The sequence below is a fragment of the Trichocoleus sp. DQ-A3 genome, assembly GCF_039961975.1.
Lineage (GTDB): Bacteria > Cyanobacteriota > Cyanobacteriia > Cyanobacteriales > FACHB-T130 > FACHB-T130.
Window position 1 is genome coordinate 1 of sequence record NZ_JAMPKC010000027.1, and the last position, 57,671, is coordinate 57,671.

General features: G+C 44.3%; 38 protein-coding genes and 2 pseudogenes (1 of these 40 running past the window's edge). 13 read left to right on the top strand and 27 right to left on the bottom strand.

The genetic code is table 11. The features are described 5' to 3' along the window. From NDI44_RS24305 to NDI44_RS24315, 3 genes are all read right to left on the bottom strand, one after another. A partial coding sequence (locus NDI44_RS24305) for an ATPase, T2SS/T4P/T4SS family (protein WP_190414180.1) occupies positions 1-674 on the bottom strand: 674 nt, incomplete at its 3' end. A 102-nt stretch (positions 675-776) separates the two neighbouring features. Further along, positions 777-1,796, bottom strand: coding sequence for a ricin-type beta-trefoil lectin domain protein (locus tag NDI44_RS24310; protein WP_190414182.1), 1,020 nt, complete (start codon positions 1,794-1,796; stop codon positions 777-779). A gap of 67 nt (positions 1,797-1,863) precedes the next feature. After that, positions 1,864-2,220, bottom strand: a complete 357-nt coding sequence (locus NDI44_RS24315; protein WP_190414184.1) for a hypothetical protein — start codon at positions 2,218-2,220, stop codon at positions 1,864-1,866. 345 nt (positions 2,221-2,565) lie between these two features. On the opposite strand from NDI44_RS24315, the gene NDI44_RS24320 reads away from it, so the two are divergent. Together NDI44_RS24320 and NDI44_RS24325 are read left to right on the top strand one after the other, a co-directional pair. Then, positions 2,566-4,227, top strand: coding sequence for an NB-ARC domain-containing protein (locus tag NDI44_RS24320; protein WP_190414186.1), 1,662 nt, complete (start codon positions 2,566-2,568; stop codon positions 4,225-4,227). 321 nt (positions 4,228-4,548) lie between these two features. Then, the gene (locus NDI44_RS24325) at positions 4,549-6,303 is read left to right on the top strand and encodes a protein kinase (protein ID WP_190414188.1); all 1,755 of its coding nucleotides are present in this window, start codon (positions 4,549-4,551) and stop codon (positions 6,301-6,303) included. A 198-nt stretch (positions 6,304-6,501) separates the two neighbouring features. Here NDI44_RS24325 and NDI44_RS24330 read toward each other — a convergent pair. Both NDI44_RS24330 and NDI44_RS24335 read right to left on the bottom strand, forming a co-directional pair. Beyond that, positions 6,502-7,786: pseudogene (locus NDI44_RS24330) on the bottom strand (IS701 family transposase). A 196-nt stretch (positions 7,787-7,982) separates the two neighbouring features. Further along, positions 7,983-8,552 carry a prepilin-type N-terminal cleavage/methylation domain-containing protein gene (locus NDI44_RS24335; protein ID WP_190414190.1) on the bottom strand — a complete coding sequence of 190 codons (570 nt, stop codon included), beginning with the start codon at positions 8,550-8,552 and terminating at the stop codon, positions 7,983-7,985. 335 nt (positions 8,553-8,887) lie between these two features. Between NDI44_RS24335 and NDI44_RS24340 the strand changes: the two genes are divergently transcribed. Together NDI44_RS24340 and NDI44_RS24345 are read left to right on the top strand one after the other, a co-directional pair. Then, positions 8,888-9,271 carry a transposase gene (locus NDI44_RS24340; RefSeq protein ID WP_339380733.1) on the top strand — a complete coding sequence of 128 codons (384 nt, stop codon included), beginning with the start codon at positions 8,888-8,890 and terminating at the stop codon, positions 9,269-9,271. Positions 9,272-9,388: 117 nt separating this feature from the next. Then, positions 9,389-9,949: a recombinase family protein gene (locus NDI44_RS24345; protein WP_190414253.1), complete on the top strand. Its 561-nt coding sequence runs from the start codon at positions 9,389-9,391 to the stop codon at positions 9,947-9,949. A 30-nt stretch (positions 9,950-9,979) separates the two neighbouring features. Here the strand turns inward: NDI44_RS24345 and NDI44_RS24350 are convergent, their stop codons facing one another. The 8 genes from NDI44_RS24350 to NDI44_RS24385 all read right to left on the bottom strand — a co-directional run bounded on the left by NDI44_RS24350 (position 9,980) and on the right by NDI44_RS24385 (position 20,113). Continuing rightward, the gene (locus NDI44_RS24350; protein WP_339380732.1) at positions 9,980-11,170 is read right to left on the bottom strand and encodes a leucine-rich repeat domain-containing protein; all 1,191 of its coding nucleotides are present in this window, start codon (positions 11,168-11,170) and stop codon (positions 9,980-9,982) included. A 374-nt stretch (positions 11,171-11,544) separates the two neighbouring features. Beyond that, entirely contained in the window at positions 11,545-12,102 is a 558-nt protein-coding gene (locus NDI44_RS24355) for an AAA family ATPase (RefSeq protein WP_190414194.1), read from the bottom strand. A 261-nt stretch (positions 12,103-12,363) separates the two neighbouring features. Next, positions 12,364-13,206, bottom strand: a complete 843-nt coding sequence (locus NDI44_RS24360; RefSeq protein ID WP_190414196.1) for a hypothetical protein — start codon at positions 13,204-13,206, stop codon at positions 12,364-12,366. A gap of 239 nt (positions 13,207-13,445) precedes the next feature. Continuing rightward, positions 13,446-14,546: a peptidoglycan recognition family protein gene (locus tag NDI44_RS24365; RefSeq protein WP_190414198.1), complete on the bottom strand. Its 1,101-nt coding sequence runs from the start codon at positions 14,544-14,546 to the stop codon at positions 13,446-13,448. A gap of 117 nt (positions 14,547-14,663) precedes the next feature. Further along, a complete protein-coding gene (locus NDI44_RS24370) occupies positions 14,664-15,281 on the bottom strand; it encodes a M15 family metallopeptidase (RefSeq protein ID WP_190414200.1) in 618 nt (205 codons plus the stop codon). Positions 15,282-15,314: 33 nt separating this feature from the next. Next, complete coding sequence (locus NDI44_RS24375; protein ID WP_190414202.1) at positions 15,315-15,608, bottom strand: peptidoglycan-binding domain-containing protein; 294 nt, start codon at positions 15,606-15,608, stop codon at positions 15,315-15,317. A 1,265-nt stretch (positions 15,609-16,873) separates the two neighbouring features. Continuing rightward, positions 16,874-18,853 carry a tetratricopeptide repeat protein gene (locus NDI44_RS24380; RefSeq protein ID WP_190414206.1) on the bottom strand — a complete coding sequence of 660 codons (1,980 nt, stop codon included), beginning with the start codon at positions 18,851-18,853 and terminating at the stop codon, positions 16,874-16,876. A 6-nt stretch (positions 18,854-18,859) separates the two neighbouring features. Beyond that, on the bottom strand, positions 18,860-20,113 hold the full coding sequence (locus NDI44_RS24385) for a hypothetical protein (protein WP_190414208.1): 1,254 nt from the start codon (positions 20,111-20,113) through the stop codon (positions 18,860-18,862). Positions 20,114-20,854: 741 nt separating this feature from the next. Here NDI44_RS24385 and NDI44_RS24390 point away from each other — a divergent pair. From NDI44_RS24390 to NDI44_RS24410, 5 genes are all read left to right on the top strand, one after another. Next, the gene (locus tag NDI44_RS24390) at positions 20,855-22,486 is read left to right on the top strand and encodes an NB-ARC domain-containing protein (protein ID WP_348235325.1); all 1,632 of its coding nucleotides are present in this window, start codon (positions 20,855-20,857) and stop codon (positions 22,484-22,486) included. Between the two features lie 2 nt (positions 22,487-22,488). Next, positions 22,489-24,108, top strand: coding sequence for a serine/threonine-protein kinase (locus NDI44_RS24395; protein WP_190414211.1), 1,620 nt, complete (start codon positions 22,489-22,491; stop codon positions 24,106-24,108). After that, positions 24,105-25,070, top strand: coding sequence for a tetratricopeptide repeat protein (locus tag NDI44_RS24400; protein WP_190414213.1), 966 nt, complete (start codon positions 24,105-24,107; stop codon positions 25,068-25,070). The genes NDI44_RS24395 and NDI44_RS24400 overlap by 4 nt, the downstream gene beginning before the upstream one ends. Positions 25,071-25,308: 238 nt before the next feature. Beyond that, the gene (locus NDI44_RS24405; protein WP_190414215.1) at positions 25,309-26,160 is read left to right on the top strand and encodes a tetratricopeptide repeat protein; all 852 of its coding nucleotides are present in this window, start codon (positions 25,309-25,311) and stop codon (positions 26,158-26,160) included. Positions 26,161-26,287: 127 nt separating this feature from the next. Further along, entirely contained in the window at positions 26,288-29,137 is a 2,850-nt protein-coding gene (locus NDI44_RS24410) for a tetratricopeptide repeat protein (protein ID WP_190414217.1), read from the top strand. A gap of 84 nt (positions 29,138-29,221) precedes the next feature. On the opposite strand, the gene NDI44_RS24415 is transcribed toward NDI44_RS24410, so the two are convergent. Then, a complete protein-coding gene (locus NDI44_RS24415; protein WP_190414219.1) occupies positions 29,222-31,081 on the bottom strand; it encodes a hypothetical protein in 1,860 nt (619 codons plus the stop codon). 337 nt (positions 31,082-31,418) lie between these two features. Here NDI44_RS24415 and NDI44_RS24420 point away from each other — a divergent pair, with 337 nt between their 5' ends. Beyond that, positions 31,419-33,320 carry a hypothetical protein gene (locus NDI44_RS24420; RefSeq protein WP_190414221.1) on the top strand — a complete coding sequence of 634 codons (1,902 nt, stop codon included), beginning with the start codon at positions 31,419-31,421 and terminating at the stop codon, positions 33,318-33,320. 92 nt (positions 33,321-33,412) lie between these two features. Here the strand turns inward: NDI44_RS24420 and NDI44_RS24425 are convergent, their stop codons facing one another. The 10 genes from NDI44_RS24425 to NDI44_RS24470 form a co-directional block, all read right to left on the bottom strand. Continuing rightward, positions 33,413-33,928: a hypothetical protein gene (locus NDI44_RS24425; RefSeq protein ID WP_190414223.1), complete on the bottom strand. Its 516-nt coding sequence runs from the start codon at positions 33,926-33,928 to the stop codon at positions 33,413-33,415. Continuing rightward, the gene (locus NDI44_RS24430) at positions 33,915-34,649 is read right to left on the bottom strand and encodes a ParA family protein (protein ID WP_190414225.1); all 735 of its coding nucleotides are present in this window, start codon (positions 34,647-34,649) and stop codon (positions 33,915-33,917) included. Before NDI44_RS24430 ends, NDI44_RS24425 begins: the two co-directional genes overlap by 14 nt. Before the next feature lie 428 nt (positions 34,650-35,077). Continuing rightward, complete coding sequence (locus NDI44_RS24435; RefSeq protein ID WP_190414227.1) at positions 35,078-36,256, bottom strand: cysteine desulfurase family protein; 1,179 nt, start codon at positions 36,254-36,256, stop codon at positions 35,078-35,080. Positions 36,257-36,337: 81 nt separating this feature from the next. Beyond that, positions 36,338-37,789 carry a BREX system Lon protease-like protein BrxL gene (brxL, locus tag NDI44_RS24440; RefSeq protein WP_190414229.1) on the bottom strand — a complete coding sequence of 484 codons (1,452 nt, stop codon included), beginning with the start codon at positions 37,787-37,789 and terminating at the stop codon, positions 36,338-36,340. Next, entirely contained in the window at positions 37,776-40,091 is a 2,316-nt protein-coding gene (locus tag NDI44_RS24445) for a hypothetical protein (protein WP_190414231.1), read from the bottom strand. The genes brxL and NDI44_RS24445 overlap by 14 nt, the downstream gene beginning before the upstream one ends. Beyond that, positions 40,084-45,489, bottom strand: a complete 5,406-nt coding sequence (locus NDI44_RS24450) for a hypothetical protein (RefSeq protein WP_190414234.1) — start codon at positions 45,487-45,489, stop codon at positions 40,084-40,086. The genes NDI44_RS24445 and NDI44_RS24450 overlap by 8 nt, the downstream gene beginning before the upstream one ends. A gap of 42 nt (positions 45,490-45,531) precedes the next feature. Beyond that, positions 45,532-45,960, bottom strand: coding sequence for a hypothetical protein (locus tag NDI44_RS24455; RefSeq protein ID WP_190414236.1), 429 nt, complete (start codon positions 45,958-45,960; stop codon positions 45,532-45,534). Continuing rightward, positions 45,950-46,774 carry a DUF4007 family protein gene (locus tag NDI44_RS24460; protein WP_190414238.1) on the bottom strand — a complete coding sequence of 275 codons (825 nt, stop codon included), beginning with the start codon at positions 46,772-46,774 and terminating at the stop codon, positions 45,950-45,952. The genes NDI44_RS24455 and NDI44_RS24460 overlap by 11 nt, the downstream gene beginning before the upstream one ends. A gap of 132 nt (positions 46,775-46,906) precedes the next feature. After that, positions 46,907-47,707 (bottom strand): phosphoadenosine phosphosulfate reductase family protein, encoded by an 801-nt coding sequence (locus NDI44_RS24465; RefSeq protein ID WP_190414241.1) that lies wholly within the window; start codon positions 47,705-47,707, stop codon positions 46,907-46,909. 6 nt (positions 47,708-47,713) lie between these two features. Then, on the bottom strand, positions 47,714-49,285 hold the full coding sequence (locus tag NDI44_RS24470; RefSeq protein WP_347276912.1) for an HNH endonuclease domain-containing protein: 1,572 nt from the start codon (positions 49,283-49,285) through the stop codon (positions 47,714-47,716). Between NDI44_RS24470 and NDI44_RS24475 the strand changes: the two are divergent. Continuing rightward, positions 49,187-50,927 (top strand): annotated as a pseudogene (locus NDI44_RS24475) (DNA phosphorothioation-associated putative methyltransferase). The gene NDI44_RS24470 and the pseudogene NDI44_RS24475 sit on opposite strands and share 99 nt — an antisense overlap. Before the next feature lie 557 nt (positions 50,928-51,484). On the opposite strand, the gene NDI44_RS24480 reads toward NDI44_RS24475, so the two are convergent. Together NDI44_RS24480 and NDI44_RS24485 are read right to left on the bottom strand one after the other, a co-directional pair. Continuing rightward, entirely contained in the window at positions 51,485-53,689 is a 2,205-nt protein-coding gene (locus NDI44_RS24480) for a hypothetical protein (RefSeq protein ID WP_190414243.1), read from the bottom strand. A 300-nt stretch (positions 53,690-53,989) separates the two neighbouring features. Further along, a complete protein-coding gene (locus tag NDI44_RS24485) occupies positions 53,990-54,199 on the bottom strand; it encodes a ribbon-helix-helix domain-containing protein (protein ID WP_190414244.1) in 210 nt (69 codons plus the stop codon). 168 nt (positions 54,200-54,367) lie between these two features. Here NDI44_RS24485 and NDI44_RS24490 point away from each other — a divergent pair, with 168 nt between their 5' ends. Continuing rightward, positions 54,368-54,511: a hypothetical protein gene (locus NDI44_RS24490; protein WP_190414245.1), complete on the top strand. Its 144-nt coding sequence runs from the start codon at positions 54,368-54,370 to the stop codon at positions 54,509-54,511. 27 nt (positions 54,512-54,538) lie between these two features. Then, on the top strand, positions 54,539-55,513 hold the full coding sequence (locus tag NDI44_RS24495) for a tyrosine-type recombinase/integrase (protein WP_190414247.1): 975 nt from the start codon (positions 54,539-54,541) through the stop codon (positions 55,511-55,513). Between the two features lie 89 nt (positions 55,514-55,602). Here the strand turns inward: NDI44_RS24495 and NDI44_RS24500 are convergent, their stop codons facing one another. Next, positions 55,603-57,671 carry the end of a CHAT domain-containing tetratricopeptide repeat protein gene (locus tag NDI44_RS24500; protein ID WP_348235326.1) on the bottom strand. 2,593 nt of this gene lie beyond the right edge of the window, so only the last 2,069 of its 4,662 coding nucleotides appear in the window; its start codon lies beyond the right edge, outside the window; the stop codon is at positions 55,603-55,605.

The window sequence follows — 57,671 nt, forward strand, 5'->3', positions numbered from 1 at the left end:
CGTCCATCTTGGGGGCGGCGGCTTTCAGCTATATCTATCTCGGACATGACTTTTAGAGTAACTACTACTTTTCGACTTACATCTAGCGGTAGAGTGGTGATGTTCCGCAGAACACCATCAATGCGATAGCGGACTCGCAAGCCTTCTGGCATTGGTTCTAAATGGATGTCACTAGCTCGGTTGCGTAAGGCACCAGAAATAATAGTTTTTACTCGCCCGATTTGGTCAGCTGCTTTAGAAAGACAGAGTTCTGTAGTTTCAGTAATATTTTCTGGTTCGGCTTCTCCAGTGAGGGGATTGATTAGAGACGTGGCGCTGATGCTGTTAGCGTTGAAAGTTTGGGTGACATACCAAGCGCGATAGCTTTTCTCTGTAATCGGAATAATCTTGATATCGGTGAGGGTACGAGCGTTCAGCTTCTGAACATCCTCTTCTTTTAGAGCCATTGGACTACCCAAGTAGTAGCAGTTGCTCCACAGTAAGAGCGGAATGATAGGAGGCAACCTATCGAAGTTGCGAACCTGACGGAAGAAACGCTCGCTCACTTCTGAATCAAGCAATTCTAAATGTAGATTCCCTTTCTCATCTACCAATAGTCTAATAGCATCTTCACAGATGATATTTCGCTTTTTAAGCCGTTGCCAGGGGGATAAAATTGTCTCAAGGCTTTGCATAAAACTATTTGGTAAAAGATAAAATTAGGGCGAAAAATAGACGCTATCCAGTTGGAAAATTAAACTCCTACGCTCACTGTAGGAAGCGTAGGAGTTTAGGTTCTAGGGCTTCATTAAGCGGATATAACGCTGAGGATTAGTTACTGAATACTTGATAGTTCGATGCAATGTACCATCCCCAGCAGAAATCCCATCATTATCTAAATCACCATCAAAATCTTCTCCCCAATGTGATTCTGAAAGATAAACGTACCCTCCTTCAACTTTCTCAACTACAGCAACATGGTTTCGACCATTGAGATACCATTGAGCAACATCACCAAATTGAGGTGTTTCTCCAGAACCTAAATTTCTGGCTCCATTACGTAAAACGGAACCCCACTGGTTGGCATTAGGAAACCCAGACATGATGTCACCCGGGTTAAAACCTAACTCTTTTAGACGACCATAAGCGTACCAGACACAGTTACCTTCTATACCAAAATGGTTAGTACCTAAAAGTGAAGAACCATAGCCATAATAGGCATAGCCATTTCCCTGTGTTCCATAAAATTGAGGACGATCTTTGAAATACTGAACTCCTTGCTGTATAAGGATTGGATTACTTCCTGGAGGAGATGTCGCTGCGCTGCTTCGCCACCGTTGATTGGGATTATTACTATCGCAAGTCCATAAATGAACTTTGCCGCCATTGTCTCGTGTTGGGGTATCTACACAGAGAGGTGTACCAGTTCTTTTAATCAACTTCCGACCATCACCAACATCAATTAAATCCCAGTTTTGATCGGGATCGTCAGCATTGCAGTTCCAAACATTTATTTCTGAGCCATTCGCCGGGTTGTAGGCATTTAAACACATCCCCGTAGAACCATGTTTCAAAAGAGAACCGCCTTTATTCCCTTGGAATATATCAAATTGCTGATCGGGATCATTATCATTAGGATTTCGTTCCCAGATTGCCATCCTAGGCTGACCGTTAATACGTCTGAAATTCGTATTTGTGTTTAGAGCTACGTTATCTATAGAAAAGATTTCTATAGCTTGTGCTGCTGATGCACTGATAACTAAAGATGAAACAGCCGCGGCTCCTACTGCAAATTTTAGCCAAAATCTATTCAACATGATTCAGTGACTCCTTTACATTTATTCTTTGTGTGAAAATGCGAAAATTAGTGAAGTTTTATTCCCTTTATAAATGGGAATTACTTTGAGGATTGAGCGATTTACTTGAAGATGGAATTTTCCAGCCAAATTGCAAAGCTATTTGAGCAGGTAAGCAAACAATGTTTCCTGTACTTTCTCGACAAATGCTTTTATTTAACCAGTAGGGAGTTTCCCATTTGTCCCAATTTAAAACCGAGAGAACAGGTAACTGGCTATTGGGTGTTGGGATTGAGTGTGGAATACTTGATGGGATTGGTTCGTCGTAACCGCCTGCTTGCGCTTTTGATATCAAAACAGAGAAAAGGAACAGTTTGCAGAAGACTAATGAACATGAAGTCATGAAAAAAAAATATTTTTTTTCATGCTTTCGGTTTTGGTACATGGCAGGTTTCCTTTATAATTGAGTGATTTATCAACCATCAAAACCACAGCAACCTGAGTCCAGCTATGCTGCTGGACTGTACAGTTGTCAGCTCTTGATGCTAAGAAAAAAGATTAGTTCTGCTGTCTGAAAAGTTGAAAGTCGCTAAGCTCTAAGCAATGACCTACAAGGTTGACTTAACTCATGCTTTTTATTGTCTTTCTGAGAGAAAAGTTTGTCAGTCCGGTTAGAGTCGGGAGCTTAACGCCTAAATTGGCCGGAAAAAGACGGGTTTAGCTGGGTTAGTCGGGAAAAGATGAGAAGCCTAGATAAACGAAAAAAGAAAACCTCACCTCTATCTAAGGTATGAATATTGAAACCGAATTAGACCGTGTCGACGCATTTGTCTTTGCAAAGACTGGAAAACACTTAATAAACAGCAAGTTGCAAAGAGGTATACTGCGAGGGGCGTGGCAAGGCCAGCCCTACGAGAAAATTGCCGAATCTTGCCCGTGTAATCTGAGTCATGCCAAAGAAGTTGGCTCAAAGATGTGGAAGCTAATCTCAAATGCGTTAGCGCAACCAGTTAATAAAGACAGTTTTAAGGAAAGGCTGGAGCAGGCATGGAGAGCAGAGGAGCGTGGAGAAATCTCAAGCTCTGAAATTTCAGTTGCTGATATGCTTCAGCAGTCACCCCTAGACCCTATTTTTGTAGGGCGCAAACGTCAAGTTGCTAACCCAAGCAAAATTTGGGGAGAAGCGCCTGATATATCTGTTTTTTTTGGGCGCAAAGATGAACTGACTACTTTAGTGCAATGGATAGTCAAAGATCGCTGCCGACTGGTAGCAATCTCAGGCATGGGGGGAATTGGTAAAAGTTCATTGGCACGAAAGCTAGCTGATAAGATTCAGGATGAGTTTGAGTACCTTATCTGGCGATCCCTCAAATACGCTCCATCGGTTAATGAGATTTTGCCTGACTCGATCCAATTTCTCTCCCACCAGCAAAAAACTGAGGCTGATTTACCAGAAAAAGTAAGTGGTAGAGTCTTGGGACTGATTGAGTGTTTACAAAAACATCGGTGTCTGCTAATACTGGATAGCGCGGAGTTCATTTTGCAAGAGGGCGAACGGGCGGGGCGGTATCGCAAGGAATATGAGGAGTATGGTGAACTACTTACACGAGTGGGAGAAACGAATCATCAGAGTTGCTTGGTATTGATCGGTTGGGAGCAACCAGTAGAAATTGAACGATTAGTGCGGGAGAAGCTACCTATTCGTTCTTTACTGCTCAAAGGTTTGCAGGAAGAAGCCGCAAAGGAAATCTTAAAAGCGAAAGATTTAGCCGAACCAGATCAATGGGGAGGGTTGATTAAACGCTACGGAAATAATCCATTAGCATTAGAGCTAGTTTCTACGACTATAAAAGAATTTTTCTTAGGTAGAGTTTCGGAATTCTTAAGGCAGAATTCTATATTTTTTAATAATGATTTAAGTGAATTATTGGAGCAGCAGTTTTATCGCTTAACAGAATTAGAAAAAGAAATAATATATACGCTAGCAAGTGAGTGTAAGCCAATCTCACTAATACAATTGCAACAGAATATTTTCTCACCCGTATCACTCTCTAACCTAGTAGCAGCGATTGAATCCTTGAAAAGGCGTTCCTTAATTGAAAAAGCTGAGGTACATGAAGTCTTTTTTACGCTACAAACAGTGGTAATGAATTATATTCAAAAGCAATTAATAGCAGAGTTTTTTCAAGATATACGTCAATTGATGCAAAATAAAAGCATTGAAACAACGAATTTTGTTATAAAATATGATTTTACTAAAGAACCAAAAAACAACATTATTAATACGGTAAAACTTCAGCTTTTAAGAAACTATAAAGGTTTAGCTATTTGTCAGAAAATAAATGAAGTTCTGTCCAATTTGAGAGAAAAATCTAGCAGAGAACTTGGATATGCGGAGAAAAATTTGGAAAATCTACTTGTAGAAATTGAATCGAATTTAAACAAGCCGTAATTTTACTTAAATTTCTTAATCTTGGCATTAATTATCACACAGTTGCTAAGCTTAAAGCCGTAGCTGTAACGTGATTCCCATCTTTGGGTGCTGTGATTGATTATGACATACTGCATCAACCCTGGATGCCCGGGGGAGCGCCAAAACCCTGATGAACGATTGGATTGCCAAAACTGTGGTACTCCATTACAAATCCAGGATCGGTATCGGCTAGTTCGACCGCTACGCGAACTGAGCCAAATATATCCTACGGACATATTTGAAGTAGAAGATTGCCACTGTGAATTAGATGATCCGCTAAGGCGAAAAGTCCTGAAGGTTTTGAAATCCACTAATCCTGAATGGGGCCGTCTACTGACAGAAGAAGCACGGGTCTTGATTGCTCTGAGTCTTCAGAAGTATGGGGGGATTCCCCAAGTAGAGCCAGATGGATATTTCTCCATTGAGATCGCCAAGCCCCGCCGGACATTACAATGCTTGGTAATGGAGTTCAGCGAGGGACAGGACTTAGATCAGTGGCTGATCTGTCGCGGAAATCAACCGATCCCTGAGGAGAGGGCACGGGACTGGCTGCGACAAATTGTAGCGACTTTGGAGCAGGTGCATAACCTAAATCTTGTGCATAGGGATATTAAACCCTCCAACATCATGCTCAGGCATGGGCAATTGGTGTTGATTGACTTTGGCATAGTCAGAGTTGAGGGGCGAGGGCTGACAAGGGTGGGCACACCGGAATACATGGCACCAGAGCAAGCTCAAGGTCGCCCAGCTGTTCCGCCATCCGATTTCTATGCTTTAGGACGTACCTTTGTCCATTTACTGACAGGCAGGCCACCTATTGATTTTCAAGATCCTCAAACGGGTCAGTTGATTTGGCAAGACAGTGCGCCGAAAATCTCGCCACAGTTGAAACAGTTGATTGATGACATGATGGCTCCCTTGCCAGAAAGGCGACCTCAAAGCGCACAAAACATCTTGCAGCGCTTAGCAAAACTTCCACCAATTGGGCAAGTGTTTGGTGATCAAAGTGAGCGCGCTCACCACCGTATTCTTCAATGGATTTACAAACTACTTCTCCTATCGCTTTTAGCGTTAATATCAACCTTAGCACCAAACCGTGGAACTGCTTGGAGATGGATACAATCTGTTTTGCATCCAATTCCACCTAACCACTGGAAAATTGAATATTTTAATAATCCTATGGCAGAAGGTACGCCTGTTTCTCCACCAATAAATTTAGGACGCTGTGATCAATCTATCAATGAACAGTGGGGGTTTAAGTCGCCTTCGAAGACACATAAAGATAATTTCTCAGCTCGAATAACAACATCTAAATGTTATTTAGCACCGGGTCTCCATTTGATTAAAGTTAAAGCTGATGATGGAATAAGAGTGAAAATTGGTGAACAAATTGTAATTAATCAGTTTACAAACGAACAAGGGTGTAAAGAGCCAGAGAATCATTATCACGCCAACTACTTTCGCTCGGAAGGTAAAGAATACCAGATTACAGTTGAATATTGTGAGAGAACTGGTGATTCTAAGTTCCACGTTGAAATTAAGGAACACAAAGTATTAGAAGAAAGTCTAAATCTCTTTAATGAATGGAAAGCAACTTTTTATTTTTGGAATCAAAATGAGTTTTTAGAGGATAAACCACCAAAGGATTTTTATAAACAAGATGTTAATAAAATTGGTGTTTTAAATCTTGGCTCTAACCAACGTAGCGACAGCAAAAAAGGCATCCAACAAGATTGGAAAGCCGGTTCTACCAAGGGGCATGAACACCTTGCTACTGATTTCTTTGCAATACGTGGCTACACCAAAGCCTATTTTAAGGCAGGTAAGAAATACCGCGCAGTGCTAAACCGAGCTGATGATGGACTCCAGCTTCAGGCTCATTACCCACAAACAAACCAGTGGGTTGACATCACACAGAATGAGTGGCAGTCAGATAAACCCAATGTGTTCCCTTTTGAAGTACCCCATACTGGTACGTATGATTTATACTTCCTCTACTATGAACGCGAGGGTCATGCCTCAATCAATTTTTTATGGGAGGAAATCACGCCTTAATGCTCTGCTGAGGTTCTAAAAGATTGCTATCTCTAGCATTACAGCGATATGGAACATGAAAACATTGAACCCAAGGCTTGTACTAAACTACCCAGCGGGAAACAAAATGTACAAATTTTCTAAAGGGATAAATTAGGAAAATTAACTAAAATATATAGCCGAATTAATTGCTATAAGCTGATGGGAATTAAACAAATCTCAAGCCGAAATAAAGCCTAAACTCGTTCTATAAGCGATAAACATACTCTTATTGGAGTTCAAGCACTCAATGAACTGTAAGACATCGTTGTACAAACTGCCTCTAAGGCTTTAATAAAATATTCAAAGGTTTATTTGCCCACCTGCATCTTAACCCACCGTTTAAGCTGTGCTACAAGATGGAACTATAAGCAACTTTATACAATAAGGAAGTGCTTCATCTGGCTGCGGAGAGTCTCTAACTTTATATTCATGAAGCCCCAATTATCCCTTCGCTTTCCGATACAAAACTTTTACGCGAGTCCGTCAAAAACAGGTTTTTACTATTCCCTTGGCTGTGGCTGTTGAGATATCAACATTAGTAATAAAATAATCAATATCACGCTTTTTGCTTTAGGGTTGAGGCATTCATGACGATAGCCATTCTTCTTTTCCCTTCCAGTCGTGATAGTGCGACATCGATTGTTGCCACCCACACAGTTCTGATTTTCCTATTCTTGAGTTGGATCGGGGTAAAAGCTTCACTAGGCAATAATTTAGCTAAATGGTCTAACCAAATTTCATCTTAGCTTCTTCCCTCATGCTCAATTATTACGGGGCGATTTTTAGCCAGTTCTCCTAAATACTTTAGTTTCCTTTTTTCCAGTTCCAGCAAAAAAGTTGTGTTATTTCCTCGCGCCAGCATCAATCAGCACAATCCCAGGTCGATATCCTCGCTCTTTACTTCAGTCAATTAAATCTAAAGATAATTCTGGCTTTCTTTTGAATTGTGTAATTTTTTTCTTTAGGTAGAGAACTGGCATATTGATATAACTCTATATCTAATAGCAAGCTTTTTGAGCCATCAATAAAGATGAGTGGTTACTACCACTATCCCGTTATGCCTTTTCCCGATTTCTCCAATGTACTGCCGTTCTACTCCCGCTGTGAAATTGCTACTCTTCCTATGCCCTAAGTCATCAACAATTAGGGTAAATTCCAGACTGATTTTAGGAGAGAAAAGACTGATTCATCACTACAAGTGACGCTCATTCATCGATTGGGTATCCCCAAGGTTTCTGTCAAAAAGCAAATGCGCCGCCTCGGAGGGAACCTCCGAATGGTATACCAAAGGTGCAATCTGTGGTACGTCAGTCCTACAGCGTTATCCGCCATTTGAGATAGTTTTTTTCGTTTGTTTTTCCCGTAATAGTCCTCCTATATAGTTTCTAAACTCCCTTTTTTGAGCTTGTTGGCTGAACATATCATCACAGCGTTTACACCATCTATCGAAGCAAGGGGACATGGTGGATGAGCTGTCTTTTTCATCCCTTAAACTTCAAAGTGAAATGTTTGCTGTGCAACTATTATACTCTTATTACTTTTTGCCCTTCGTTTAAGTACCGCTAGTTTTTTTCCTTCCTCAGAAATATCTAATGAAAAAAACGCAGTTATTTGTGTTAGTTTAAAAGTTTTAAAACTATATTTAGTATTGTTTATGCTCATCTAAAATTCATAACAAATTCGATTCTATTGCCATCATATCTAGACTTATTAATTAGAAAAAACTCAAATCCACAAACGCTATCGGAAAACTTTATATAGTTTATTTTATTGTCTAGATAGTCCATATCTGTAAAGCTACTAACAATAAGTTTTTTATCCTCTATTGCAAGTGCGCCAGTAGAACAGAGATATGCTTTATAATAAACCGTTGCGCTAGAATTAGGATTGGTCAAATTAACGTAGAAACCATCTACTCTTTTGAAACTTTCAGGCTGTCTGTAAACGTTGCCGGGGCGACGACCTAGACGAGGAAAAAAGCAGTCCATTGATGTTACCCAGCAAGATCCTGGTTTCTTAGGTTCAGGCCAGCATAAACCTGACGAATCCATACAAAATGCTTTCTTTACGATAGTGAAGTAAGTAGGTATGGCTATAGCAGAGAGGATTCCCGCTAGGCAAAGAGCAACCAAAAGTTCAATCAAGGTAAAACCTTGCTCACTATCTTTCTTCGCAGAACGCTGTGTGTGTTTTAATCTGCTCTTAATTCGATTTAGTGGTTGAAGCATGATGATGATAACATCTGCAAAATGTAAGTAAGGTACTTCGGTAGGCTTATGAGCTTTATGGTTTTAGAAAGGCTTGTAGCCTCATCAAGCAAAAGTAGGCGAGATAAGGATTTATATCCCTTGGTTGTCATTTTGACGCTTACCTAATAAAACTCATTCGCCTCTACTTGGTTATCAGTCTTAATTAGGAACTTTTTCACAATATACCTGCTTTTTTACAAAAGTTTATGCCAATACCTTCCAGGAGTTACGCAGTTGAGAAAAAAGGGTGGGTACGGTAAAAGAGAAATCTGAATCCAGCCAAGGTCAGCGAGTCTGATTACATCAACTTTCTGATAGCCACTCAGAAGGCATACAGTTGTACCGAAGCAGAGCGAGTGCAGCCAGCTTCCGACCGTGTGCCCCGTGTGCCTGCTCATGATGCCATTACCCGCTTACTGCATCGCCTAAAACCCTCAACTAGCCATCTGTGGCAGGAAGCGCAACCGCAAGTGAGCTTAGACACGGGAATTCTTGTAGTTGATGACTCAACGCTCGACAAGTTCTATGCCGAGAAGATGGAACTGGTCACACGGAACTGGTCAGGTAAGCATGGATGGGTGGTCCAAGGTATCAATCTGATAACGCTGCTATGGACAGAAGGAGACCGTCACATCCCACTTGACTATCGATTTTATGAGAAAGCCATCGATGGTGCAACGAAAAACGACCGTTTATAAGACAAGTTTCTGGAGTTAAGACAACGCGCCTCAAATTGGGTTTTACCGTGTCTCATAACTCGTCTTTTTATCTATGTCTCGTGAGACAATTAATAAATGAGTTATGAAACATTTTTAATGATTATTGAGTATTGCAGAGTTTCATCCAACGACCAAACATTGAATTTACAAAAGGATGCCTTAAAAAAAGCTGGATGCGAAAAGATTTTTAGCGATACTGTTTCCGGTGCGAAGGAATCTAGACCAGGGTTAGATCAATGTCTCGACCAGCTCCGCAAGAGCGATACTTTGGTTGTCTGGCGGCTGGATCGACTGGGGCGTTCTCTCAAACATTTGCTGACACTGGTTGAAGACTTTAGCTCTAGAGGGATTGGGTTTGTCAGCCTGACCGAAGCAATTGACACGACCACGAGCGGCGGCAAGTTAGTCTTTAGCATCTTTGGCGCGATCGCTGAATTTGAAAGACAGATTATCCGAGAACGTAGCCATGCCGGACTCGCCGCTGCCAGAGCTAGGGGTCGGAAAGGTGGCAGGAAAGAAAAACACTCTGACAAGAAAATTCTCACCGCGATCAAGTTAGCTGATGACAGCCCCGAAACAATTGAAGAAATTTGTCGCTCCCTCGGCATCTCGAAAGCCACATATTATAGGCGTCGAATGAATCTCAAGGGAAGGTAGATTAGATAAACAAAATTGCTACAGCTCTAGCTAAGTTTCTACAGCAAACGCTTCCGGGTCAACGTCCCAGTTTACCCAGCGAATCGCCTCTCTAGCAGAGGTGAGGGTGGGTGGAACGCGCAGGACGTGAAGGTGGTTCGTGCTGGGACAGGTCATTTTCAGCAGATGGATGGGTTCGACATCAACGTCTGCATCAATTTTGAGCAGGGTATATTCGCGCCAGGTATCGATTGTTTGCGTTGCCAACTCCTGACAAATGCGATCGCAGCCAATCTGCTGAATCAACACTCGCCGGACTTCCGCATTGGGTTCTGTCAGCAGCCATTCGGCTTGCCACTGGCTCAGGTGCGTCCAATAGCGACGAGGAAGCTTAACATGAAAACAATAAACCGTCAGTTCTGGATTGGGATGGTTGGCTAACAGCGATAAATCTTGAATGAAATTGTCACTCAAATCGAGATTTGTCAAGGAATGCAGTTGCCCGATTTCTGCTGGTAGGGATGCGAACTGGTTGCCACTCAGATCGAGATATGTCAAGGAATGCAGTCGCCCGATTTCTGCTGGTAGGGATGCGAACTGGTTAAAATTCAGAAAGAGATTTCTCAAGGAATGCAGTTGGCAAGTTTCTGCTGGTAGGGATGCGAACTGGTTGTCACTCAAATCTAGCTCTCTCAAGGAATGCAATTGCCCAATTTCTGCTGGTAGAGATGCGAACTGGTTGCGATTCAAATTTAGATATGTCAAGGAGGAATGCAATTGCCCAATTTCTACTGGTAGAGATGTGAGCTGATTGCCGTTCAGATAGAGATATGTCAAAGAATACAGTTGCCCAATTTCTGCTGGCAGGGATGTCAGTTGGTTGTAGCTCAGATGGAGATGTGTCAAAGAATGCAGTTGGCAAATTTCTGCTGGTAGGGATGCAAGCTGGTTGTTTTCCAGATTGAGATATGTCAAAGAATGCAATTGCCCAATTTCTGCTGGCAGGGATGTCAGTTGGTTGTAGCTCAGATGGAGATGTGTCAAAGAATGCAGTTGGCAAATTTCTGCTGGTAGGGATGCCAGTTGGTTGTTCCACAGATCGAGATTCGTCAAGGAATGCAGTTGCCCTATCTCTGATGGCAGAGATGTGAGCTGTTTGTATATCAGACAAAGTTCTGTTTCATCTACGGAATTTAGAATTAGCTGTCGAACTTCTTCCATCTGCGACATAGTTTCATCCATAGCCTGAGCGGCGTTGGGTAGGCTCAATTGGGTCGCATATAACTGAAGCTGCGCCAATACTTCAGCAATTTGTGTCTCTATACACCGATCCCCGGCTTAATTCTAGCTACGTCTTTACGCGATCGCTTCTCTAAAAAATCTTATGATTACAACTCTCTTCAGCTAAAAATTGCTGCATCTCGGCTGACTCTTGTTGAGCGCGTCTCGCAAAAGAAGCGTCGCATATCCGATACGGGTGAAGTTTAAACTGCTGGGGGTTAACTGACAGACACAACTGTGACGAACTCTGCAAAACATTGTCATAGAAAGCTTTAACCTTAAAAAATCCGGTAGTGGTAGTGGTATAGAAGTAGTGATAAATCCACTTTCACCCCCTACTGTACAAGGATTTGAGCATTGAATATCACTACCTGTTTACCACTACCCAGTTTTTGGACTTTACTAATCGTCTTGAGAAAGCTGTCTGTGCCTTTAAAAGCTTTGTACTGGGTTTCGATTGGAACTAAGACGTGTGTTGAAGCAACCAGGGCAATTAGGCTTAGCAGCCCCAAACTGGGTGGGCAATCAATCAAGATAAAATCATATTTCTTTCTGACTGGAGCTAACACCTGTTTGAGTTTGAGTTCTCGCTGAAGAGCGAACATCAGTTCCTGCTCGCAGTCAGCTAATAGGATATTACTTGGTGTTAAGTCTAAACCTCCCTCTAACCCCTCTTCTATTGGCAACGGTTCATCTTTAGATAAGGCGCTATGAATGGTTTTGTCTCGTTCTGCTGGTTCCAAACCCATAAACATTGTTAGGGAGGCTTGAGGGTCAAGGTCAACCAGCAGTACCCGATTCCCTCTATCGGCTAAATGAAAGCCGATGTTATGAGTTAGGGTTGTTTTGGCTACTCCACCTGCCTGGTTAAAACTTGAAATTATTTTAGTCACTTGGCACCTCCACACTTTTAGCCTACAGCATTCAATTCTCCTGCCATCTCAGAAAACTTAGGATTACAATCGCTCAGTTTTTCCTGAACACGAAATCAAAAGTACCAGTTTGCTTCAAGCGTTTGCGCTGGCAGAATGCTGAGGTAGCGATCGCCTATTGCCAAGCCTAAAAGAAATTTTGATGCTCCAATTGGCGGTCGTTCCGCGAGTGGGTAAGAAGTTAGTTAGGGTAAGCGATCGCACACTTAAAATGCACCAGTTTTACTGTTCAGTTGGAAGTAGAGTTTTTTCAGGAATACCTAATCTTGACTTTTCTTGTATATCCTTGATTCCCGTGGGATCAAAGCCAAGGGGTATTTTATGTAATTCAGACAGTTTTTGGTCAACATAAAGAATAAACCGACTAGTTTCTGGGCGGCTAAACTCATTCGGTTTTTCTGGATCTTCACCGACAGTTGCACCAGTAGCTAAGTAGCTGCGTACTTGATTTCTGAGAGAGATATGTTGGAGATATGAATCACGACTTGCTGCACTATTATCATTGTGTCTAAATATTCCCGGTAAATCTCCAAAAAATATTACAGCACCAGACGTGATAATGAAGACATTAATTAAAGCATTATTTGCATCCTCCCATCCCTTTTTACTGATAAAAAACAAACAAATTCCCGCCACTAAAGCTGAAGCCGATGTCAGAGAAATTGATATGTAGTAGTGCTTGTAGAAAAAGACCATCATAGCCGAGTATCGATTAATACGTAACTCAAGTTGATTGAGTTGTTCGGCTAATCTCACTTTTTCAGTTGGTGTAGCATTTAAAGTTTCACCAACCGCGGTAAATTCTGCTTGAGGACCCAGCCACTCCTTCGCTTGTTTGCCTCCATACCAGTTTAGTGAAAAGTAACCAGCTCCAATTAGGGCTAACAAGCCACTTGAAATCAAGAAATGTCCCAAGAGAGTTGGTTGTTGATTCGATTTTCCCTTAAATGTTTTCCCGAAAAATTGGCGAAACATACTTTCTTTTGCCGGGGTAATGATTATCCGATTTTGGGGATTTGAGGTTTTTTCTTCCCTGGGAATTTCTAAATTATTTTCTTGTGTCATTTTATAAACTCCTGAAATCCGAGAAAGTTTTTGCAAGGGATGCGATCGCTCTTGCCAGTTCCCAAAGTTAGGGGGAGGCGATCACATTTGCCAAAACTGGAGTGTCTAGTAATAGATTCCAGCAACTAGGCATCACCAATTTCTAGTTTTCTAGAGCATTTCACAAGTCAGGTATCACAACCTGATTAACCTGACTTGTGAGTTGCATGAAATTACTTGGAGAAAATTTCTAGAAGCAATCAGAGCCTGCTTTGAACTTCTTGACGAATCTTTGCTAGACGCACTGTTTTACCCTCTTTTGCCCCCGGACAGTCAGTTGGAACCCGATCTCGATGACCGCAGATGCGAGGTAAAGGTTGTGTGCCACGATGATGTGTTGGAGTAGGTACAGGTGTCACAACATCGTTGATTCCGTGACGCTTACAAAGCAATGTACACAGAGCCACAGCTGAATTAAACTGCACGTCGGTAATTTCCTGGCTGATAAAAGAGCCGTGGAAAGCAATACCTAAGCCGTCATTAATCATGTCGTGCGCTCCCCGCTTACGTTCAGAACGACCTACGTAAACTCGACCGCTGGGCATAATGACGTAGTGATAACCAATGTCACTAAAGTCCCTTGCTATATGACCCCGCCGAATTTCGCGCATCTGTTCTGCCTCCTGAGACTGGGTAGCGCTAGCAGATATAGCCCTCATTTCTGTGTGGTGGATGGTAATGTGTTTAGCTCGCAGTAGGTCAGCAACATTTGATGGAGTTCCTTGGCTAAACCAAGCACTGCGAGAGACGATTGTAAGATCCACACTTGCTGGCTTCACATCCAGTTCAAGTTTGGCAATGTTTTGCTCAGACCCTTTTATTTCAACAAGTCGCTTACCAGATTTATGAAACAACACTGGAGCCTGCCATGTGCCACCATTAACCTTAGGACGTGCAAGTTCAAAGGTGTTATCAGCTATAAGTACAAGCTCCTCACCGTCATCGTAGCCCTCGGCTTTACCGCTCAAAGTGAAGACTTTTTCTGTTTTAATTTCTTCCGTGGGCTTTGTGATACTAAGCCGAGTCGAGTCTACACGCTTTTCCTTGGCAGGAATAACCAGAATTACTGAGTCCACACTTTCCTCGTCGAGGGAAAACTCTAGGCGACGAGTACCAGACTCCAAAAATTGAAACTCAATCTGCCAAGAACCATCTGGTTGTATAACAGTACCCGCTGCTTTAAACTTGTCATCTACGACTAGATTTACAGTTTTACCTGCCTGAGCTGAATCAGCTTTTCCATCAATTAAAAAGGACTCTCCAATTTTGATTTCCTTGGGGATGCTGGTAATTCCAATCATGGTTAAAAAACCTTAAAGTGATATTTACGTTAGAGATGCACCCAGTAAAATAAGCATGAAAATCTATTTCCCGTTTCCGGGGAGAGCAGAAGATCCTGAATTCTGACTCCTCAAGAGCTAGAAGCCATCTATAGGCGTTTTTTCAAGCCTTTTTTGGGTTTCAGGTCCAAATAAACCATCCAGTGGTTCTTCGAGTTTGTCGTGGGGATTGTGCTGGTTCCACAGGCTCTGGAAAGCCTTGACACCAAGCTTGCGAAGATCCGTACCGCCAACAAAGTCATAGTGTGGTGGATCAAATTCCCCAAGGTGCTTCCAACCGAATGTTTGCAAGGAAAGTCTCCAGCGAAAAGGATTTTGAATATCTAACGCTAGACCGCTCTCATGGTTGCTAGTACCCGGCTTGGCAACTGCTGCTATACCACATCTGCTAGGGGGACCGAAGTGAAACATCCGCCACAAAAGGAACTGGTGAGCAACGGTTCGATAAGCTGAGTTCACAACGAGTGTCTCGCCGCGAGTCTCTATGGCTTTCTTCAGTCTTGCTTTAGCTGTCGGTCCACCAACAAAGGGATTGGCAGATGAACCAAGCTTTATCAAACCTTCATCGCTCAAATCCTTAATACTGACAAGTTTGCCGGGGGCAATGACATTCAGTTGTTGAATTAGTTGTTCGTTGAGTCCCTTTAGTATTGAGCCTGAAGGGCAAGAACCAAGGTAAATTTCTTTAATTAACATGAAGTTAGCTCCCATGTAGTGTTTTCAAAACTTTCATTGTTTTTGCTTTTGGGATGTGAATTCAGAGTCAGATTCAGGCTCTACGGTAATTAAGCCCAACGCAACCAGGGTTGAGATCCCAGCAATACCATCGGCGGCCAATCCTTGACTTTCTTGGAACTCCTTAACTGCCATTTCAACGCCCTGACCAAAAAGACTATCTATAGGTCCGAGATAAAGTTCCAGTTCTTGTAATTTCTCTTGAAGCTTCTTAACCTCTGAACCTAATGACCCTATGAACAAAATCTCGATATTTGAACCTGATGACTCGACTGACAAATCCTGCATGGGTGATTCCTCCAAAAAATGAGTACAAGTTTTCAAGTGGTTAGGTTCAAGGCAGCGCGATCGCTTCCTTTCGTCCTAGACTGGTGGTCTACTGTCAGCGTGAGTGTATGAGCTGCATCTTTGGGAAAAGCAGTTAAGCGCGATCGCATCTTTCAGGCTTTCGCATTCAATGTAGGCTTGCTACAAAAAGTTCCGTCGCTCTAGGTAATATCTTTGTTGGGTACGATGGATAGATTCAGTTACAGCTATTTGATGAGAGCGAATATGCTCTGACTGTATTAGTTCTGTTTTCATATCCCTAAGAGCCGTTTGGTGCTGCTTTGCGCTCAACTTTGGCTGAATCCAAGGTAAATTAGAGAAATGGGTATAAAAAGACATCAGTTTCATGGGATTTTACCCTCAATTTGGAGGGGCTTTAACGTGCAAGAGGCTATAAATTTTCCCGATTTACAGTCAATAAATTATTGAGAGTTGCCTGGTTCAACGTAGAAAATTGTCTTCTGAAAATTCAGCAAAATACATACTCTTACTTAGCAACAGTACGGGAACGTAAATCCGCGTGACGCAACTTCTTTCAAGACATACAGCTTTGAGACAGAATCAGAGGGCGCTACTTTCGGTTGCAGCAGCTTGAACTTCTGGTCAATTAGCTCAGAATTAGTCAAAGGATCTATTTGTTCGGGTACGTAACCATTACCAACCCTGGACTCGGCTACTAATAAAGACTCAGCCTGAATACCGGCTATTCCTGCCACCGAAATACCCATCATTGCTATAAAATACAAAATGTATCGAGACGAAGCATTCCTATTTTTCTCCATAGTGGAAGTCTCTACTTGTTGATGGTTTCTTTTACAGGCGACAGGGTTAACTAAACCCATATCATCTACTACAGGTTCTCTTATAAGCTAAGAACTGTCGATACGGATAAGTTAAGGAGTTTAATGGAAGCGAATTAAGCAAAAAAAGCAGTTGGAGTAAGGCTAGAACAGAAAAGGTAAGAAAAGTTCAGGTAAGACTTGAGACGAAATATTTAAGCTTCACTATTCCATAAATTTTGAAGCTGGTACTGTCACCTAAGCTGACTGCTGGACTAACGCAGAACCTTTAAAGATATTGAAGGGTATCTGTTAGATGTAGAAGTGTAGTTGAATACACCCTTACAGTGTTGCAAGAATATGATGAAAAGGTATAATTTATGTCCTTGGCAACGACTTGAGCAGGGTAATAGATGCCCTTCAACGTCTTAATTTGGTCGGCTAACTTCAGCAGCTAGTAAAATTAACAAGGTTCGCTTGGAGAGCCAAAAGTTGACTTTCCACTTCAAAACGATCCTCAGTATGAGGACTTAGTTGTAGATAAGTCTGGAGATCCCGTGCAGCTTCTTCTAATCGTCCCAAAACGGTGAAAGCGACTGCCCGGTTCTGGTACAAATCGGGGGTATCTGGCGCTAGTGCGATCGCGCTATCCAAATCCGCCAACGCTTCCCGATACCGTTCGGCATCATAATGCAGAATGGCACGGTTTGCCAGGATTAAAGGCTGGTTGGGGTTCAGGATCAGCGCTGCACTATAATCCTGCAATGCCGCATCCGGCTGCTCTAATAACTCCAATGCTTGAGCACGACCTACCAGAGCTAAACTCTGATTGGGGTCTACATTGAGAGAAGTAGAATAGGCATCTACCGCTTCCGCCATCTGACCCATCAGTCGATAACACTGTCCCAAATTTGTCCACACCTCTGGATAGGGTGGACTCAACTCGATAGCCTTTAGGTAGTCATTTAGGGCATCGTCTAAGCGACCCATCTTAAAGAACAGGTTGCCACGCTCATTGTGATACTCAGAGTAATAGGGGTCCATCGCAATTGCGCCTGTGAAGTAGCTAATCGCTTCGTCATACGAGCAAATGGCAGCATAAACCTGGGCAATGTTGTATAGCAAGATTGACCGCTGTAGACAATGCCGATCCGGCTCTAAGTGAGTATTAAGTTGTTCGTAGGATGACCGACAGAGTTCTATAGCTTCGTGAGACTTACCTTGACGTTGCCGGATTAGTGCTAACCCATTCCGGTTCAAGGTTATCCGAAAAAGTTTCGTGTGCTTCGGCAGATCGGCTTGAGCCAGTTCTTTCAAACCTTGTTCCAGATAGGCTTCAGCCTTCGCCAAGTCACGGTTTGGAAGATAGCGGGTGTAAAGCATGGCTATCATATAGCAGCTTCGAGAGAGAAAATAGGGATCGGTCGTCTTTTTCATCACGTCCTGCAACAACTGAAAAGCCCGCACTGAATGGTTGAGAGCGATACAGCAAAGGTAAATCTCCTCAACAAGCTGTGAGTGCTTCAAGATGTCTTCTGGGCAGTCCTGCTCCATCTGGGCGAGGGCAGCCTCACCATAAACTAGACCATCCTCGTAAAAACCTCGTCTTGTATAAATAGAACAAGCCCTCATTTGATATGTCAAAGCCTTCTGTGGCTGGTCGCTAAGTAACCAATAACGGATCAACGGTGGCAGATGCTTTTCCAGCTCAATCTCATCTTCTCCCACCTGTTGTTCAAGTTCTTGAGCCAACCGTGCCATCTCCTGTTTGCATAATGGTGGAGTTGGCTCTTGAAGCTCGTTTAATTTTACACAGTGTCCCAGGTAGTTAAGATTAAACTCACGAGCCACAGTTTCACTTGCTCCAATGTCAGTAGCGATCAATAGAGTTAAATTCATCTGCTCACCGCGACGGCGCATCAGTTCAACAAAAAAGCGACGCACCAAAGTACCAGCACGGTCATAGCGATCACAGACAATTACCCAGGCAGAGTGATTGGAGCGTTGATACCAAGCTGCCACGAGATCAATGAGTCCGTGTAAAATCCTAAAAGCTCGGTCAGCTGCATAGTACCGCACCCGATCTTCTTCTGGAACCGCCTCTGTCAAAGCAAAATGCCTTACTGATATCGTTCGCCGCAAAGTCGGTAAAACATGAACCAACTCATAATCATGCTTGGTAATTATATCTGGTGCGTGGAGTTGTATTTGTGGCAATAAATTGCTTAACAGGTCGTTCACTCCCGCCCAAAGACCACCCTCATCCCGGTCGCATGATAAAAACCAGGTAGCAGCCCCACTATATTGGATATCCTTTAGCCATTGCTGCATGCGATCGCGACGGGACTGACCGGGTTCTGCCTCTAGTAGAATTACTTGACCTCTCTGCTTAGAGAAATGCGTCGGTAAGCTATTTTGCCATTCCATAAACGTTCACCTCTGCAATATACGAAAACTGCGAATCCAAAGCCAAAAACCGAGACCCTGGGGGGTCAAAACAAGAAACGCCATCAATAACGCATCAACAAAAGCGTAAGGATTGGCTTGATATCCAGCATTTAAAACCCCAAAAATCACCAAATAGTAGTGCCAAATCAGCGGGATGGTAATAAACAATAGAGACCATAAAGCTGCAATGCGACCCACGAGCCACAATAGTGCATACGAACGAATCACGCGCCTCTCTCCTACGGGGATGTGAGACTGATCTACCCTGCGGAGCGAACCACAGATCCTCGCGAACTGATTACCGAGAAATACCTCTGTATCTTTCATCAGACTCCTGCATTGGAAGAAATTAGCAATGACGAAATAGAAATCTGTCCGCACAAATAAGTAGCACTGCCAGAGTAAGCGCATCAGGTAAGTTAACAACATGGCTCGACTCAGTTGGAAAACCACCGGATGCAGCATGACCCATCCGCGATCTTGAGCAAAAAGAACCAGAACAAGGACAGCAGCGGAGGTAGCGTCTAGCAACGAACCTGCTAGAAATGGTAAGTAGCGCTGATTTCTGGGGACACCCCAAATTCCTGTCATGTCTGTTTCTGCTACCAAATACCACATTCGATTACTGATACCGAGCCGGGAGGAGACATCAATAGCCCGAGCCGCCACTAAATGAGCCATTTCATGTAGAAAGAGCGTAAAGTAGTTAATCAGGAGCAGAACCAAACGTATGAGTGTGAAGTTCTCTTTGAAAAAGTAAGCATCCCATCCGGGAACAATCGAGAAATCGAGGGTGATCGCGACTAACGCTAAGCCAATGAGGACACCACAACTAATTAATATGTGGCGGCTGAATACTCGTCGGGCTAGGGAGCGTGGGAAGTTGGCAAAGTGAAAGCGAGCCGGAGTAGGTTTTGTCCTGCGTAGTCTAGAAGTGGTTTTAATTACTGAGTGGGATTGAACTGCTTTATCCTTTAAATAGGGTTGAACAAATCCTTTCTGCTCCAGAATGCCCAGTAAATCTTCTAAATCAGGAACTTCACCGTACTTCTGCTGATAAAGTGACTGTGCCTCACCCACCGTCTTGCCTTTCGCTAGATCATCCAGCAACTCTACGGCATCAGGCGGCAATACTATGAAAACAACAGTATCTGAGCGTCCGATAATAACTTCTTTGCCTTCAGATTGCCGTGTAAACGGATAAACCGTCACACGAGTATCAGCTGTATAACTACTCATAAGCACCTTCATTGGAAGTAGTTGAACTCGCTATACAAATAGCGAGTTCAAGCTGAACACCTAAGCTAGACTCTTGAACAATTAGTTATAGCTAGGAGCTGTCGTCTTCAGGGTTTCAGCTTCGCGGACTACGAACTTCTTCATTGAGGTCAGGTTTTGCTTGTTGGTGGGTTTGATAGATTTCATGGATTTCATTTCCTTTGTGTGGCTTTTCGTTGGTTCTATGGCAAGATAAAGCTTGCTTTTGATTGGAAAGTAGCCGCTCTCGTTATGCAGATAGCGAGAGCGAACTGAACACCTAAACTAGACTAAAATCCTCTAGGCACTTAGCCTCTTGAAGAACTAGTTATAGGTAGGAGCTGTGGTCTTGACGGTTTCAGCTTCACGGACTACGAACTTCTTCATGGATCTTAGGTCTTGCTTATTGATGGGTTTGATGGATTTCATGGATTTCATCTCCTTTGTTTTAGATTGTTGTCGGTTCAAATGCTTAGTGAAAATTGCTTGTGAACCGTTATTAATAGGTTCTTCTAAAAACTAAATCATGTCGATACTGATAAGGTCAGGAGTTTTACAGTAGTCAATCAAGTTGGAAAAAGCAGTTAAATTTAGTTTGGTTAAGAAAAGTTCAGAAAAAGTCAGGTTATACTGAAGAACAAATTTTGAGATTATTACCACCAGTGTTAATAAATGAACCTTGAGGAAATATTAAATTTTGTAGATGTAGCAGTCTTTGCCAAAATGAAAAGACATCTGAAAGATGTTGAAGTAGCTATTCTCAGGGGAGCGTGGCAAGGTCAGAATTATGAAGAGATTGCCGAAGTTTATGGCTACTCGGCTAAATACCTAAAGCAAGACATTGGTCCCAAGCTATGGCAACTACTTTCAGAAGCATTGGGGGAAAAGGTGAGTAAAACGAATTTTCAGGCAGCACTGGAGAGGCGACACGCACAGCTAGAAGCAGTCCCACAGCCTCAAGCACCCATAGCTTCTGAAAAAGAACCAGAAGTAGAGGAAACGACATTCAAAAAACCTGATGAAGTAACATTTGAAGACGTTCAAGCTCATCCTCACCAAGATTGGGGTGAGGCACCTGATGTATCAATTTTCTATGGTCGCACTGATGAACTTGCCACCCTCACGCAATGGACAGTGCAAGACCGCTGTCGCTTAGTGACGCTGTTGGGTATGGGAGGCATTGGCAAAACCGCTGTTGCTGTTAAACTGGCTTCGCAGATTCAGAACCAGTTTGAGTACCTAATTTGGCGGAGTCTGCGTCATGCACCACCCTTACTTGCAACACTGGCTGAGCTGAACGCATTTCTCACCAACGAACCAGAAACAGAGATACCAGCAACAGTAGAAGGTCAAATCTCGCGCTTGCTCAACAGCTTACGCGATCGCCGTTGTTTGCTAATCTTGGACGATTGGGAAATGGTGCTGCGCGGTGGAGACATCGCCGGGTACTATCGAGAAGGTTATGAAGGATACGGTCAGCTAATCAAGCGAGTAGGAGAGGAACGCCACCAAAGCTGTCTGTTGCTACTAAGCCGGGAAAAACCCGTAGAAATCGCTTCCCTAGCAGGCGAAGCCCTACCTGTCCGCGCCTTACAAATCAAAGGTTTAAAAACAGCAGACGCTAAAAAACTATTGGCAACAAAAGGTTTCTCTGGTTCAGAGAACGGTTTAGACGAACTGGTTCAAATATACCGAGGTCATCCCGTCGCGCTAAAAATTATTGCGACAACCATTCAAGAGTTATTTAATAGTAATATCGTTGAATTTATCGGACAGAGTTCCTTAGTCATTGGCGATATTTTTTCTAATCTTCTCAATCAACACTTTGAGCGATTTTCAGATTTAGGAAAATCGATTATGTATTGGCTGGCAATTGAACGTAAGCCAGTTTCACTCTCTCAACTAAAAGCAAACTTATGTGTATCAGTTTCCACCTCTGAATTACTGGCGGTGCTAGAATCCTTGGGGAGGCGATCGCTAATCGAAAAAGAACTTTCCTCAACTGGCAGTACGCAGTTATTCACCCTCCAGCCTGTGGTGATGAAGTATGTCACCAACGAATTCATCGAACAAATTTGCCAAGATATCATTGAAGGGCTGAAAGCCACGCCCGTCGAGAAACTAGGACTGCTCAGAAGCCATGCTCTAGTCAAAGACCAGGAGCCTGACGACATCAAAGCCATCCAAGAACGTCTCATCATCAAACGGATTCAGGAGCGTCTACGCAATACCTTACTAGATGCAAGCGGGATGGAAGTGCAGCTAAGGAACTTTCTCTCAAAGCTGCGCGAATATCCTCCCGAAGCAATCGGATACGCACAAGACAATCTACTTAAGCTGCTAAGAGAAAACTAGAAATGATTGCAGCCGCCACGATTCGTCCAGGAATATTGCTTCAAGGTCGCTATCGAGTTGTCCGTCAGATAGGCGGCGGTGGCTTCGGTCAGATTTTTGAAGTGGATGATGGCGGGGAAGCAAAAGTATTGAAAGTTCTTTCTTTAGAACGTTTCAACAACCCAATAATCAAAAACAAGGCAATCGTCTTATTTCAGCGGGAAGCCGAATTTTTAAGCCGAATACGGCATCCCGGCATTCCCCGTGTAGAGCCAGATGGGTATTTTACTTGGTCAGGAGCCAGTAGCGAACCGTTGCACTGCTTGGTAATGGAGAAAATAGCAGGTTGCAACTTACAAGAGTGGCTGTTGGCAAGGAGCAATCAACCCATTACCACAGAAGAAGCTCGCACATGGTTAACCCAACTCCTAGAAATCCTGCAACAGCTGCATCAGCAACAGTATTTCCATCGGGATATCAAACTATCCAACATCATGCTCAGACCTCAGGGGCAGCTGGTACTGGTTGATTTTGGTGCTGTCCGGGAAGTTACACAAAGCTATCTGCAACAACAAAAGGGAAACGAGACAGGCACCGTAATTATTTCCGCAGGTTACACGCCCCCAGAGCAAGCGGAAGGACGTGCAGTGCCGCAGTCCGATTTTTTTGCCTTGGGGCGCACTTTTGTCTATTTGCTTACCGGGAAACCTCCTCTCGACTTCCCCAAAAATCCTCAAACTGGTGAGTTGATTTGGCGCGACCAAGCGCCCCAAGTTTCGCCGCAGCTGGCGGGCTTAATCGAGCGCATGATGGCTCCCTTTCCCGGACAGCGACCTCAAAATTCCGAGAAAATATTACAGTATCTTGCAGAAATTGAGCAAAATTCACACTTTCGTTGGCGGAACCTTATACAGTCGTTACCAGGCATTCGCTCTCTAGACGAGCAGCCCACTAGCCTAAACGACAAGGTAAGCCTGCGCTACAACCCTTGGTTTCAGTTGACTCTAGCTGGCTTGCTGTTGCTTGGAGGCATCAACTTGTGGAAATCGTCACCCGACATAGCGTTTACCCTTAATAGTCAAGGAGCTGCCAATTACAAGACAGGTCGCTTAAAGACTGCCGAATTCTACTACCGATTAGCTCTCATTTTTAACCAAAAGATGGCAGAACCTCAATATAATCTGGGGGTGCTTTATGAAGACCAGCAAAAGCCTAAGCAAGCTCGTGCTGCCTACGAGATAGCTGTGCAGGAGGATTTCGATAGAGCTTACAACAATCTGGCACGATTGTATATTTTGGACAAACAACACACAAAAGCGGTGCCTCTGCTGCAAAAGGGCTTGCTACTCGCCTACGATGACAAAGCCAAATATGCCATACTTAAAAACCTTGGCTGGGCGCAACTAGAACTAGGGCGTTACCAAGAGGCTCAAACTTACCTCCAAAAGGCAATTGACGTATTTAGCGATAAAGCTGCTGCTTACTGTCTCAAAGCCCAAGTTTTAGAACGCCAAGGAAACCAGCAAGCGTCTCTCCCCGCTTGGGGAAACTGCCTCAAATACGGCAAGGAAAACAACCTCGATGAAAAGCGGTGGATGAGTCTTGCACCGCCAGCTTTGAGAATTCAAAGGACTCAGCGATGAAGTGTATTGCTAGATTAAAAAACTTGAAAGTAAAAAGTAGAAAAGCCAATATTTTCCTTTGGTTTTTTGCTGTTTTATTATTGCCTTTAATGTTGGCAGCACCGCCAAATGTCGGCTCAGCACACTCTAGGGAAAGCCGCTGGGAGGGCGTCAAAAGCCCCAATCGGACTGAGGTACTACTCGCTCACAATTGTAGACGCGGTGAGACGGCTGACCCTCGCGGTCCTCTCGACCCACTGATTCCTTATGTCATTAGTCCCCGCCGCAGCTTGCTGTTGAGCGATAAGCCGAAGCTGCGCTGGAATGCCGTTCCTGGTGCCAGTCGCTACACTGTCAGCTTGGTGAAGGGCGAAAAAATGATTTGGGAAACGACAGCGAGCGCCACTGAGGTCGTGTATCCTGGAGAACCACCGTTGGAACCGGGAAGTGACTATTTGTTAGTTATCAAAGCTGACAATGGTAGGTCTTCCCAGGAGGAAGAATTACCCGCACGAGGATTTAGGCTATTGCCTGCGGCTGAGGCTCAAGTTGTAAAAACAGCGATCGCGCAACTAAATAATCAACAAGTTACGGATAAAGTTAAAGCCTTGCAGAGTGCTTATCTTTACATCGGGTCAGACCTGAAATCCGAGGCCATTGAGACCTTGGAAGCATTAATAGCTGGTGGTACTCAGGAAGCAACGATTTACCGCAGGCTTGGGGATCTCTACTGGCGAGGGGGAGTGACTTTGCTGGCTGAGAGCAACTACTTAGAAGCTGTAAAAAAAGCGACAGATGCTAAGGATGTTGAGGAGCAAGCGCAGATTTCAGCGACGTTGGGAGATTTTTATGTAGCGATCGGCGAGGAACAAGAAGCGATTCGCTGGTTAACTCAAGCACGAGACAGCTATAAATCTTTGGGTAACACCCAAAGGATAAAGGAACTGGACAGACAGATACAAGAACTGAAATCTGCATTGTAACAATGCTTAAAGTTTTTCGGAATGTTCATTTTATTGATGTAGATAAGAAAGCAGTCAGATCAAGTTGATATCAAAGTTAGACCAAAAATTACGATGATGTCTCAAATATTCATATTTTGCAGTTGGTTTTCGGCAATGGAAAGTAGAACCTCACTATACTTACTTCCAGCCTGACTTAGGAGCCTGAATAAAAGCTCCCAGCGATAGATGATTGCATCAATTTTTAGGAGACCCTCAAATGAGTACTGAAACAACTTCTCAATTCTCTGATGATTCAAAAGCTCCGCTTGAAATTTCTGCAAAGGACATAGCAGATCAACTATTAAATCAAGGTTTTCAGCAGTTAGAGAAATATGACTTTGAGGCAGCACTAAAGTCTGGTCAAGCGGCTTTAGCTATCTATCGAGACATTAGCGATTACCTCGGTGAAGCTTGTGCTTTAAACAATATTGGAAATCTGTCTCATTACCAAGCAGTGCAATTTTATAGTGAAGAAATTTTTCAGGAATTTGAGATTAAAGCGAAAGAAACAACCAAATCAAATTTAGAAAAAACTGTAAATTCGGAACCAAACTGGTTTATACCTGGTTTGCAGGGACATATTTTAATCTACGGTGAGGTTCCAGATGGCAACCAACCCATACAGCCACCCCCTACCGATCCTCCTTCGGTAAAGTATGTAGCAGCACGGCTGTTAGAGCAAAGTCGCAAGCATTATGAGAAAAAAGAATTTCAGGCGGCGTCACAGTTTTGCCAAGAAGCACTAACCATCTATCAAGAAATTGGCGATCGCCTGTGGGAAGCTTGCGCTCTTAATAATCTGGGAAGCATCTATCATAGCCAAGCAGAAGCATTTTACTCGCAAGCTATGAATATTTGCCCTAAAGATGCTCCAGCAGGGGCAGAGGAAAGCAAAAGGAATTTAGAAGAATCTGTACAGTCTCCCCCAGGTTGGTTCATACCAAGTACAGACACAATTAAAGGCACAAGAATTAAAATGTCCCGTGGTCCTAGACCTTTCAAGAAACCCAATACCGATCCTCCCAGTCACACACCAGTTGGTCAAAACAACAAATCAATAAATCTCTAAGAATTCATCTTTTTTGAAAAGGCAAAGCAGTTGTTGAAAGTTTGTTTGCACGTAAAAAGTGGCGGGATTGTATTTAACATCAACTTTTCTGTTTTTCTCTCTAATTATCCTGAATTCTCCTCGCGTTATGGCATCACATCCTGGGACGCCAGAAACGCTCTTCCAGGTACAAACTACCCAACAACATAAAACTAACGCAGAGCGGCTATTTCAAGAGGGAACCGAGCAATTAGATAACGGTCAGTTACAAGAAGCTTTGAAAACATTTGTACGGGTTTTAGAGCTTCGTAGAAATGTTGGAGAACGTGCAGAAGAGGGGGAGACTCTCCACAAAATTGGTGTAGTCTACCACCGTCTCAGTCAGTATCAGGAAGCACTAAAGTTTTATCTACAAGCGTTAGTAATTCGGAGGGAAGTTGGTGATACTAGAGGCGAAGCAATTACCCTGCACAATCTTGGAGAAGTATATCGTTTATCTGGTCAATACCAGCAGGCGCTAGAGACACTACAGCAAGCTCTAACCATTCGCCGAGAAGTCGGTGACAAGGCAGGCGTTGGTAGCACTCTCAATCATATTGCCGCAGTCTACTACAACCTGGGCGAATATTATCGGGCGCTGGAATTTTATGAACAAGCTTTGACTATTCGTCGAGAAGTTAGTGACAAGGCTGGTGAAGGACGTAGCCTCAATGGTATGGCATTGGTTTATGACAATTTAGGTTACTATTCTCGTGCCTTACAATTTTATCAGCAAGCTTTAGCGATTTTCCAATTGTTAGGCAATCCTATTGATAAGGCACGTCTGCTTGATAATATCGGGTCAACTTACTTTGCATTAGGTGAATATTCGCAAGCGCTAAATTTTTATCAGCAAGCTTTAGATATTTATAGAAAAATTGGAAATAAGGAGAGCATTGGCACGAGCTTGCATAACGTTGGTTTAGCTTACGATCTATTAGGCCAGTATTCACAAGCATTGGCGTTTTATCAACAAGCTTTAGCAATTAGCAAAGAGGTTAGTGACTTAACAGCCGTTGCGAACATCCTTAACAATCTGGGCTTGCTTTACCAGCAGTTAGGTAAGTATTCTCAAGCAATAGATGTGCTTGAACAAGCGTTATTAACTTTTCAAGAGCTTGGTAATCGTGCGGATGTTGGCGAAACTCTCGATAGCCTTGGCACAGTTTATCAAAGTCTCGGTCAATATTCTCAAGCGTTAGATTTATATCAGCAAGCGTTAGCGATTCGCAAAGATGTGGGCGAGCGCCCTGGTGAAAGGCTGACCCTCAGCAATATTGGCGATGTACTGGCAAAGCAAAATCAGCCAGAGTTAGCGATTGTTTTCTACAAACAATCGGTCAACGTCACCGAAGCGATTCGCAATGACCTGCGATCACTACCTGTTGCACAACAGCAATCCTACACCGCCACCATTGCCGATACCTATCGCCGTCTTGCTGACCTGTTGCTGCAACAAGACCGAGTGCTAGAAGCACAACAAGTCCTTGATTTACTCAAAGTTCAAGAAATAGACGATTATTTGCGAAATGTGCGAGGCAACGAACAAACAGCCCAAGGCATTCCATTAACGTCTCAAGAACAGCGAATCCGAGACAGCTACAATAATGACATTTTGAACCGAGAAATTCAATTAGGCAGAGAACTCGCCAAATTGCAAAATATTCCTCGCTCCAACCGAACCCCCGAACAGCAACAGCAACTCGAAAAGCTGACGTTAATTCAACAAGAGATAAAACGAAAATTCATCGAATTTATTAACTCACCTGAAGTTGTCGCCTTTGTGCAGCAACTCAGTGCCGTTGCTAGAGAAAGTCTCAAGTTAGAGCAGCTCGATACCTTAAACATAGACATCTTGCAGCATCTGGAGCCAAAGGCAGTGCTACTTTATCCTTTGATTTTAGAAGACCGCTTGGAACTGGTACTGACGGCTCCTGATGCTCGTCCAATTCATCGCACCGTTACAGTCAAAAAGAAAGACCTGAATCAGGCGATTGTGGAATTCCGTGATGCTTTAGAAAAGCCCGACTTGGATGCTACAGTTCCAGCACTTAAGCTGTATAACTGGCTAATAAAGCCAATAGAAAAAGACCTCGCTCAAGCAGAAGCAAAAAGCATCATTTACGCCCCTGATGGACAGTTGCGTTACGTTCCCCTAGCTGCTTTGTATGACGGCAAACAATGGTTAGTGCAGCGCTTCCGCATTAACAATATCACTGCCATGAGCCTGACCAAATTCACTACTCAACACTTGTCCCAGCCCCAAATTCTGGCAGGTGCCTTTGCTACAGGTCGTCACAACTTTACGCTGAGGTCTACTCGTTACGGCTTCTCTGGATTGAAATTTGCTGGGGTTGAGGTGGAAAATTTAGCTGCCATGATGCCAGGAACGACGAAGTTGTTAGACCGTGAGTTTAGCCGTGAAGCAACAATTCCCCGTTTGAACGACTACACTATTGTGCATCTGGCGACTCATGCCATGTTTGTCGCCGGAGAGCCGGAAGATTCATTTATTTTGCTCGGTGATGGCAAGCTAATTACCCTGCGCGACATTCAAGTCTGGACATTGCCCAATGTAGATTTAGTGGTACTGAGTGCCTGCGAAACCGCGACTAGTGGCAAATCGGGCAATGGGGAAGAAATTCTGGGTTTTGGCTACCAGATGCAGAAAACCGGGGCAAAAGCAGCGATCGCTTCCTTATGGAAAGTGGACGATGGCGGCACGCAAGTGTTGATGAGTGCCTTTTATGCGGCGTTGCAGCCAGGGAAGATTACGAGAGCCGAAGCCTTGCAAAGAGCGCAAGTAGCGCTAATTACAGGCGACGACTCAGCACTAGGTCAAACTCAGGGTAAAGCAGTCCAGCAACGCGCTCGCAGTAACCTGCCGCCAGAGGTTGCAAATCGCTTAAGTCATCCCCATTACTGGGCACCGTTTATCCTGATTGGCAATGGTCTGTGAGTCGTCGATAACGCGATGAACTTCGATGTCAGGAGTGTGGCTGCGATCGCTTCCCGCTGGGTCTTAACTATAATGCTATGGTTGTCACTCCCACCAGCCGTCTACGATGTCTTCTATCACCTCATACTCTGATGTAATTTGAGCCGCATACTCATCACCCATTTCCTTGGAGTGCCCAAGCAAAGTTCCAAAATGATGGGCAATATTTGATTTCCCGATTTGCCGGATATGTTTCTCTGCAATATGCCGCAAAGCGTGAGGATTCGTCCATCGGGCTTCTCCGAATAAGGCGAGTGTTGCTGTCGCGATCGCTCGATTGACCATTCGCCAGATGCTGGCAACATAATGAGGTTTGCCGAAACTATTCGGGTCTCCCTTACCAGTAATGAAAAACAAGTAATTATGGCTCTCGAAGTTTGTCTTCGCTACTTCCCAAGCAGCAACGCGATTTTCCGCTCCTTGTAGCCTTGCTTCTTCCTGCTCGATGTACTTATCAATTGAAGCTTCTACCTTTTCAGCGACAACTCCTTGTCGAGCCGCTTCCACTCTGGCTCGAATTCGTTCTACTTTGTCAGAACCATAACCCCAAAACTCTGTCCATCCTTCTAAAGTTTTGACCGACTCGGCAATCAGAGGCCGCCACTTGTACACCCACAAATCAAGGTCTTCGGTCAAAATTCCCGGTAGCTTATATTCACGAGGTTTGTGGGTTCTCGAAGAGAGTTTATGCTCCTGGAGCTTCACCACATAATAGGGAATCCCCTGGCCATCTTGTTTGCGAAACAAAGTTTCTCCAAGTTTTAAATTTCTCACCTCCTCTTGACGAACCGGGCAGTAAACCAAAAGCTTCAGAATTAGGTAAGTCTGCCACGCTCTAGCAACTGCGGATTTGGGTCGAGTCCCGTGGCTGAGAAACTCTCCAGTTTGTTGATGATGTCTTCCATAATTTGGAGCGCACAGGGTTTGGATGTATTGAACAACCTGTCGAGCTTCCTCATGGGTTAGCTGCTTCTGCTCCCATTTTTTCTGTGTAAGTCTCTGCTTTTCTTTCTGATAAATCTCTGAATATTCGCTTTGTAAGTCCTGTAGTTGGAGAACAATCGGGATATCTGTCCAGTTACGTCGCTGTGATTTATCGTAATTGAGCCACTTAGCGATCGCAATTCCTGTACCAACCATGTGTTCGCCTGTTGAATGATTGACTCCACGAGTTTGTGTAGCCCAGTAAGTGTAGTCATCAAGCAGATTTACATCCGTTAACAGCTCCAAGCTCAGTTCAAAGTCAGGGTTCTCTTGGGCATACCAGCCTAGAAACCGGAGTACGGCTTGCTCATCATGTTGGAACGTAGATAGTTTAACCGGATCGACTTTGGGCTTGCGAACTCCGTCGAGTTCTCGACGTTCCCGGAGAGAACTCGCAGTGCGGCGTAGGTTCGGACCTCCCGTTAACCGAAACTCCTTAAATGCCTGCATCTCCTGGACTACATTTGGTGGCAATTGACTCGATGTCAATCCATAGGATGCCAACTTTCCCCGCGTTGGTTTTGGCTCTAGGGAGACTCGAAAAGGAGCAACATCCTCTTGGGTCACTGGAACTGGAAATAACTCGCGCCACCAAACTTGTCTCTCCATCCACTCCAAAAATCGCTTGAGAGTCGAACGGTAATTATCTCTGGTGCCCTCAGAAATTTGCCCGTTCTCTATCGCAATAAAGGTCTGCTGATTGAAGATTTCTAAAGCACTTTTGAGTCTGGCAGCTGGGAATTCATCGCAGTACGCAGCAAACTGCTTAGTTTTCAAATTTTCAACTTGAGGATCTAGTTCAGGAATGACATAAAACCTCAAAGCGATACTGAGGTATTTCTCAAAATCATTAGCAACTTGTTTCGCTTCTTTGGACTTACGCCATAAATTTAGCACATGACTCAGGGAGTAACTTTTCATACATTTTTTTTACTTAAATATAGTACAGGTATACCATAAAAATCGTGAAAAATTGTGGTTTTCAACCACAATCCCACGGTTAGGATTCCCGAAGCAGGCTTCGGGAATCTTGCTGAAATACCTTTTATAGAAAGGTTTAAGTAACTTTTTTTAGAGTACGCACTCATACAAAAAACGTATGAGCGCGTACCTGTAGTACCATTGTTCTAGTTACTGAGTAGCTCGCGTCGTTCAGCAGGCCCATCAGCTCAGAGCTTTTTTCGAGAATTCAAGTCCGTTAAATTCGTTCGGCAGACCCATCAGCTTAGGGCTTTTTTCGAGAATTCAAGTCCCTTAAATGATTGATTACCCTTACACGAACATGGAACAATACACTCTCGGTCGTACCCTAAAACTTTGGAAAACTTCTATCGATGCCAAGAACGTTGGCATTAACTTTGATAAATACCTGAGCATTGCCCTCAGGCAATATGTCTTTCCGGAATTAGACCCGGTTGCACAAAATTTGAAGAGCGAGGAATTTGCTTCCTTTTGCGAGCGACTACCCGTTAACCAACTCAATGGAGCCTTAGATATTTTCGACCGGCAATTTGAAAAAGCTGTTGAGAAAGGAAGAACAGCTCAAAGTACTGGAAAAAACTATCGTTCCACTCTTAGGCAATTCATACAGTGGCTAGAGAAGCAGGCTTGGTGGCATTGTCTATTTCCAGATCCAGTTGTGACAGTTCCTCCGTTTCTAGAAAAGAGTCCTGCATTGCCAAAAACTAGAGAACGACATTTACCCTACAGCTTATCCAAAGAGAATCTGCCCAGTCATGTTCTTAAGCAAGTTGAAGAGTTCAAGGAGTTTCGTTTAAACGGAGGAAAAAATATAAGCCGAACTGCATCCGGACGAAGGTCCTCTCGGGAGGATGGAGAAGCCCGTAGACCCAAAATGGATGCTGTCACGCTATCAACTTTTCAGGGGAATGAGGAAAGAATCCTCGCATTTTTTGGTTGGCATTCCCAAGATTCTCCTCATTCAGAACTGAACTTGGAGTTAATGACTGATTTAGATTTGCTCGACAAGTATACATATTGGGCAATTGAAACACGAGGAGTTTGTCATGCTACAGGCGTCAGTACGGTTAAAACAGCGATTGCGATCGCTAAGTGGTTGAACTATGACAAATCGACTCGCCGCAATTGGTCGGATATTCCACTGATTTTAGATTTACAAGACTTGCGAAATGAGTATGCCCAAGAGTATGCCAAAGAGAAAAAGCAGCTTGAGGCAGAAAAATGCTCCAGCAAAAAGTTAACCCATCCAGAAGCCCAACAAGTAGTTCAATACCTAAGGGAGTTATGCGCTCCTTACATTACTCGTCGTGACACAAAGACAGGAGAAGCAAGTAAATATCCTACAAAACGCAGAACGTCAGTGGTCGCTCGTTCCTGGCAGACTTATTTAATTGTCAAAATTCTGGTTTACTGTCCCGTCCGGCAGGAGGAAATTAGAAATTTGGCTCTCGGCGAAACCCTATTCCGTCGAAAGGACGATGAAGGAAATTCCTATTATGAAGCCTACTTCGAGGAACACAAAGGCGCTACCCAACATTCCTCTCAAAGCCAGCCCCGGCATTATCGATTGCCCGCTATCTTGACTCAAGATTTAGATATGTGGGTGTACAAGTGGCGACCTCTGATTCAGGAATTAGTCGGGACACTGGAGGGATGGATGGAACTTTGGGGCTACAAGCTTGATAAGGTAGAGCGCCTTCACCAAAGGATAGAAGCTGCCCAACAAGGAACTCTTCCAAAAACCTGGAAAAGTTCACCAGAAGAATATATCGAGTCCCAAGAGGGGCGGTTGAAGGGAGTTGAGAGACGGATTAATGCTTGGGAAATTGCCAAAAATAATTTTGAAGCCAATCACTGTTTGTTCTTTGTTTTCGGCAAGCACGAAACGGAAGCTTTTGGTAAGCCAGTTGATAGAGACACTCTCTGGATAGTCGTTCGTCGGGCTTTTGCAATTGCAACACAAAGCTTATTCGGAGAAGCTCGTTGGATTAACCCTCACGCTCTGAGGCATATTGGAGAAAAGCATATTCGCCAACCTGGCCGAGAAGATATTACGGAGTCATTTGGAACACTGATTGGACATTCCAAGAAGATGGGTGATGAATATGCGGCTCAAATCACTTCCGAATATGAATTGACCAAAGAAATTACAGATGACTGGTGGATCGAGAATATGTAACTATTCCACTTTCCCAATTTTGGCTTCACTGCCACCTGAGAAGAAAATATCCTGCACTTCGGATTTTAGGATCGGTAGCTGCGGGAGCTGGGTCACTCATTCTCTAACCCCAGCAGCTCCCGCAGATCCTCCTCGGATGCGATCGCTCTCCATCCTCCAGCGACCTCAACACGTTGCAACATCGCTTCTATAGCTAGCGATACCAACACTTCCTTGCGAATCTTCCGCCCCATCGAACGGCGGGTCTGTTTCACGGCACCATCCAAGGTATCGTTCAATGGCTCTGGTATCCTCACCGATAGGGGATAGAGAGAAGAAGGAGCTGCCTTAGTCTCTTCTGATTCTGGATTCCTTTTTCCAGAATCTTGATTCCTATGATTCCTAATTTCCGATTCCTGATTATTTATTCCAGAATCTTGATTCCTGATTTCTGATTCTGGATTATTTTTTCCAGATTCATGAATCTTGATTAATGATTTACTTTCCTTGATTCGTGAATCTTCCTGAGGAGCTTCATCCGATGGTTCAGGAGCAACAGACTCTTTTAGAGAGTCGTTGAACAGTTGCAGTGGATTGCGTTGTCCCATGCGTTTTTTAGTTCCTGCCACGTCTCTTTAACCCCCATTCCTTTATCACTTCACCCGCTAATGCTTTGAATGCACTCCCCCCTTTACTTTTGGGAGCATACTCAAATATCGATTGCCCGTGTCCAGCACTTTCTGCGATCGCCACGTTTTCTGGAATGGAGATCCGCAGTAGATTGAATCGGTTGTCCCTGACGAGCACCGAGTCAGCTTCCGCTGTCATGTTCAACGCTGGTTTGTATCGGCTACGCAAAACATCAACGGGAACATCTGGATTAACATCTTTTAAAGTGTCCAGCACTTGAGCCAACCCTACCAGCACTAAGGGATCTGCCAGCACCGGCACGATAACTCTATCGGCTACCACAAGCGCAGCAACTGTAGCAGGGACGAGAGAGGGAGGGCAATCTAGCAGCACTAAGTCACAATCCAGTTTGCTAATCGCTTTGCGTAAAATTTCTGGGGAATCCCATTTCACGTAAGCCGTATCCGTTCCGCCGGGAATTAAGGGTACAGCGGTATCGGTTCGGAGAACATCTTCCCCTTCCAACCAGCGGTCAAACCCCGGTTGTTTTCCAGGCGCTAATCCCAAAGCATAGGTAGCAGAGCCTTGGGCATCCATGTCTACCAGCACGACTTTAACTTTGTGCTGTTGTAATCCTGAACCTAAGTTGACACAGGTACAGGTTTTTCCCACGCCCCCTTTCTGGGATGCGATCGCGATTGTCAGCATTTTTAAATTCATCCTTTACTGGTTTAGCATAGCTGATATTCAGGAATCTCCGAATAAAGAATCATGATTAAATTTTCTTGAATAAAGATTCCTGTTAAAAGATTCTCAAATCATGATTAATGTAAATCTTCCCAAAGAATAAAAGCTCTATCCTGCAAGCTTTTGAGCGATTTTAAATCGCCGCACCTATCAGTCACAGGACTTACGCGCCTGTCACATGAGAGCGCCAGCCAAACTTAAGAGTTGCCACAGTTAGCTTCCTTTAACCCTCTTTTGTCACTTTGGGTGATTCCAATCGCTGAAGCCCTGATATGGCAAGAGTTCTCGCAATAGGTCTACATTTTTGAGTTTCTGATAGAAACTCACGCCTCGAATCCTTACGTCTGGAAGCTTTCAGAGTTTAGCTTCGAGCGTGATTTTCCGAGAGTGACAAAAGAGGGTTAAGTAAGCATTGCTTGGCGAGTATTGCTGACAGCAGTGGAGAGAATTTCCACTGCTGTCTCTATTTCCTCATCTGTGGTAAATTTGCCAAGACCAATACGTAATGCTCCTTCTATTACCTCAGAGGATAAATTGAGGGCTTGCAGAACATGGGATGGACTTTCTACACCTGATGAGCAGGCGGAACCAGTAGAGATGGCAAGTTGAGATCGTACTCTGGCAATAACTGCACTGTTAGGAATATCGGGGATTGAAATGTGGAGATTGCCTGCAAGTCGAGAGGTGGTATCTCCATTGATGACTAAGCCAGGAATTCTTTCTAGCAGTAGGTTTTGAAGCTTGTCGCGCTTGGATGCGATCGCTTTCTCATCCTCTTCCATTTCCAGTTGACGCAGGCGGCAGGCTTCTCCTAATCCAACAATACTGGGAACGTCAAGGGTTCCAGACCTCATTCCTTTCTGATGACCCCCACCAAATATAATTGGTTCTAGGTGATGTCCTTTCCTGACAATTAATACGCCACAACCTTTGGGACCATAGAGTTTGTGGGCAGAGATTGCTAAGTAAGTGATTCCCCATTCTTCAAAGTTTATCGGGATTTTTCCTACAGCTTGGGAGGCATCACAGAGAAAGGGAATGCTGTAACATTGAACAATCTGAGCGATCACCTCAATTGGGTAAATATTGCCAATCTCGTTGTTGGCTGCCATAACACAAACAAGGGAGAGTCCCTCAGCACAAACTTGCTTAAGATGATCTAGATTGATTCTTCCCTTTGAGTCTACCTTGAGACTGACTATCTCAGCTAATCCTTTTTTGGCTACAGCTTCACAGGTGTCTAAAACAGCTTTGTGTTCGACTGGGGAGACGGCAATGCGCGGCTTAGTTTGGGTATTGCTGTATGAAGATATACTGCCTTGAATCACTAAGTTAATGCTTTCAGTCGCGCCCGATGTGAAGATGATTTGTCTAGGTGAGGCTCCTACTAATTCAGCAATGTGAATTGCTGCTTGTGAGACGGCCTCCTCAGCTTTATCGCCATAAGTATGGTCAATGCTGCTGGCGTTGCCGAAAACTTTTGTCATGTAATGAAGCATTTGATTCGCCACTCTTGGATCAACTGGGGTAGTTGAGTGGTAGCCAAGGTATATGGAACGAGATTCAACAGAGTGCGACATGAGCAGCAGCCAGATTACCTCAAGGGGATGTCTACAGTAGGGAAATATTGCCAGTCAAGGAATAGTACTCGAATCTCTTTTTCAAAACCCTATTTCTGCATAAATTTCTCTCTCCGTTTGCCTATACTCATCATCGAGATGATACAAGACATTACGTATTGCTTGACGAAGTTGCCTTGCAGGCTCTAAACAGTCGCGCTGATAGTCCATCACAGTCAACTTCAAATGAGGATACAAAATTTTCAAAAATCCTGCGGCTGACTTGAGGATCGCGTTTTGATCGCGTACAGTTACATGACTATCAAAATATGTGTTTTGCTGAGCATATTGAATGAACCGGCTATCTTGGCGTAAAGCTAATAATGCTTCACCGAAGAAATCCATCTTTAACCCAGTTTGATAAGCCGTCATATCTCTTTGAAATTTTGGAATTTCCCAACCTGGAATTATTCCTGCAAAGCGGTCGAGAAATGCAGTTTCATTAAAAAATTTAGGCAAATTTGTAATTAAGTTGTCTTCATTTTTAGGTCGTTGGTGTTCATCTAATTCAATATTTGCCAGCATCACTAACGAGCAATCACTGGAAATATCGGCGAATCCAGAGCGATTGTATCGACCACTCGCCATATAAGTTTTTAAAGGACCAATCATCTCCTCTGGATTATCAAATGTTAAACTTTGAACTTCATCCAGAACAACAACGTCGTGACGACCGATTAATCCAATCTCTTTCGTGCGACCATCAATGAGGAGCCGAGCTGGCGTAATTTTACCACCGCTTATAAGCTTAACCTTATTACTGATATTCTCAAATACAAAACTTTTACCCGTTCCCTTTGGAGCTAGTTCCATAATGTGATAATTCGGCTCTACAAGGGGTAATAATCGAGCAATAATCCAGGTTTTAGCTTCTCGGCTGTAGCTTGGATGTTGAGGGTTAAAACCCATCGAGCAAAACATCAAATCTCGCCACTCATCCGTGCTAAACTGTGTCCGACACTCAGCATAAGCTTTAAGGTCGATCGCAGAACATTGAAATGGCTCAAAACCAAGGACCTCGATTTTTCCATCAGGTCTCATCGTTAAACGGATTTTTCCCCAAAGACCTTGCCTGAGAAGCATTAGATTTTTCTGAACGAGGTCTGGAGAAATAGAACACTCTTCTAGATTAAGGACAGGAATACGGGCAAGAGGTTCTGGTATCTTGTTCGTTTTCTGTTCTACCTTTACACGAACCTGCATCAAGGCAATTAATTTGTAAAAAGAATCCTGAGTTAGGTTAAAAATGATTTCTTCCTTATCATCTTTACGAGGGAATGCTTTTTGGACAAAATTATTTACTTTTTCCAGTTCATCTGATGTTAGGGAGCCTGTTCCTGGGACAATTTTATCGAGAAGCCACTCACCCACAAAGCTAGGTACGCCAGCACCTGTCAGTCCACTAGAAGGTAATCGGCTTTTATCAATACTCAGACAACCGAATACTTCGCGTACTAATTCATTCTTATAGGCTACTGTTTCAGCGGAATTCATCAATACCAAACTCCATATTACGTTGCATTTGATTAACAATAACTGCTGATTTTGAGTCTAGTGAGGCTGTTCCCTCTTCAGTATTAGCGAAACGAAAACTTAATTCACCGGATAGAGGTAGACTCTTGCCTTCATGGTTGAGAGGGAGTTCAGGCCAGTCAGAAATATTAACTTTAAAGGATTCCTTCGTGTTGGCTGGAATTGTTATTGCCAGAGGCTTGCCTATTTTGAGAGAAGACAATTGCTCGATATACAAGCAAAGGTCTGTCAGAGGTACTGAATTTGGGTTATCAATTTTAACTTCTATGTCTCCTGGTTGCTTGGGTTTGCCTTCGCCACGACAGGAAACGAGTACTGGGGAACGCTGAACGGATCGACGCAGGACAGAAAAACCGACAACGACTTCCTCAGGAAACAAGCCACCATGAGAGCCAATAATCTGTTTGTCAGCGGTGTAGCTGAAGGAATTCAGGCTGGTCGCGTTTCTGACGACACTGATATCATGGGGAAGACCGTAGCGATCGCGTTCTAGTACCACAAAGCGGGGATCGTCGGTTTTGCCAATCGCCATTCTCCCTTTGGGGTCTAATCCGTCAGGGCAATGAGTAATTTGTGCCGATACACCCATCATCTGCCCGTGATCGCTAGCAATTATGATTCTAAGTTCTTCAGGGTTAGGGTATTGCTGTAAGCAGTTATTAATTTTTTTGGCAATATGTTCGAGAGTATCGCGACGTTCCAACTCATAGAGACTCTGCCAATCTTTGCTACTGTGATAGAGTTCATCCAGCATCTCTGTGTCCCAGCAATACAAGCGCTGAGTTTTTTTCTTCAAATCCTTGTAAAGCTTAGCGATTTGTCCATCTGTGTATCGTTTGCCTATGCCCATCTTTGAGAAGCCTTTGGTCATATCCTCTACCCAGTGAGGTGGGCTGGGAGGTAATTGGGCGTACAAGCTCCACTTGGCGTACTCAGTCTTGGTTGGCAGGATGCTGAATCGGGGCTGAATGGACGCTTCAATCTTCAGTTGGTGATTTTTGGTCAGGAACGACAAGAGTTCTAGGTGGTCTAACCAACCCAATCCATCAACCACAACCCAAAGGACGGGACTCTCCTCGCAGAGATTCCGCACTACGGATGTAACGCTGTAGTTCAGGTAAGAACTATCAACTGAGTCCACCTTCATCTCTAGATAGTGTTTCAGCATCCACTCAACAAAGCTATCTGCTAGATGATCGCTGATTCTTTGATTTGAAGGGGGTTGGTTGATGACAATTTCCCAACGGCGGAAAGGCAGATAACGTTCTGTGACCCAGGTAAGCGCTTGCTGGGGACTGGCATCAAGAGCAAGAGGTTGAGGTTGGGGTGGCGGTTGGCGATCACGTAACTCTACCTTCTGGTGATGGCTGAGATAGCCAGCAACCTTTGTTTCCCTTGCCTTATTAATCCAGTTGGGTCGATTGCTTAAAACTTTGTAGGCTTGAGCTGCAATCCGCTCCATACCGACTTGGTTAGTGAGGCTGAGATTATCTAGAACTTCAGCTTCAGTGCGGTAGAGTTGCTGTTCCCAATAGTTGTCAAATTCCTGGGTTAAGAAATTGGGAACTGGCAGAGGGTATTTGCCCCGCTCCTCAAAAGCAGGTTCAGCTATGCCTAACCAACGGCGGAGGAGCAATAACTTATCGTCAGTCTGGTAGTAAGTTGCTAGGTCATGCTCTTTAAAGTGTTGCTGCCAAACTTGTTCTAGAGGTTCACACTCTTCTGGAACCTGAATGGCTAGCCAAGCCGCTAAATTTTCGATTGAAGGTTCTGCAAGCCATATCTGCTGGTCGCTCCCGGTAATATCTGCCAACAAGTAGGTGATTGGGTTGTCTTTGGGATAGGAGTCTAGTTGGGTAGCGAGAGTTAGTAGTTGCTTGTCAGTCCAATTATCTGGCAAAGGCACAGAATGGAACAGAGCTAACAATTTGGAGCGTGGGTCTTGCTTAATTTCTGCGATCGCATCAGTTTTATGCCAAACCCGAAGCCATTCCTCTGCCCAAGCACACAACCGCTTGCCTTGAACCCAGTAGGAAGAGTTGCTCACACCAAAATACTGCATCCATTCCACTTCGGTAGTGATGGGGATGTAGCTAGAAGGAATATCGTACAGTCCAGTCGGGTCGAGTACGATTGGTTTGTCTGGATTAGGCTGGCTCTGGTTAGTGAGTAACGGAGCGTCAAACAGCCTGAAGCGTGCTTTGCCCGTTTCAGAGGTGATTGGTGACGTTGGTTGGAGGATAGGTTGAATGTATTCAGACACTATCACAGCTCCTCCGTTCTGACACATATTCTGTTAGTTTTTTAAGCAGGCTTTCTTGTTGTTGGCGAGGGAGGTCTTGAAATAGAGCGAGGATTTTACTTTCTGCATCCTGGTTTTGGATTTCTTCACAGCGCGTAAAGATACGTTCTAGGATTTGCTTTTGCTCTGTCTCCAGTACGTCTTCATGCTGTTGTCGTTGCTTCTTAAGCTTGCTGAGTAGTTGACTGGCAGTATCAAGCTTTGTAGCTGAATCTGTAAACTGCTTTAATTGTGCATCCTGCTTTTCTATAGATTCTAACCAGGTAGTTGCAGCAAGCTTCTGTCGTTTCTGAATTTGCTGCTTGCTCTTCTCCACTTCTTGAGTTAAGGAGTCTAAGACAGCCTGAACAGTAGAAGTAATTTCCTCTGTATTCTCTCGCTCTCGCCACTGGCTCAACCGCTCTAGTTCAGCTTGGCAAGCTTGAACAGAATCAACTTTTTGGGTTGCTGCAATTTTGAGAAGGCTGATTAGAAGGCTAACTTCTGAATGGATTGCCCCATATCTTTCTTCTTCCTGAGATTCCCGGTAGTATGTTGATTGGTCAGTTAGCTCTTTTTGGAGCTTTTGGGCTTCCTTGAGGGTTTTTACACTGCTCAATTTATTCTGAAGTTCATTTAGTTGCTGGATATAACCCTGTTTTCTTTGACGCAGTTGATTTTCGAGTTGCAGAAGCTTTGCCCTAAAGCGGTCTAAATTATGCAAGTTAGCCTGTTCATTCGCAATTACGGCTAAGGTGAGATCGCAACCTGCAATGGATTGACTTTGTTGGTAGCGAGTTTCCAGGTTATGAATTTGCTCTAAATCTGATTCCAACAAGTGAATTTGCTCTTGCAGCTGCTGATAATCGGGATAGTCAGTAGAATCTTTAAAAACTAGCTCTAACTTGGCATACTCATCCCGAAGACCACTTAACTCTTTAGAGGTTTCTACGGTAGAGAGGCGAGTGCAAAGATTTTGCAGATTCTTTTGATAAGTGACAACTCTATCCTTAAATCCTTGGATAAGTTTGTTAAGTTCAGAGTTGAATGGCTCTGGATAATGTAATTCGCTGCATAAACTTGTGATTTCCCCAATCGCCTCCTCGCACAGATGAATTGTATTTGCTTTCGCTAGAGTATGCTGACGAATAGCTTGCATCGTTTTTTCGTCTTGAAGGCGGTTCTGTAAATCTTTATACTGAGCTTCAAGATTTTGTTCTGCCTCTTCTAAGCGATTTCTGACAGCAGCAAATTCATCGCATGAAGTTACAAGTTCTTGGCTCCTCTGAAGCGAACGTTTAAGTCGTTCGTAATCTTGCGGTTGATTGAGTTGACGTTGACAGTCATCAATAATCTGCAAAATCTTCTGAGAAATGATAGTATGCGCCTCAGATTTGAGCGATTCTAATTGTTTTTGGGTTTCTTCTAGAGCAGTTGTTTTAGCAGTAGGAGGTAAGACTAATTGAGAGAGAGCTTGGTAAGATTGAAAGGCATCAGATAAATTTTTGAGAATTGTGGTATCTTGGAGTTTCCCTTTGGCACTCGCAAGAATTAATTGGAGTTGTTCTTCTTCCTGTTCTTCACTTCTACGCTCAAGGATGATATTGTTGAGATTGTCCAGTAACTCCTGTAATCGTTGTCGGTTGGTTTCATCGGTGTAACGATTAAGTTGCTGGTGAATTCGCTGACTCAGTTGCACCGCTTGAGTTTGGGAGAGATATGGAGAATACTGGTTTTCCCAATCAGCAACTTGTCGAATAAGAGCATCTTGTTTCTCTTCAAGGGCTTGAATAGTATTCCTATATATATCTGTCTCTCTAGCAGCCGGAACGCTTTCGACTAGCTTTTCAATTTCAGCTTGAGTGCGAATATATTCTTGTTGAGTTGCTAGATTGCTTAACGTATTATAGAGCTTTTGAATTTGAGACAGGCAATTTTCGACTTGTTTTTGTTCGGCTATCTCTGTTAATCGGCTATCTACTGCCCTGAGTGCTTCCTCCAAAGTAGTACTAAACCGTAGTGGTAAATCAGCAACTTGACTGAGTTGAGTGATGAGGGACTGAATATGAGCCTTATAATAATCGCAGTTAGCTTCTGTAGATAGTGACTGAGAATGCTCGCGTTCTGCTTCAACAGTTTGCCCTATTTTTTCAGTGATTGCCTGCAATGCCTGAATCCGTCGATTTTGCTGATTCTCGGTGGGACTGACAGATAAGTTACCTTCAGTAATCACACTCAAGGGCTGCTGTAACTCAAGATAAAGCTGCAAGAGGGTTTCAATGTCAGCTTGTTGGGCAAGATTTTCTGCCCGTAAAGTAGGCTCAAGTAATGCATCAATTCGTTCAATGCTACTCGTCAGTTGCTGCTGTATCTTCTTAATCTCATCAACTTTTTCTGGATCTGGCGCACCGTTGAGGAAGCTATTAATCTCCTGGATAAATTGTCGTGCCTGCTCGTAGTTAACTGAATCAGATATTTCGGGACAGGGAGAAAGTTTTCGGCGAATTAAACAAGGTTTCCCATTCTCGATCCATACCCGAACAAACTCTTTCGGTTTATCAAAAACATTAGTAGCTGCCCAGTTTTTAATCGATTCACTTCGTACTGCAACCTGCTCTGACTTTTTCTGAGGAATGCCAAAGCTACCTCTAAGCAATAGTTCTGAACTATTGTAAGATAACCATCCAGCAAATAAGATTGTAAAGGTGTATTCATTGTAGCCATAAGGAGGCTGGGATAATATTTTCCAGATTTCAGCAATTTCAACTGTTTTTTCCAAGCGATCGCCCAACGCTGTCATCTCTGAGATTTTGTTCCAGGCTGCTTTAACATTCGGGTGTTTTGGCTCTTGAATTGAATAGTTGTGGGAGGCTTTTTTCAGCAATTTCCAAGACTTAACAAAAACTGGATCAACTGTAGTGGTATAAGACTGCTTGGGAAACGCTTGAGGACGCAGGTCATTTTCTAGCAAGCGTTTGGAAGTATAACCAATTACTTCAGAGCCAACTGCACTTTTCAGCGCCATTTTGTCTATCTTTTCGACTGGGGGAACGAAGGGATACAAATCTTTGAGAATTTCACTAACTACGCGACCTGAGTTATTACGCTCATTCACTGGCACTTTATCTGAGACATGGCAGTGATAGATGCAAGACTTAAATAATTCTTTTGTCTTCGTTTCAATTTGCTGCTGTAACTGCTGCTGGAGTTGGGTTAGGGCTGCTCCGAATTCCTGAACGCTCTTGCGCTTGACGGTTTCTAGCAGTAGTAATAGTCGGACAATGTCGGATGCGGGTTGGGATGCGATCGCAACAGCAATCCGGCGTTTAATTGAGGTCAAATCGTGAGACGATGAAGCTAGAAGTTGAGTGATTTCACTACGAAGTGCCGCTAATTCTTCACTCGTTTCACCAATTACATAGACAACAATGCCAAGCTCATCCTTGAATATTTGATTGCTAGTTAGGGTTTTGCGGAAGTTAGCAGCCGTATAAACCTTACAATTGAATGACCAATCGCTACTAATCAGTCGATTATCTTCGATAAACTGGGTTGGGGATACGGTATTGCCTCCAAAATACTGCTCTAAGTTTGACTGACAGTATTCTCGAACCCATTCAATTGAGGGATTTTTGTTGGCGACTTCTTCCTCAATGCGCTTCCGTAAGTCTTGAATGCCAAAACCGCCAGTGTAGAAGCGGTAGGTATTATCTGCTGGATTGTGGTAGATGACTTCCCGAACTTTACAGAGTTTATCCAAAACAGCTTTCACTGTTGTTGTTCTCGGCATTCCAGCGAGAAGACTCAGAATCTCCTCATGCCTTTCTTGATCTGATTTGGTTAGCCTGCTGGTACTGGCACTGGCGTAGAACAAAAATAGGGATTTGAGAATCGTTAGTTCTTCTGGCTCGGCAGAAGCCACAATTGAATCATAGGCGTGCTTATAAGCGGAGTAACTGGAATAGTCAGAGGTAGAGAAGTTATCTTCAAACGCATCAACTAGAGCAACAGGATGGATGAGGTTAATATGACTATTCTTTTCAACGGGTTGGTCTTGAATGAAGCGTTTAACATCTTCTTGAACAAACTGGATGGCGGTGCGACCTTGGGTAAAATCCAGGTTACAAAGTAGGTAGGAAGTGAGAGGATGGAGTGGGAAGCAACCTAAAGTAAGGTATTTTTGAAATTTCTGGGGCAACCAGTTACGGCTTTGGTAGAAATTGGCGGTGCGGTTTTGATAAATATTGGTATTAATTGCATTTAACGTGTCACGCCATTTGAAAAAGAACTCTTGCCATGCAGCGGTTTGATCTTGTTGGCTGAGTAACCCATTGAGTACTAATTCCAAGCTAGCCGCAGGTTCGTAGGTACTGGGAAGGAGTTGTAGCCGGGAAACTAATCTTTGATAGTCTTCAAAATTCTTGGAGGGGGTAACTCCACCTGGTAGCCGTTGGGTAAAGCTGATAAGGGCAACTCGTCCCTTAAACCTTTCGCAGATATTCGTGATGTTTTGAAGTGTGGTACTGCCAGCGCGAACGGGGTCATTTGCCCAGAGTTGCAAGTAGTTGTAGAGTTCATCAAATAGAATCAAGATGCCTTGAAATTGGGGATTTGCACCCGTACATAAGCGAGTCACTAAATCGGTGAGGATTGCTTCGACATCGATGTCTGCCTCAAAGTCAGGTGTAACTCCTGTGAGTTCGCGGCAAATTGCTTTAACGCGAGGAATCACCTGATAGTTATCATCTCGTAAGAGCTGCATGAGCATATTGAGGTCGCTTTCTGGATTGTCTTGGCGCTTTAAAAAGGCTTCGGCGGCTTCACGTTGCTTTTTGTCTAGATTTTCAAGGTACTGAAGGGGTTGCTTACAAATTTGTTGGGCAATGGAGTCGGTTATGCCTTCGGACTCTAGAGCTTTTTTGAGGGCTTGCAGGAAGTGCTTTTTCAGGTCTATGGGTTTGTCACCACTCAGGCAAATCACTAGATGTCTGCTGCGCTGTTTGTAGAGTGTTAAACCTTCTAAAATTGGGTTGGGGCTAGAGGTGGCGTATTCAACTTGTTGCAAAATACCCTGAACTTCGGGGCTATGGAAGGGTTTTTGGAAGAAGTTGGCAACGGCTAGGGCAAAGTGGGATTTACCTTTGCCGTAGTCCTGCACCATCAGGTGTACGTTGGGTTCGTTTTGGCTGTGAAAGCTGCGCCGTAGGGCATAAAGTACGCCGACTGTAGAAGATTTGAGCTTTTCGGGGTCGGAGTCGTAATTAAATACAAAACCCTGACATAATCGCAGGTTTTTGTCGGGGTCATCCATCAGTCCAAAGCTGACGGCGTTGGCAACAAGCCCCGTTTCATTGATTTTGACGAGTTGGTTGAGGAGCATGGGTAAAATGACCTGTGAACGTGTGAGGACTGTTTGAGAGAGTTAAATGCGTTGTACGCGACTTTCATCCCAGTCGGGTGGGACAAGTTGACTGGGCAGGATTATCCAGAGGATGCTTTCTAAATGCCTGGTGTTCAAAAGGTTTTGCCAGAATAAGGTGATGGGGCTTTCTGGTTGGACGTGCAGATAAGTAATCAGGCAATCTAGGTCTTTGAGCAGTACAACAGGTTTATCGGTGTTGGTGCAAATCGCTTTGATGGCATCGAGTTCCCGGTCAAGCTGGTAATGTAAGGCTAGAAAACGGTTTTGGCTATTAATGCGGCTGAGAAGATGGGTGCGGTAGCTGATGCACTCAGCATTTTCACGGTAGGCTAATTGCCGAAGTTCTTGGTCGTTGGGGGTATCCCACAGCAGTAGTTGGGGGCGATCGCGCAGTTTTACGTCTTGCAGCCTTACATCCTTAATCGGCATAGGCTTTTTCCAGGAGGGCACGGGGGTTATCCCAACGGCGAATAATTTGGGCTGGGGATACTGTGCGCCTTTGTTCAATTATGGCTAAGGTTTCGAGCTGATTGAGGCACTCTTGGAGAGTTTCAGCTTCTTTCCCCAGGATGGGGGCTAGTCCCATTTTTTGCTGAAGGATGTCGTTGGTTAGTACGGAGGTGGTGTTGCCAAAGTCACGCTCCCATAGTTTCGCTAGGAAGTATCCAATTAGGTAGGGATTGGGCAGAGGGGCGTTTCCGGCAGTATATTGACCGTCTTCTAGTGTCAGAAATTTACAATTTGCTAGTGCATCTCGCTTAATGTAAGCCTGTAAGATATATTTAATTCTTTGCTCTATTATTCTGCTCTCTTCTTCAAAAACTGAATTACAGCTTTGCCAAAATGCTTCATGGGCAAAAGTCCTGTGTTCAGGTAAAAAAGTATGCACAAAATAAGACCAACCGCCCCAATCTGCGGGTTGAGCTGGTGGCGGCTGTAGTCCCTTATCTCCAAAGCTCAGATAAAAGTGCATCAGCCAGTCTGTAATCGTTGATTCCAAATAGGAATCACTGCGCCAAACAATTTCACCTTCTGGACTTACGCGGTTCTCCTTAACTAAACCTGCTCGTATTGTCCAGCTCTTTATCCGCCCAACTTTGGCATTACCTAGACTGGTTCTGTCCATCAAGCCCTGCAAATCGTCATTTAATCCTTTTTCTTCCGCCGCAGCTCCAAGAATTTTACGAAGGTCTTCTTTTTTTAAGGCAAAATTACCATTGAAATGTAGTTGTATATTAGGCATGATTAACTTGTTGTAACTTGAGCATGAACCTAATCTAGTAGCAAGCGCAGACGGGAACCTGGACAGAGTGAATTTCCCTTCTGTATCTAGAATTCCCAGGAGAGGCAGCGGAGTATCACACTCCGTTCAAAATTACAGGTGACACGCCAGACATGGCAAAGTGTCGTCTTCTTCATCCAGTACAGCAGCTAACGCTTCAGCTAACGACTGGTTGGGAGAAGCTTTTTTTTCCCGAACCATCGCCTTGTTGTGGTCAGTAATAATCTGATCCTTGCGAGTAAGCAGTTCTAACAGTGTCTCGCCTTGCGTCCAGGTGTACTGTCTACCATCTTTGTGATTTCGTTCGTAACGAACTGCTTCAGCAAATAAGTCTGGATGCTCCTGTGCCAGCATTACCCACTCATACTTACGCTGGAAGAAGCAAAAAAAACAGCCAGAGCGACTGCGCCAACGGTAGTAGTCTGGTAGTCCAATTCCGCTTTCCTCAAGCAGACGGATAATATCTGCCTTAACTAGCCCCCGTTCCTTAAAAGGGAAAACAGGTTTGATATTAGGCTTAGTAGAAATGTATCCCTCACGATTTTCATCAGCTCGAATGCCAATGTAACTGATGGCTTCGTCGTCACTAACGAACTTCTCTAAAGGGAGAATTTTCATCTGTTTAGTACACCAGCGCATCTTAGGAGAAGGAAGTACTCCTCCATAGACATCGAGCCAATGGTCAAATCCACGCTCTGCACTGAGATAATGGATTTTGATTCCCAGACAAGCCTTGATGCGATCAAGATACTCATATGTCTCTGGTAGTTCCTTATGGGTGTCGCAGAAGAAGTACTCCATCTCTGGAATCTCCTTGTGCATTAGAATTGCCAGAGCAGTGCTATCCTTTCCGCCTGATAGACCTAGAATGTGCTTAACTTGTTTCTTAGTCATATATAGCTATCTGTAAAACCATCTAGTAAATCCTTGTCTTATGGCTATAGATATTAAAGGAGTAAGGGTAGACTCATAAGCAGATTTAAGGATTTGTAAGTCAAGAAGATTTTTTTCATCAGCAATTTTTAAATCAGCTATGTAAGGTTCAATATAGTTGCTCCATTGTTGGACTCCCATGATTTTATTTGATACAGAAAGTCCTAAATGTTGTAGATTGACAAATTCGTCAAAGTAATTGTCAGCAGGAAGATAATTAGATTTTGATGAATTAACCTCTGGAAAAGTTGGGATTAAGTTCCAAGGCTGGTCGTGCGCTACAAATGACCAAGGTAAATAGTGATCGAGAGAAAAGCCTTGTGGAGGCAGAGTTTGCTTCGAGTAAATACACTGTAGGTTGGTTTGTTTTAAAATCAACTTCCAGTAAGATTTTTGATTGTTCAGAGAGCCTCTCTCTTGGGGCGGGAATAGCTTGTTAGGAACAGCCGGGACATTAGGGTTACGTTGCTGCATATACTTAAGCCATTCCCAACACACCCAAGCCCGAAGAATTGAATAGTTGTTTTCTATATATGACACCCATTCTGGATGTAAATTTATAGCACTGCAATCCTTATAGAGATTTGCATCAAAGCGATACAAAGGCTTTTTGACATCAAATAATGTTTCTGCGAAATTTATAATTTCTTGTTCATCCTCACCAGGGCTGGTTCGCTTGTTTCTACCAGTTTTTGCAGATTTTAATTCTTGTTCAAAAAATGGTCTAATCAATAGAAACGGTACATATCGTCTTAGATCAGAAACAATATCATCTATAGATTTATTGCTGATTGTTCTGCGTAAATGTCTTTTATCTGTATCTTGAAAAATTATTCTTGTATCAGTAATATCAATATTTAGTGAATCCAATTTATTTGATATTTTATCTTGAAGTCCAAAAGATAACTTAAAATAAGTATGAGAATACCAAGCATTGGCTAGCATTTCAATGATAACTTCTTTAAAATTTATTGGAGATAAAACCTCAAATTGTCGTCTTTCCCAAATATCTAAAATTGAAATAAAAAAAAGATATTTATATGAATTTGTAGTTTTTTTAAAAAGCCTAGAAAGAGCAGAGACATCTACTGCGTCAGACTTTGGCAATTCCTGAATTGGAGTTGCCACCAGCTCCATTTCTCCATCCTGAGTTAGATCAACTAGGTAGAACTTTATAAATTCCTTTGCTGCGGTCGGATTTATCTCTCGGAGTACTCTAACGATACTTGCAACAGTCTCAGCCGTGGGATCGGTTTGTTCATGAAACCAGCGAGATACTACAGGATGGTCAACTCCCAACGCAGTTGCAAGACAGCTTTGATTGATGCCGTAGGTTTCTAATACTTGTCTAAGCGCTTTGCCTGCCTGTCCCATACGTCTGATTGAGTTAAAAAAGTGTAAGCTTCCCTCCTGCAAGACTACGAGAGTGAAGTTCGTCAGATTGCCCCTGATGTCGAAGGCGCAACACTTGTCAAGTTCAATATCGGCAAACCCAGTATTTCTTACTTGTTCTATCCAGAGTTTAATGCCAATCCCCATCCGGCTCTACAAACCAGTATTCAGGTTAATTTAAACAACCGTGAAGTAAACCACCGGGAGACTCGCACAGTTCAAGGTAACATTTCAGGGGCACAGCCTAGTTCATCGATCGCTTGTCAATTCCCAAACGTCCTCAATCAAGATTGACCGGCACAAAGCCGCCATCAGCCGCAATGATTTCTCCAAGCCGATGCGCCTAGCTTTGGAAACAGGTTTTTTCACGCCAGAGACAACGTTTCTTGACTATGGGTGCGGGTTGGGGGGAGGCATTGAGCGGATTGCCAAATTGGGTTACAGCAGTTCTGGTTGGGACCCTTATTATCGCCCTGATACACCCCTAAGTTCGGCAGATATCGTCAACTTGGGCTACATCATCAATGTAATTGAATCCCAAGCCGAGCGAAGAGAGGCATTAATTAAAGCCTGGGAACTAACCCACAAAGTACTGATTGTGGCGGCGCAAGTTTTAATTACTCAAGGGAACAGCCAGATTGCCTACGGGGATGGGGTGATCACGACGCGAAATACCTTTCAGAAGTATTACGATCAGGAGGAACTGAAGCTCTACATCGACCAAGTGCTGGGAGTTGATGCGGTTCCAGTGGCTCTGGGTGTCTACTTCATTTTTCGAGACGAAGCACAAGCCCAAAGTTTTAGAGCGTCTCGGTTCCGATCGCGTGTCTCCGTTCCCAGGGTTCAACTGGCTAGCAAGCGATTTGAGGACTACAAAGAACTTTTGGCTCCCCTGATGGCGTTTGTGGCTGAGCGAGGGCGACTCCCAGTTAAGGACGAATTGCCCCAAGAGGAAGCATTGAGCGCTGAATTCGGCAATTTGCGCCGCGCCTTCCAGATAGTTCTACAAGCAACAAATCCTCAAGAGTGGGATGAAATCACCGAACGTCGTCGTCAGGATTTGCTGGTTTATCTTGCCCTTTCCCACTTCAGCCGTCGTCCCAAACCGCGAGATTTAGCTCCAGATGTTCGCAACGATATCAAGTGCCTTTTCGGTAGCTACCACCAAGCCTGCACGGCGGCTGATATCATGCTGATGAGTGTGGGGAATTTAGAGACAATCGGGGAACGCTGTCACAGTACCCCTATCGGGAAGAAGCTTCCCAATTCTCTTTGGGTTCATGTTTCCGCGATCGAAGCTCTTGACCCGCTACTACGTCTCTATGAAGGCTGTGCTTCCCGCACCATCGGTCGTCCAGAAGAGGCAACGGTTGTAAAGTTTCACTTTCGCAAGCCTAAGATTACTTATCAGTTTTACCCAGACTTCGACACCGCTCCTCATCCTGCACTGTACACGAGTATGCAGATCGATTTGCGGGATTTGCACGTTCACTACCGGGACTACGATCCAAATGACAATCCGCCAGTGCTGCATCAGAAGGATTTGCTGGTCAAATCAGACTATCCCCTCTACGAGAAATTTGCCAAGTTGAGTCGGCAAGAGGAGGATTGGGGGTTGCTCGATAATTGGAAGGCAATTAGCGATCGCCAGGGTTGGCTGAAATGTTTGGAAGAACACTGTGCCGAGTTGAGGGGGCATCGAGTCGTTTGGCGCAAAGATGCCGATCCATATCAGGTAAAGTTAGTCCGTTCTGCAATTCGGGCAAAGCAGGCGGGACGACAACGGTAACTAGCCCTTGCAAACAAGGTGAGGAATAGCAATGCTTGACTTAGCCAAATCCAATGATGCCCAATTATATATTTCCTCAAGAACTTAGAACCGCTTTCAGAGCGTTGGAGCGTTGTGGCAGAAGTGACAGAGCAGCTCGCTAAGTTACGGCGCTTAGCTCTCCTAGTAACACTGGCTTATTATTAGGTTTCGCTTCTCAGGTGTCGAATAACAGATTATTTAGCGTCTAAAAAAATGTTGTCGTTGAGCGTTTCTATCACTACCAAACCTTAGGTATATTTGGATGAAGAAAAGCTGGAGCCAACACAATTTATGGCTTCGCAGAGGAATTCCTACCAAAATATTACTTGGCCCAAAGCCCCTATTATTAAATATTTGAAATCTTTTTAGATTAACGATCGCCAGCCGATACTCATAACGTTTGACGGTAGTTACTGCCCTCTTATACTATCTCAGGAGAAATTTGTGAGCCGCTACTGACACAGAGCAATTTTTGGAGCAGCTCCAATTGATATTGGAACGAGAAAGAGATTGTGCTTCTTAACATGTGCCAATCATCAAAGCAGCCGCCACTGGTGTTCACCAAATATCGGTACCCACTCCCCAGAGTCCAACTTAAAAGCCCAGTGCCTCTGCCTTGGGGGATTAGGAATTGAAACCATCACCGCCTCTACCCATTCGATTGTTTGGTCTAAATGCGTACCCGTAATTTGCTGAATTAGGCATTTTTTGCCTTCTTGTGCAGCGCCATTTTGTCCAGAGGATATTTCCGATAAATTAGGGTTGTCAAGATTATCGCCAACAGGTATCAAGCGAGGATTTTCACTCATGGGAGAGTCCGAAGCGATCGCTTCGGACTCTAAAGCAGGCGGCGGCTGCACAATTTCAGTTTGCACAATTTCAGTTTGCACAATTTCAGTTTGCACAATTTCAGTTTCTAGCATGGGACCGTTAGAGGTCATTACCACGCCTGGGGTTTCTCTGACCCACCTCTCGATATTGCCCCGATTCTTCGGTCTTTGCCGCCACTCAAGACACTTCACCTTCACCCAAATAAACAGCGGCACTTCAGAAGACGGCTCAACGGCCTTTTCCCCTCTGGCTCTTTCCGAGTCCGAGGAACCCCACAAAAGCGGCACCTCAGAAGACGGCTCAACGGCCTTTTCCCCTGCGTACCCCTCTTTAAAGTCAGATCCTGCTGCCTCCGGATGCCTTTGAGGGGCATCCGGAGCAGACAGCGCATATATAACCTTCATATATGGGGGGGGTGTAGGAATTTCTTGAGAATCCAGTGCAGATGAGGGTTCTGGCTCTTTAATCAGGTTTTCTAATGGCTCTACTAGAACGATTTCTGCCCCAGTAGAAGTGTTTGAAACTGTCTCTGGTTGGTTTATTTCACACCTTTGGTTGTCAAATTTGGGATGCCACAAGTTTAAATAGGATGGCTTATATAAAGTTTTGTGGCTAACCGTTACTCCAAAAAGTTGCTTGGTTGTGGCAATCAGGGCTTTAGCTCTTGCTGTGGCCGCGGTGGGCAGGGTATTAGTCGCATCTAGGTGGGAGAGCGCGTTTTTTACCCGCTCTTGGGCTTGGGTGCTGCGTTGCTCGTTAAGGCGCTCGCCAAACGGTACTGCGTTGTTGGCTGCACCGGAGCTGGTGTCCTTATTGAATGTGTCAGAGTATGTACGAGACCGCTCTGGATAGCTGCAATAAGGAACGTAAAAGCTTTCTGCTGCAACCGCCCATTCTCTTGCTCTGACTCCAATTTCATGTTGATGGGAGCAGTATTGCTGATAACCTGGGGCGTTGATTGTGGTCTTTTCAATGTAGTTTGTGAGTTGTTGACCGCTGAGGGCTAGCCATACAACACCATAAGTGCCAATGTCTTTCAAGAGTTCGTTCGTCTGCCCTGACGCTGTCCAACCTTCGCGAATCCGAGTTTCTAAGTGTCGTTTCCAAACTTCGGCTTTAGAAGTTGTGTGGGGGAGGTAGGAGAGTTTTTGACGTTGTTGGGCGGCAGCGATCGCTTCTTTCAACTCGGACATATCCTGCTTTGTGGCTTGCATAGAAGCTACTTCCAGGAAGCGGGAGATGTCGTTGGTGAGAGGTTGGAGGTCAGAGTCCAGCAGGTAGGAGCCTGCTTGGAGGGGCAAGCGATGTCCGTTGTAATTAGTGGGTTTTCCTTTGCTGTAGGGTTTGACGTTGGGGAAGATTTCTAGCTGTCCGCCGCTTAGTTGCAATCCTTCATCTAGGAGGGCGAATTTAATGGCACTGGCTATCCCTAGGGTGGGTACTGGCTCTGATAAGAAGAAGTAAATATGTAACCCGCCGCTACTGCTGGACTGGACGGGTAGGTGGCGACATAGCCCAATTTTCTCGGCTGCTTGAAGGATTAATTGAAATTTCTCTGGGTCATTGTTGGGGTGGTAGTCGCTGCCTCTATCGATATCGATAAGTGCGTAGCGAGTCTCGCTGCCAAATCGCAACCCTAGGATGATGTTCGGGTCTTTGTACGTTGCCCAGAGATTGCGGGGTTGGAGGGGGTAGCGGTTCTGTGTCGTCCATTGGGGCTTACTCCCTGGCTCTGGCACGGGAGCTGATAGAAAATTCCAAGGGTGATTAAAATATTCGCAAAATCTTGCTCCCAGTGGATCGGCTGGTTTCAACCCTATAGTTTTTCTGGCTGCTGCAACCATAATAGATGCCTCCATCGCTTGTGTGTTGCGTAGAGACGGATAGAGGCGATCTATTTTCGGCTTCAACTTGTTGTAACAAAGTTATAATTCTTGCTACGATAAAGCCAGCGCGGGTTAGCTAAAAGCAGCCCAGATGGTGGTTAACTTTCCCGAGTCTTGCACCTTCTGAGCTAGAAGCCTCTAGCCCGTTCTACAAAATTTAATATTTGTTTTTTGATTTAAGGGAGTCTAGGATGCTCTCCAATTCAGCAATTTGCTGTTTAAGGAGTGTAACCTTGGCTCCTTTTGCTTTCTTCCCTGCAAATAGTCCTTCTCCTTCTAACTAATTCGTTATAGGCAAGCCCGATAAGGTACTCAAAAGCTTTTTTAGCTAGTGGACTCCTCCGGCTTTGATACTGGAATAACGCCACGACCGATGCGTTCCATCAGTTCGGAGCGAGAGACATCCCACGCTTTAGCTAACTCATCTAAACCCTCAATGCTAGTGGGAGTCAGGGTGAAATTTACCCGTTTCTTCATCTCATCATAGAAGGCGGGTTCTCCTTTCGTGCGCGGTCTTTTGCCTCCTTTCTTCATAGCGTTCTTCTCAAGTATACATTTGCTTGTCCTCTTCAAGACTTTTGGTAGTAATATCAAGTCAACCCAATCAAGTATGTATTTGAGACTAATACCAAGGCGACTGGCGGTCAACCTCTGCCCTAGCTAACCTCTTTCCACTTGTCGAGTTTAGAGGACAAATTAATAATGACAGAGAACTTACGACAGGAGCAAACGGATAGCTTGTCTACTTATCAGCAAGCCCTAAACGATTCTTGCATCACAGAGCTGGTAGAAAAACTCAGCGACTGCTTTAATCGCGTCACAAAAAGTGACAAAATTACTTTCTAGAAGGAACTTCCCAGCAAGTAATTCGTGATGAGTGACTCCCCTATAACGACTTCTACCCTAGAGCAGTCTTCTTTAGTGCTGAGTGTGCCATTGCCGTTGACCAAACATCCGGCACACGTCTATCTCACGTCTTTGGGGCAGGGATCTCGTCCGACGATGCGGGGGTCTCTCAATGCGATCGCATCAATGCTGACATCTGGAGAGTGCGATGCGATGATGCTCGATTGGTCTAAATTGCGCTATCACCATACGGCAGCGGTGAGAGCTGTGTTAATGGAGAAGTATAGTCCCGCCACGACCAACAAAATGCTGACGGCGTTGAAAAGGGTGTTGCAGGAGGCGCTCAAGTTGGAGTTAATCAAGGAAAAAGACTATAAGTTAGCGACTGACCTCCGCCCAGTTCCCGGCAGCAAAGGGTTGAAAGGTCGTGCTTTGAGTCGGGACGAAATTGCGGCTCTCCTTAAGGGCTGCCAAAACGATGCGACTCCTAGTGGGGTCAGGGACGCGGCGTTGATTGCCATCTTACGGGGTTCTGGAGTGCGTCGGAGGGAGTTAGTCAATCTCGATAAGAGTGATTTTGATCCCTCAACGGGAGCGATTGAAGTTCGCGAGGGGAAGGGAGGGAAAGACCGAACGGTGTACTTGTCTACTCAGGCAATTCGGGTGGTGTTAAATTGGTTAGCGGTTCGGGGTGACGCTCCTGGGCCGTTGTTGTGTCCGGTGAGTAAAGGCAAGCGAGTCATTAGGAGACGGCTCACCTCTCAATCCGTGTTATTCATTCTACAAAAACGGGGAGAAGAGGCGGGGGTGACTGATTTCAGTACTCACGACTTCCGCCGAACTTTTATTTCCGATCTACTCGATGCCGGTGTTGACCTGGTAACAGTCCAGCGTCTTGCGGGTCATTCCGACCCCAGTACCAGTTCCCGCTACGATCGACGGCCTGAAGCCGTGAAGCGTCGAGCGGTGGAACTTTTAGACCTACCGGGACTTTCTGAATAGCCAGCGGTTGTGAAACGTGCTCTGGTCAGCTTTCCTAACGGGAATTAAACAAAAACTGAAGCAAAAATGGCTTCAAATATAGAATACAATCATCGCAAGCCTTGGCAGGTGAAAGCAGCCCAGTAGCGAAGATGTGAGAAAGGACATTCATCTTGTGAATTTTTGACTCCCTGAATCTGATTCGTAACTCCAGCGTACTTCCGATATTCACGCTCCCATTTCAAAAAGTCTGCTGAACCAGGTTGGTATTGGCTGCGCTTGCTTCTAGCTTCTTTCCGTCCAGCTTCTGCTTGTGTGGATAATTCTTTGATATCCTCTCTTTTCAAGAGTTCCTCTTTTCTTGATTCACGCAGTTTGATTTGAGCTTGTCGCAGAGATTCGGGACGACTTTTATCTTGTTGTCGATGCTGATAGTAGAAAATGGAAAATAATGCAGTGGCTAGGTCATCGACTGACCATAGGGTACTGACAACACTTCTGGCACCAGCGCATAAAAAGCCTGTGGAAAGTGTCAAAATATCATCAGTTAGTGATGGATAGCCCAAACCAGTTTCGCAACAAGAGAGAAACACATCAGAAAGATTAGGCAGTCGCCAGCTTGGAGTCATCAACTGCCCCAAGGTGATATTACCATCAGCCAATTTCAACTGGGAGTTCAGAGGATTATCGAGGCAAGATTCAGCATGATGGCTGGAGTGAAGCACCTGAACTCGTGAAGCCATCTGACGATAGTTATCGCGGGTAGCTTGACTGCTGCCTTTTAATCTCAGATCGTCGGGAATGTTGTACGCTTTAGCAATTTGTTCGCCTTCAAAACTGGCGCAGGGGAGGTTGTCTTCAGCATCTTCCACGGTGCCGTAAGTGAGATTTCCTTCTACTTCGCCGCGTTGTTGGCAAAATTCTAAAACCTGGCAACTCGGAGTGTAGCGGATTAGAAACCGATCTCCTAGATATTGACCTTCTCCAAACGGCAACGCAGCAAAGGGAATCTGGTGCAAAAGCAGGTGAGGCACTAAAATTAGCTCATTGATACCAGTGAGCTGCTGTTCAATTAAATTGGTCAGTTGCAGCCGTTGAGCAAGTTCGCTGAGAAATGAGCTATTCTGGCTCTTCCAGGTAGAATTATCCTTTTTGTAAGACTCTAACCAGTTTTGATCAATCCAGCCTTGCAGATTGAGAATTCCTTGACCTGGGCAAGTGTGAAGCGTAATCTGATTTTGCCGCAAGATGAATATATGAGTATCGTCGCTGGTGGTATAAAAACTGAGAATAGCAGTAGTAGGTTGGTCGATGAGGTTCTGCATCGCAGCCAAGTCAGGGGCGTTAACCTGAATTTCACCAGCTAGTACGGGGTCTAAGCGTCTAAGTTGTTGCCAGATTTGCTGTTTCTCAGCTTCTAAAGATGCGATCGCTTGCGTTTTGGCTTGGAAGGAAGCGCGATCGCTTGTTCTACTTCCCACTCTTATTAGTTCTCGATTATTGCCAGAATTGTTTTGAGAGCGTTTTTGGTCAATTCGCTGTTGCAAGTCATCAAACTGCTGCAATAACTCTTTGACTTCTGGGGGAATTTCGCCACCTTGGTAGAGGTCATTACTTACCATCAAGTCTACAAGGCGTTTGGAACGCGATCGCTCGACAGTCTCAAGGGCTTTTTCTAATTGCCCAGCATTAATGCAGGCTTGCACCATGTTTTCATAGATGCCAATAGACCCTGCCAGAATCTCTTGACGACGGGATTCGGAAGATGTCCAGGTGCGGCTCGTTTCAACAGCTTCAATCGCAAGACTATATCCCTCAATTGCGGCTGACCAAAGACCACCTTCAAACGCTGTATTGCCGAGAACTCGTGCAGAAATGAGGCAGTCTGCGGGAAAGGCATTGGGTTTGAAGATTTCTAGAGACAGCCGGAAACAGGCGATCGCTTCCTCATCCAGCCCAACTTTACGATAGGCAAGACCTAAATTATGTTGAGTATCTGCCCAATCTTGGGGAAACGCTTCGCGAGTGCAAACTTCTAAGGACGCTAGTAAGCAGTGAATCTCTTGTTCAACAAGCCCTATTTTGCCGTAGAGAGTCCCCAGATTGTTTTGCACAGTAGCCCAGTTCTGGGGATACGCTCTCTTTGTGTAAACTTGCAAAGCTGCTTCATAGCAGCGAA

Excerpts from the sequence above, each read along its gene's own strand:
- NDI44_RS24310 (WP_190414182.1), bottom strand. The coding sequence starts at position 1,796 with ATGTTGAATAGATTTTGGCTAAAATTTGCAGTAGGAGCCGCGGCTGTT.
- NDI44_RS24315 (WP_190414184.1), bottom strand. The coding sequence starts at position 2,220 with ATGTACCAAAACCGAAAGCATGAAAAAAAATATTTTTTTTTCATGACT.
- NDI44_RS24320 (WP_190414186.1), top strand. The coding sequence starts at position 2,566 with ATGAATATTGAAACCGAATTAGACCGTGTCGACGCATTTGTCTTTGCA.
- NDI44_RS24335 (WP_190414190.1), bottom strand. The coding sequence starts at position 8,552 with ATGCTTCAACCACTAAATCGAATTAAGAGCAGATTAAAACACACACAG.
- NDI44_RS24345 (WP_190414253.1), top strand. The coding sequence starts at position 9,389 with ATGATTATTGAGTATTGCAGAGTTTCATCCAACGACCAAACATTGAAT.
- NDI44_RS24350 (WP_339380732.1), bottom strand. The coding sequence starts at position 11,170 with ATGGATGAAACTATGTCGCAGATGGAAGAAGTTCGACAGCTAATTCTA.
- NDI44_RS24360 (WP_190414196.1), bottom strand. The coding sequence starts at position 13,206 with ATGACACAAGAAAATAATTTAGAAATTCCCAGGGAAGAAAAAACCTCA.
- NDI44_RS24365 (WP_190414198.1), bottom strand. The coding sequence starts at position 14,546 with ATGATTGGAATTACCAGCATCCCCAAGGAAATCAAAATTGGAGAGTCC.
- NDI44_RS24370 (WP_190414200.1), bottom strand. The coding sequence starts at position 15,281 with ATGTTAATTAAAGAAATTTACCTTGGTTCTTGCCCTTCAGGCTCAATA.
- NDI44_RS24375 (WP_190414202.1), bottom strand. The coding sequence starts at position 15,608 with ATGCAGGATTTGTCAGTCGAGTCATCAGGTTCAAATATCGAGATTTTG.
- NDI44_RS24380 (WP_190414206.1), bottom strand. The coding sequence starts at position 18,853 with ATGGAATGGCAAAATAGCTTACCGACGCATTTCTCTAAGCAGAGAGGT.
- NDI44_RS24385 (WP_190414208.1), bottom strand. The coding sequence starts at position 20,113 with ATGAGTAGTTATACAGCTGATACTCGTGTGACGGTTTATCCGTTTACA.
- NDI44_RS24390 (WP_348235325.1), top strand. The coding sequence starts at position 20,855 with ATGAAAAGACATCTGAAAGATGTTGAAGTAGCTATTCTCAGGGGAGCG.
- NDI44_RS24395 (WP_190414211.1), top strand. The coding sequence starts at position 22,489 with ATGATTGCAGCCGCCACGATTCGTCCAGGAATATTGCTTCAAGGTCGC.
- NDI44_RS24400 (WP_190414213.1), top strand. The coding sequence starts at position 24,105 with ATGAAGTGTATTGCTAGATTAAAAAACTTGAAAGTAAAAAGTAGAAAA.
- NDI44_RS24405 (WP_190414215.1), top strand. The coding sequence starts at position 25,309 with ATGAGTACTGAAACAACTTCTCAATTCTCTGATGATTCAAAAGCTCCG.
- NDI44_RS24410 (WP_190414217.1), top strand. The coding sequence starts at position 26,288 with ATGGCATCACATCCTGGGACGCCAGAAACGCTCTTCCAGGTACAAACT.
- NDI44_RS24415 (WP_190414219.1), bottom strand. The coding sequence starts at position 31,081 with ATGAAAAGTTACTCCCTGAGTCATGTGCTAAATTTATGGCGTAAGTCC.
- NDI44_RS24420 (WP_190414221.1), top strand. The coding sequence starts at position 31,419 with ATGATTGATTACCCTTACACGAACATGGAACAATACACTCTCGGTCGT.
- NDI44_RS24430 (WP_190414225.1), bottom strand. The coding sequence starts at position 34,649 with ATGAATTTAAAAATGCTGACAATCGCGATCGCATCCCAGAAAGGGGGC.
- NDI44_RS24435 (WP_190414227.1), bottom strand. The coding sequence starts at position 36,256 with ATGTCGCACTCTGTTGAATCTCGTTCCATATACCTTGGCTACCACTCA.
- brxL (WP_190414229.1), bottom strand. The coding sequence starts at position 37,789 with ATGAATTCCGCTGAAACAGTAGCCTATAAGAATGAATTAGTACGCGAA.
- NDI44_RS24450 (WP_190414234.1), bottom strand. The coding sequence starts at position 45,489 with ATGCTCCTCAACCAACTCGTCAAAATCAATGAAACGGGGCTTGTTGCC.
- NDI44_RS24455 (WP_190414236.1), bottom strand. The coding sequence starts at position 45,960 with ATGCCGATTAAGGATGTAAGGCTGCAAGACGTAAAACTGCGCGATCGC.
- NDI44_RS24460 (WP_190414238.1), bottom strand. The coding sequence starts at position 46,774 with ATGCCTAATATACAACTACATTTCAATGGTAATTTTGCCTTAAAAAAA.
- NDI44_RS24465 (WP_190414241.1), bottom strand. The coding sequence starts at position 47,707 with ATGACTAAGAAACAAGTTAAGCACATTCTAGGTCTATCAGGCGGAAAG.
- NDI44_RS24470 (WP_347276912.1), bottom strand. The coding sequence starts at position 49,285 with ATGGGGATTGGCATTAAACTCTGGATAGAACAAGTAAGAAATACTGGG.
- NDI44_RS24485 (WP_190414244.1), bottom strand. The coding sequence starts at position 54,199 with ATGAAGAAAGGAGGCAAAAGACCGCGCACGAAAGGAGAACCCGCCTTC.
- NDI44_RS24490 (WP_190414245.1), top strand. The coding sequence starts at position 54,368 with ATGACAGAGAACTTACGACAGGAGCAAACGGATAGCTTGTCTACTTAT.
- NDI44_RS24495 (WP_190414247.1), top strand. The coding sequence starts at position 54,539 with ATGAGTGACTCCCCTATAACGACTTCTACCCTAGAGCAGTCTTCTTTA.